Origin of the sequence: Zobellella aerophila (assembly GCF_039539325.1) — a bacterium.
Classification (GTDB): Bacteria; Pseudomonadota; Gammaproteobacteria; order Enterobacterales; family Aeromonadaceae; genus Oceanimonas; species Oceanimonas aerophila.
The window spans coordinates 280,053-335,746 of record NZ_BAABCX010000003.1; the positions used below are offsets into that span (position 1 = coordinate 280,053).

At 62.2% G+C, this 55,694-nt stretch carries 54 protein-coding genes and 1 pseudogene (2 of these 55 cut by a window edge); 24 read left to right on the forward strand and 31 right to left on the reverse strand.

From position 1 onward, the window contains the following. The 3 genes in view from ABD806_RS12875 to gpsA are tightly spaced (at most 34 nt apart) and all read left to right on the forward strand, a layout consistent with a single transcriptional unit that may run on beyond the window. Positions 1–7: the end of a rhodanese-like domain-containing protein gene (locus tag ABD806_RS12875; protein ID WP_344958609.1), read on the forward strand. 422 nt of this gene lie to the left of the window's left edge; the window shows 7 of its 429 coding nt (coding positions 423–429); its start codon lies off the left edge, out of view; it ends in the stop codon at positions 5–7. Positions 8–41: 34 nt separating this feature from the next. Then, positions 42–521 carry a protein-export chaperone SecB gene (gene secB, locus ABD806_RS12880; RefSeq protein ID WP_344958613.1) on the forward strand — a complete coding sequence of 160 codons (480 nt, stop codon included), beginning with the start codon at positions 42–44 and terminating at the stop codon, positions 519–521. Then, on the forward strand, positions 522–1,526 hold the full coding sequence (gpsA, locus tag ABD806_RS12885; RefSeq protein ID WP_344958615.1) for an NAD(P)H-dependent glycerol-3-phosphate dehydrogenase: 1,005 nt from the start codon (positions 522–524) through the stop codon (positions 1,524–1,526). Positions 1,527–1,737: 211 nt separating this feature from the next. Here gpsA and ABD806_RS12890 read toward each other — a convergent pair whose 3' ends face one another. The 5 genes from ABD806_RS12890 to ABD806_RS12910 form a co-directional block, all read right to left on the reverse strand. Continuing rightward, the gene (locus ABD806_RS12890; protein WP_344958617.1) at positions 1,738–2,982 is read right to left on the reverse strand and encodes a cyanate transporter; all 1,245 of its coding nucleotides are present in this window, start codon (positions 2,980–2,982) and stop codon (positions 1,738–1,740) included. A 106-nt stretch (positions 2,983–3,088) separates the two neighbouring features. Continuing rightward, entirely contained in the window at positions 3,089–3,448 is a 360-nt protein-coding gene (locus tag ABD806_RS12895) for a RidA family protein (protein WP_344958620.1), read from the reverse strand. A gap of 1 nt (position 3,449) precedes the next feature. Continuing rightward, a complete protein-coding gene (locus ABD806_RS12900; RefSeq protein ID WP_344958622.1) occupies positions 3,450–3,818 on the reverse strand; it encodes a RidA family protein in 369 nt (122 codons plus the stop codon). A gap of 88 nt (positions 3,819–3,906) precedes the next feature. Beyond that, positions 3,907–5,844 carry a TRAP transporter permease gene (locus ABD806_RS12905; protein ID WP_344958624.1) on the reverse strand — a complete coding sequence of 646 codons (1,938 nt, stop codon included), beginning with the start codon at positions 5,842–5,844 and terminating at the stop codon, positions 3,907–3,909. 98 nt (positions 5,845–5,942) lie between these two features. After that, positions 5,943–6,866, reverse strand: coding sequence for a TAXI family TRAP transporter solute-binding subunit (locus ABD806_RS12910; RefSeq protein WP_344958894.1), 924 nt, complete (start codon positions 6,864–6,866; stop codon positions 5,943–5,945). Positions 6,867–7,366: 500 nt separating this feature from the next. On the opposite strand from ABD806_RS12910, the gene ABD806_RS12915 reads away from it, so the two are divergent. Next, the gene (locus ABD806_RS12915) at positions 7,367–8,017 is read left to right on the forward strand and encodes a TetR/AcrR family transcriptional regulator (RefSeq protein WP_344958626.1); all 651 of its coding nucleotides are present in this window, start codon (positions 7,367–7,369) and stop codon (positions 8,015–8,017) included. An 89-nt stretch (positions 8,018–8,106) separates the two neighbouring features. Here the strand turns inward: ABD806_RS12915 and nfuA are convergent, their stop codons facing one another. Then, complete coding sequence (nfuA, locus tag ABD806_RS12920) at positions 8,107–8,685, reverse strand: Fe-S biogenesis protein NfuA (protein ID WP_344958628.1); 579 nt, start codon at positions 8,683–8,685, stop codon at positions 8,107–8,109. A 70-nt stretch (positions 8,686–8,755) separates the two neighbouring features. Further along, positions 8,756–9,451: a ComF family protein gene (locus tag ABD806_RS12925; RefSeq protein WP_344958630.1), complete on the reverse strand. Its 696-nt coding sequence runs from the start codon at positions 9,449–9,451 to the stop codon at positions 8,756–8,758. A gap of 34 nt (positions 9,452–9,485) precedes the next feature. Between ABD806_RS12925 and bioH the strand changes: the two genes are divergently transcribed. After that, positions 9,486–10,250 carry a pimeloyl-ACP methyl ester esterase BioH gene (bioH, locus tag ABD806_RS12930; RefSeq protein ID WP_344958632.1) on the forward strand — a complete coding sequence of 255 codons (765 nt, stop codon included), beginning with the start codon at positions 9,486–9,488 and terminating at the stop codon, positions 10,248–10,250. A 133-nt stretch (positions 10,251–10,383) separates the two neighbouring features. Here bioH and ABD806_RS12935 read toward each other — a convergent pair whose 3' ends face one another. Beyond that, on the reverse strand, positions 10,384–10,764 hold the full coding sequence (locus ABD806_RS12935; RefSeq protein WP_344958634.1) for a hypothetical protein: 381 nt from the start codon (positions 10,762–10,764) through the stop codon (positions 10,384–10,386). 290 nt (positions 10,765–11,054) lie between these two features. Between ABD806_RS12935 and ABD806_RS12940 the strand changes: the two genes are divergently transcribed. After that, on the forward strand, positions 11,055–11,777 hold the full coding sequence (locus tag ABD806_RS12940) for a ferredoxin--NADP reductase (RefSeq protein ID WP_344958636.1): 723 nt from the start codon (positions 11,055–11,057) through the stop codon (positions 11,775–11,777). Positions 11,778–11,806: 29 nt separating this feature from the next. Here ABD806_RS12940 and ABD806_RS12945 read toward each other — a convergent pair whose 3' ends face one another. Beyond that, entirely contained in the window at positions 11,807–11,965 is a 159-nt protein-coding gene (locus tag ABD806_RS12945) for a hypothetical protein (RefSeq protein WP_344958638.1), read from the reverse strand. On the opposite strand from ABD806_RS12945, the gene ABD806_RS12950 reads away from it, so the two are divergent. From ABD806_RS12950 to ABD806_RS12960, 3 genes are read left to right on the forward strand one after another with little or no spacing between them, the layout of a single operon-like run. Beyond that, positions 11,964–13,613: a Glu/Leu/Phe/Val dehydrogenase dimerization domain-containing protein gene (locus tag ABD806_RS12950; RefSeq protein WP_344958640.1), complete on the forward strand. Its 1,650-nt coding sequence runs from the start codon at positions 11,964–11,966 to the stop codon at positions 13,611–13,613. The genes ABD806_RS12945 and ABD806_RS12950 overlap by 2 nt on opposite strands. An 11-nt stretch (positions 13,614–13,624) precedes the next feature. After that, the gene (locus ABD806_RS12955) at positions 13,625–17,005 is read left to right on the forward strand and encodes a response regulator (protein WP_344958642.1); all 3,381 of its coding nucleotides are present in this window, start codon (positions 13,625–13,627) and stop codon (positions 17,003–17,005) included. 59 nt (positions 17,006–17,064) lie between these two features. Next, the gene (locus ABD806_RS12960) at positions 17,065–17,781 is read left to right on the forward strand and encodes a YebC/PmpR family DNA-binding transcriptional regulator (protein ID WP_344958644.1); all 717 of its coding nucleotides are present in this window, start codon (positions 17,065–17,067) and stop codon (positions 17,779–17,781) included. Between the two features lie 360 nt (positions 17,782–18,141). Here the strand turns inward: ABD806_RS12960 and ABD806_RS12965 are convergent, their stop codons facing one another. After that, positions 18,142–18,336 carry a hypothetical protein gene (locus ABD806_RS12965; protein ID WP_344958646.1) on the reverse strand — a complete coding sequence of 65 codons (195 nt, stop codon included), beginning with the start codon at positions 18,334–18,336 and terminating at the stop codon, positions 18,142–18,144. Positions 18,337–18,354: 18 nt separating this feature from the next. After that, on the reverse strand, positions 18,355–18,966 hold the full coding sequence (locus ABD806_RS12970) for a TetR/AcrR family transcriptional regulator (RefSeq protein WP_344958648.1): 612 nt from the start codon (positions 18,964–18,966) through the stop codon (positions 18,355–18,357). Positions 18,967–19,246: 280 nt separating this feature from the next. Here ABD806_RS12970 and ABD806_RS12975 point away from each other — a divergent pair, with 280 nt between their 5' ends. From ABD806_RS12975 to ABD806_RS12985, 3 genes are read left to right on the forward strand one after another with little or no spacing between them, the layout of a single operon-like run. Beyond that, complete coding sequence (locus tag ABD806_RS12975) at positions 19,247–20,476, forward strand: efflux RND transporter periplasmic adaptor subunit (protein WP_344958650.1); 1,230 nt, start codon at positions 19,247–19,249, stop codon at positions 20,474–20,476. 12 nt (positions 20,477–20,488) lie between these two features. After that, entirely contained in the window at positions 20,489–23,662 is a 3,174-nt protein-coding gene (locus ABD806_RS12980) for an efflux RND transporter permease subunit (protein WP_344958652.1), read from the forward strand. Further along, positions 23,655–25,031 (forward strand): efflux transporter outer membrane subunit, encoded by a 1,377-nt coding sequence (locus tag ABD806_RS12985; RefSeq protein WP_344958654.1) that lies wholly within the window; start codon positions 23,655–23,657, stop codon positions 25,029–25,031. Before ABD806_RS12980 ends, ABD806_RS12985 begins: the two co-directional genes overlap by 8 nt. Before the next feature lie 69 nt (positions 25,032–25,100). Here the strand turns inward: ABD806_RS12985 and ABD806_RS12990 are convergent, their stop codons facing one another. Next, on the reverse strand, positions 25,101–25,982 hold the full coding sequence (locus ABD806_RS12990; protein ID WP_425583135.1) for a LysR substrate-binding domain-containing protein: 882 nt from the start codon (positions 25,980–25,982) through the stop codon (positions 25,101–25,103). Positions 25,983–26,150: 168 nt separating this feature from the next. Between ABD806_RS12990 and ABD806_RS12995 the strand changes: the two genes are divergently transcribed. The 5 genes from ABD806_RS12995 to ABD806_RS13015 all read left to right on the forward strand — a co-directional run bounded on the left by ABD806_RS12995 (position 26,151) and on the right by ABD806_RS13015 (position 29,818). Continuing rightward, the gene (locus ABD806_RS12995) at positions 26,151–27,002 is read left to right on the forward strand and encodes a bifunctional allantoicase/(S)-ureidoglycine aminohydrolase (protein WP_344958658.1); all 852 of its coding nucleotides are present in this window, start codon (positions 26,151–26,153) and stop codon (positions 27,000–27,002) included. Positions 27,003–27,244: 242 nt separating this feature from the next. After that, a complete protein-coding gene (locus tag ABD806_RS13000) occupies positions 27,245–27,493 on the forward strand; it encodes a hypothetical protein (RefSeq protein WP_344958660.1) in 249 nt (82 codons plus the stop codon). A gap of 58 nt (positions 27,494–27,551) precedes the next feature. After that, positions 27,552–28,481 (forward strand): LysR family transcriptional regulator, encoded by a 930-nt coding sequence (locus ABD806_RS13005; RefSeq protein ID WP_344958662.1) that lies wholly within the window; start codon positions 27,552–27,554, stop codon positions 28,479–28,481. Between the two features lie 101 nt (positions 28,482–28,582). Further along, complete coding sequence (locus ABD806_RS13010; RefSeq protein ID WP_344958664.1) at positions 28,583–29,191, forward strand: LysE family translocator; 609 nt, start codon at positions 28,583–28,585, stop codon at positions 29,189–29,191. Further along, positions 29,192–29,818, forward strand: a complete 627-nt coding sequence (locus ABD806_RS13015) for a LysE family translocator (RefSeq protein WP_344958665.1) — start codon at positions 29,192–29,194, stop codon at positions 29,816–29,818. It abuts the gene before it with no gap. Between the two features lie 280 nt (positions 29,819–30,098). On the opposite strand, the gene ABD806_RS13020 is transcribed toward ABD806_RS13015, so the two are convergent. Continuing rightward, entirely contained in the window at positions 30,099–31,037 is a 939-nt protein-coding gene (locus tag ABD806_RS13020) for a LysR family transcriptional regulator (protein ID WP_344958667.1), read from the reverse strand. A gap of 294 nt (positions 31,038–31,331) precedes the next feature. Between ABD806_RS13020 and ABD806_RS13025 the strand changes: the two genes are divergently transcribed. The 4 genes from ABD806_RS13025 to betA all read left to right on the forward strand — a co-directional run bounded on the left by ABD806_RS13025 (position 31,332) and on the right by betA (position 36,280). Next, positions 31,332–32,840 carry an aldehyde dehydrogenase family protein gene (locus tag ABD806_RS13025; RefSeq protein ID WP_344958669.1) on the forward strand — a complete coding sequence of 503 codons (1,509 nt, stop codon included), beginning with the start codon at positions 31,332–31,334 and terminating at the stop codon, positions 32,838–32,840. A gap of 106 nt (positions 32,841–32,946) precedes the next feature. Then, positions 32,947–33,120 (forward strand): hypothetical protein, encoded by a 174-nt coding sequence (locus ABD806_RS13030; protein ID WP_344958671.1) that lies wholly within the window; start codon positions 32,947–32,949, stop codon positions 33,118–33,120. A gap of 3 nt (positions 33,121–33,123) precedes the next feature. Beyond that, positions 33,124–34,602 (forward strand): cytosine permease, encoded by a 1,479-nt coding sequence (locus ABD806_RS13035; RefSeq protein WP_344958673.1) that lies wholly within the window; start codon positions 33,124–33,126, stop codon positions 34,600–34,602. Then, positions 34,595–36,280: a choline dehydrogenase gene (gene betA, locus ABD806_RS13040; protein ID WP_344958675.1), complete on the forward strand. Its 1,686-nt coding sequence runs from the start codon at positions 34,595–34,597 to the stop codon at positions 36,278–36,280. Before ABD806_RS13035 ends, betA begins: the two co-directional genes overlap by 8 nt. A gap of 146 nt (positions 36,281–36,426) precedes the next feature. Here betA and ABD806_RS13045 read toward each other — a convergent pair whose 3' ends face one another. From ABD806_RS13045 to ABD806_RS13060, 4 genes are all read right to left on the reverse strand, one after another. Further along, on the reverse strand, positions 36,427–36,798 hold the full coding sequence (locus ABD806_RS13045; RefSeq protein WP_344958677.1) for a VOC family protein: 372 nt from the start codon (positions 36,796–36,798) through the stop codon (positions 36,427–36,429). A gap of 257 nt (positions 36,799–37,055) precedes the next feature. Further along, entirely contained in the window at positions 37,056–37,847 is a 792-nt protein-coding gene (locus ABD806_RS13050; protein WP_344958679.1) for a universal stress protein, read from the reverse strand. Positions 37,848–37,949: 102 nt separating this feature from the next. Next, positions 37,950–38,291 carry a hypothetical protein gene (locus tag ABD806_RS13055; protein WP_344958681.1) on the reverse strand — a complete coding sequence of 114 codons (342 nt, stop codon included), beginning with the start codon at positions 38,289–38,291 and terminating at the stop codon, positions 37,950–37,952. A 250-nt stretch (positions 38,292–38,541) separates the two neighbouring features. Beyond that, positions 38,542–39,471 (reverse strand): DMT family transporter, encoded by a 930-nt coding sequence (locus tag ABD806_RS13060; protein ID WP_344958683.1) that lies wholly within the window; start codon positions 39,469–39,471, stop codon positions 38,542–38,544. 80 nt (positions 39,472–39,551) lie between these two features. On the opposite strand from ABD806_RS13060, the gene ABD806_RS13065 reads away from it, so the two are divergent. Continuing rightward, complete coding sequence (locus ABD806_RS13065) at positions 39,552–40,409, forward strand: LysR family transcriptional regulator (RefSeq protein ID WP_344958684.1); 858 nt, start codon at positions 39,552–39,554, stop codon at positions 40,407–40,409. A 24-nt stretch (positions 40,410–40,433) separates the two neighbouring features. Here ABD806_RS13065 and ABD806_RS13070 read toward each other — a convergent pair whose 3' ends face one another. The 8 genes from ABD806_RS13070 to ABD806_RS13105 form a co-directional block, all read right to left on the reverse strand. Beyond that, on the reverse strand, positions 40,434–41,600 hold the full coding sequence (locus tag ABD806_RS13070; protein ID WP_344958686.1) for a glutathionylspermidine synthase family protein: 1,167 nt from the start codon (positions 41,598–41,600) through the stop codon (positions 40,434–40,436). After that, on the reverse strand, positions 41,600–42,211 hold the full coding sequence (locus ABD806_RS13075) for a DUF1190 domain-containing protein (protein ID WP_344958688.1): 612 nt from the start codon (positions 42,209–42,211) through the stop codon (positions 41,600–41,602). The genes ABD806_RS13070 and ABD806_RS13075 overlap by 1 nt, the downstream gene beginning before the upstream one ends. 9 nt (positions 42,212–42,220) lie before the next feature. Further along, complete coding sequence (locus ABD806_RS13080) at positions 42,221–42,637, reverse strand: DUF350 domain-containing protein (protein ID WP_344958690.1); 417 nt, start codon at positions 42,635–42,637, stop codon at positions 42,221–42,223. A 312-nt stretch (positions 42,638–42,949) separates the two neighbouring features. Continuing rightward, positions 42,950–43,591 (reverse strand): YjfK family protein, encoded by a 642-nt coding sequence (locus ABD806_RS13085; RefSeq protein WP_344958693.1) that lies wholly within the window; start codon positions 43,589–43,591, stop codon positions 42,950–42,952. Position 43,592: 1 nt separating this feature from the next. Beyond that, on the reverse strand, positions 43,593–44,279 hold the full coding sequence (locus tag ABD806_RS13090; RefSeq protein WP_344958695.1) for a PspA/IM30 family protein: 687 nt from the start codon (positions 44,277–44,279) through the stop codon (positions 43,593–43,595). Beyond that, complete coding sequence (locus ABD806_RS13095; RefSeq protein WP_344958697.1) at positions 44,276–44,677, reverse strand: DUF2170 family protein; 402 nt, start codon at positions 44,675–44,677, stop codon at positions 44,276–44,278. The genes ABD806_RS13090 and ABD806_RS13095 overlap by 4 nt, the downstream gene beginning before the upstream one ends. A 190-nt stretch (positions 44,678–44,867) precedes the next feature. Further along, complete coding sequence (locus ABD806_RS13100; RefSeq protein ID WP_344958699.1) at positions 44,868–45,623, reverse strand: TIGR04219 family outer membrane beta-barrel protein; 756 nt, start codon at positions 45,621–45,623, stop codon at positions 44,868–44,870. Positions 45,624–45,933: 310 nt separating this feature from the next. Continuing rightward, positions 45,934–47,010, reverse strand: coding sequence for an ADP-ribosylglycohydrolase family protein (locus ABD806_RS13105; RefSeq protein ID WP_344958701.1), 1,077 nt, complete (start codon positions 47,008–47,010; stop codon positions 45,934–45,936). Between the two features lie 165 nt (positions 47,011–47,175). Between ABD806_RS13105 and ABD806_RS13110 the strand changes: the two genes are divergently transcribed. After that, positions 47,176–47,922 (forward strand): endonuclease/exonuclease/phosphatase family protein, encoded by a 747-nt coding sequence (locus ABD806_RS13110; RefSeq protein WP_344958703.1) that lies wholly within the window; start codon positions 47,176–47,178, stop codon positions 47,920–47,922. Here ABD806_RS13110 and ABD806_RS13115 read toward each other — a convergent pair whose 3' ends face one another. The 5 genes and pseudogenes from ABD806_RS13115 to ABD806_RS18050 all read right to left on the reverse strand — a co-directional run bounded on the left by ABD806_RS13115 (position 47,923) and on the right by ABD806_RS18050 (position 52,241). Further along, positions 47,923–49,161, reverse strand: a complete 1,239-nt coding sequence (locus ABD806_RS13115) for a glycosyltransferase (RefSeq protein WP_344958705.1) — start codon at positions 49,159–49,161, stop codon at positions 47,923–47,925. 33 nt (positions 49,162–49,194) lie between these two features. After that, positions 49,195–49,878, reverse strand: coding sequence for a pseudouridine synthase (locus tag ABD806_RS13120; protein WP_344958707.1), 684 nt, complete (start codon positions 49,876–49,878; stop codon positions 49,195–49,197). Positions 49,879–49,907: 29 nt separating this feature from the next. After that, positions 49,908–51,161, reverse strand: coding sequence for an MFS transporter (locus tag ABD806_RS13125; protein WP_344958709.1), 1,254 nt, complete (start codon positions 51,159–51,161; stop codon positions 49,908–49,910). Positions 51,162–51,203: 42 nt separating this feature from the next. Beyond that, entirely contained in the window at positions 51,204–51,632 is a 429-nt protein-coding gene (locus ABD806_RS13130) for a YybH family protein (RefSeq protein ID WP_344958711.1), read from the reverse strand. Positions 51,633–51,771: 139 nt separating this feature from the next. Beyond that, a pseudogene (locus ABD806_RS18050) lies at positions 51,772–52,241 on the reverse strand (GNAT family N-acetyltransferase). 98 nt (positions 52,242–52,339) lie between these two features. Between ABD806_RS18050 and ABD806_RS13145 the strand changes: the two are divergent. Further along, entirely contained in the window at positions 52,340–53,170 is an 831-nt protein-coding gene (locus ABD806_RS13145; RefSeq protein ID WP_344958715.1) for a DUF2971 domain-containing protein, read from the forward strand. Positions 53,171–53,385: 215 nt separating this feature from the next. Here the strand turns inward: ABD806_RS13145 and ABD806_RS13150 are convergent, their stop codons facing one another. Continuing rightward, positions 53,386–55,694 carry the 3' portion of a Tex family protein gene (locus tag ABD806_RS13150; protein ID WP_344958717.1) on the reverse strand. It continues 25 nt past the right edge of the window, so the window shows 2,309 of its 2,334 coding nt (coding positions 26–2,334); the start codon falls outside the window, past its right edge; the stop codon is at positions 53,386–53,388.

The window sequence follows — 55,694 nt, forward strand, 5'->3', positions numbered from 1 at the left end:
ACGTTAATCTCCATTATCTGACAGCATATAAGGATATCTTCATGGCTGAAGCAGCAAACGGTGCCAACGCTCAACCCGAACAGCAGGTTGAATTCCAGATCCAGCGTGTCTACGTGAAGGATATTTCCTTCGAAACCCCGGGTACCCCGCTGGTGTTCCAGAAAGAATGGACCCCGGACGTTAAGCTGGATCTGGATACCAAGAGCGCCCGCCTGGGTGACAATGTCTTCGAAGTGGTGCTGACCCTTACCGTTACCTGCAAGCTGGGCGAAGAGGAAATCGCCTTCCTGTGTGAAGTACAGCAGGCCGGCATCTTCACCATCGGCAATATGGCCGAGCCGCAGCTGGCCCATTGCCTGGGCTCCTTCTGCCCCAACATCCTGTTCCCTTATGCCCGCGAAGTGGTATCCAGCCTGGTGAGCAAGGGCTCTTTCCCGCAGCTGAACCTGGCGCCGGTAAACTTCGATGCCCTGTTTGCCGCCCATGTGCAGCGTGCGGCCCAGTCGCAGGCGGATGCCTGAATGAAAGCGGATGCCGCCATCTCAGTACTGGGTGCCGGCTCCTATGGCACGGCATTGGCCATCGCCCTGGCCCGCAACGGCCACCGCACCCTGTTGTGGGCTCACAGGCCCGAGCAGGTGGCCACCCTCGCCGGGGATCGGTGCAACAAGGTTTTTTTGCCGGATGTGAGCTTTCCCGACAGCCTGGAGTTGGAGGCGAGCCTGGCGAAAGCGGTGCAGGCCAGCCGCGATTTGCTGCTGGTGGTGCCCAGCCATGTGTTTGCCGGGCTGCTCAAGCGGCTCAAGCCCCATCTCAGGGCCGACAGCCGTATCGCCTGGGCTACCAAGGGACTGGATCCCGAGTCCGGTTGCCTGTTGCAGGATGTCGCCCGACAGATCCTGGGCGAACAGGTCCCGCTGGCGGTGTTATCCGGCCCTACCTTTGCCAAGGAACTGGCCATGGGCTTGCCCACGGCGATTTCCCTGGCCTCGACCGACGACGACTTTGCCCGGGATCTCTCCGATCTGCTGCACTGCGGCCGCTCGTTCCGGGTCTACAGCAATACCGATATGGTCGGCCTGCAGTTGGGCGGTGCGGTCAAGAATGTGATCGCCATCGGGGCTGGGCTGTCTGACGGACTGGGCTTTGGTGCCAATGCGCGCACCGCCCTGATCACCCGGGGGCTGGTCGAGCTGCAGCGGCTGGGGGTGGCCCTGGGCGCCGAGCAAGAAACCTTTATGGGCATGGCCGGCCTCGGTGATCTGGTGCTGACCTGCACCGACAACCAGTCCCGCAACCGGCGTTTCGGCCTTGCCCTGGGCCAGGGCAAGGATGTGCATACGGCCATGGCCGAGATAGGTCAGGTGGTGGAGGGATATCGCAACGCCGAGGAAGTGCACCAGCTGGCCGCCCGCCATGGGGTGGAAATGCCCATCTGTGAGCAGGTGTATCAGGTGCTGTACCAGGGCAAGAATGCCAAGGATGCGGCACTGGCCCTGCTGGGACGGGATCGCAAGGCCGAGTAAAGCAGTGGCATAGTCAGCTTGAGCCGTATGGTTGTAAAAGGGTCAGTTCTGCCGGCTCGCAGTAAACCCGTGAGTATTCAGTTGAGTCACTGACTGCTGACGGCATCTCCTGCCTTGGCGAAGAAAGCTGGCGGCACTGACCCCTCCCGTTGCAGTGGAAGTCTGGTTGCCATATAAGCAATAAAAGGGAGCTATGCTCCCCTTGTCTGTTTTATAGCCGTTCCGGATGTGCCGCTGTCCTGAGCCGTGGCTGTAAGTTTCCCATCGCGTGGCGATAACCGTCGGGATCGAAGATCCTAGACAGGAATAGCATAGAACAGGCTACCCCGCCATGAACCCACCAGCCAGAAACAAAGTTGCCGCCCAGATCCAGCCAAGCTCCCAGCAGCCAAGGTGCCGTCGCCGCAATTATAAATCCCACCCCCTGCACAAAGGCGGCTAGGGTACCCGCCGCCTGAGCCTGGTGAAGATGATCCAGGCTGAGGATGAGGCTAAGGGAAAAAAAACCACCCAGTCCGGATCCTGCCAGGGCCACCCATAACCAGGGATAGCTGCCCGGCAGTAGGGCAAACCCGATAAATCCTGCCAGCTGAAGCAGCAGGGCTAGGTAGAGCACCGGACGTCGATCCTTGGACTTCCTGGCCAAGCAGGGCATCAGCAAGGCGGCTGCAGCTTGAAACAAGGCCATCCATGCCAGCAGATTTCCAGTGGACTGACTCCCAAAGCCATACTCGCGGTAGAAGGAGGGAAGCCAAGCCACCAGGCTGGAATAACCACTGTTGGCCAGGCCGAAGTAAAGTGCCAACAGCCAGGCACGACGGTTGAGCAAAAACGGAGTTAACCCCGGGGAGCAAGCGTCGTTGCTGACTGGCGTGGGGGGGGAAGGGGCCAGCCAATACCATAGCAACAGGACCATGAACGCTGGCAGTGACCAGAGTGCCAAGCCCCAGCGCCAGCTGTCCAATTGCTCGCTCACCCAGGGACTGACGATGGCTCCGAGAGCACCTCCGCCCACCAAGGCTGCCGAATAGAGTCCCATGGCCAGATTGATACGATGTGGAAACCAGCGCTTGGCTACCCCCGGCAGCAGGGCCTGGATAACCGCGACACCACTCCCCGCCAGGCCGGCACTCAGTACTAGGCTGCCGCCCCCTTCGATCCACAGTCGGGCTCCACAGCCAACCCCCAAGAGCGTTAATGCGGCCATCAGGGCCGAGCGTTCACCACAATGCCTGATAAGGATGACGCTGGCAAAAGCCAGACCTCCCATGAGCAGGAAAGGCAGTGAGGTGATGAACGCCGCAGTGCCGTAATTCACCCCAGTATCAAGGCGCACCTTATCCAATACCGGTCCGAGTGAGGTTAAGAAAGGCCTCAGATTCAGACCAATAAGCAACAACAATAAAAAGCCGATCCGTGGCTCATCCTTCCACTGTCCGTCCTCGTGCATCTTCATTTGGAAGCTCTCCCCGATCACCTTGGTTTTGGCGTTGAAACCATAGGCGCCTAAGTCAGGGGCCTGATCCGGCTCTGACGACTTTGGCCCGGTCCGGCGCGGTTATTTAGCGGGCGGCTATTATCCTTATTTCCACCGCTATTTCCGACCTTGCCATTTGAGCTTGCACACAGGAACGAACGGGGGGACGGGTTGGGTCCACCCAGGAATTCCAAACGTCATTCATAGTTTCATAATCGGCTATATCACGCAGCCAGACCATGGCTGAGAGCACCCGGGTGCGGCTGGTCCCTGCCTCGATTAGGTACTGCTCCAGTAAATCCAGGACCTGTTTGGTTTGATCGGCGACGCCGGTGGTACGATCCGGAGCTGTGGCGCACACGGTGACCCAGTCATCACAGGCCAAACCCAGGCTCATCACTGGCCTGCCCGGAGAGTTGACAATGCCGTAGCGTTCAATGGCCATTTTAGTTACCCCCCTTCAGTGCGGTCACCATGATCTCAACCAGAATCTCCGGGCGACACAATTCACCGCTGACGCAGGCTCGGGAAGGTGGGGACTCTGCGTCGACCCAGGTATTCCAGACCTCGTTCATTTCCTGAAACAGGCCCATATCCTTGAGCCAGACTTGGGCCGTTAGGATGTTGCTTCGTTTTGTGCCCGCCCGTGCCAAGTAGCTATCGATAGTTGCGAGCACTTCTTTTGTCTGAGTGCGGATATCGGCCGGGAAGGTGCTGGCTCTTATGCCGGCCAGATATACCATATTGCCGTGTATTACACAGTGGCTCATCACCGCATCGGGGACAGAAGTAATATCCATGTGCGTTATCGTCATGTTTGGTTCCTCATTGTTCTGATGTGTGGCTATCCGCCCCTGGCGGGACGAATAGCCGGTATGGTGCAACGGATTTGGGGAGGGATCCTCAGGCGGTGGCCGGCAAGGGGCATTTTCGATGGCGCCACACGGCGATGGCCATGCTGAGCAGTGACAGAAGCAACTGGCCGGTCAGGGCCATGGAGCCATATCCCAGCAGATACAGTCCACCGACTAGGGTGGCGGCGGCGAATAAGAACCGCAGCGGCGTGGAAAGGTGGGTGCCGAAGGCGCCGTAGCTTGCCGCGCTATAGGTCACGCACACTAGCAGAGTGGACGCTAGAGCGATGGTGCCTTCCATTCCGATATTGGGAAAATTCAGCAAGGCGGGATGGAAGATAAAGGCGAAGGGAATGAAATAGCCCACTAGCGACAAACGCAGGCCTTCGAGAGAAGTTCGCATGAAACCGGCGTCGGCTATACGGGCGGCCACGATAGAGGCCATGGCGATGGGGGGCGTCAGGGTCGAGAAGATCGCGAAATAGAACACGAACAGGTGTGCGCCCAGCACATCTACACCGAGTCCGACCAGGGTGGGACCCACCGCCAAGGCAGTGAGCACATAGGCCGGCACAGTGGGTACTGACATACCGAGCAAGATGCAGATTACCATGGCTGCTAGCAGGGTCGGTAGCAGGGTTCCGTCGGTCAGGCCGATGACAAACTCGCCCAGCTTGGCTCCCAATCCCGTGGTGATCACCACTTGGGAGAACATGCCGACACAGGACAAGACCATGGCGATTTGTGCCCCCTGCACCGCCCCCTCGCTGAGGGCCTGAACCAGCTTCTTGAATGATATCCGGGTCTCGGGCAGTACCGCGGATACTGCCAGCAGGGCTAAAGTACCTAAGGTAGCGGCATACATAGGGGAATAGCGCTGGATCAGCAGTGCGACGATCAACCCCAAGGGAATAAAAAAGCAGGGCAAGCGGCGCCAGATCATCAGGTGGGAGACCTGCACCTTGGGCGGATTGATGCCCAGGGATTTGACCAGAAAATAAATGCCCACGGCGACGGCGGTGAAGTACAGCAGGGCGGGTACAAGAGCGCGTTGCGCGATTTCGATGTAGGGCAGGTTAATAAAGGCCGCCATGATGAACACGGCCGCGCCCATTACCGGCGGCATGATCTGTCCTCCGGTTGAGGCACAGGCCTCCACCGCTGCGGCATGATGCCCCTTGAAGCCGACCGCCTTCATCGCCGGAATGGTGACACTCCCGGTCAGCACCACGTTGGCACCGGGGGCTCCGGTGACGGTGCCTACCATGGCGCTGGCCAGGGTCGCCGCATAGGCGGGGCCGGGTTTGAGGACATTGCCTATGGCGCGGCCCAGCTCCAGGAACATTTCCACAACCCCGGTACGCAGCAGTATGTTACCGAAGATCACAAAGAGGAAGATGAAGTTTGCCGATACAGGGATGATCCAGCCGATAAAGCCCTGGGTTGGGCTCAGGCCCAGATAGCCCATCACATAATAGGGATCGAACTCGGCATGGTTGAGGGCCATGAAGACCCCCTCGGAAGGGATTAGATGACCCAGGAAAAAGTAGAGGATGGCAACCAGGGTCAGCAGTGGCAGGGTGGGTCCCCAGTGAACCCAGGTCATGATCAGGATAGTGGCGATGGCCATAATCCCAATGGGCAACTGATGGGGTTCGAAGTAGGGAAAAAAGTCTTCCAGGTCTCGCGCGTAAAAGCGCATGTAGAGCAGTGCGGCCGTCCCCAAAAGCAGTACGGTGGCCAGGGCTAGGGTCGCTACCACTTTTTTATGACGGGTGCGTTCGGATTTCAGTGTTTTCAGCATGGGGGTCAGGGCACAGAGGATGACCCCGAACGTAATGTGGGTGATATAGTGTTCCGTCGAGCCCTGTAGTGTAGTGAACACGTAGATAAAATGATAAAGGGCAATACCGGCGCCACCAAAGAGGATCAGCCCCTCTAATCCTCTTATGATGATATCTGCAGCGTTTTTTGAAACTGAGTGCATAAATTTCACTTCCCAGAAAGGTTGCTATGGCGATGACGATATCGCCTTAACTCCCAAGACCGGACCCTGTCTCGGCCTTGGGGACACAGTGAGGGAGCTTATTCCTCGGGAATATGGATGCCGGCTTCACGATAGGCTCGTACGGCGCCTGGATGTAGAGTTTGTACCGTTTGTCCGGCAACCCAGGTGTTGGGGGTGGTCAAGCCCCACAGGGAGTGGTGTTTCTGCAACTCCTGCCAGTTAGTCATCATGAATTTGACCAGTTCATAGGCAGTTTCTTCCGGAAATTCCTCATGAGCATAAACGGTGGCAGGATCACCATAAGTCTCCATTGGAGCCTCCAGGCCAGGTAAGGCACCAGCCGGGATCGTCATTTTCAGGAAGGCAGAGCCCATTGTGTTATTCAGCTTATCGATAGCGGCATGTTCCGCGTGGGAAATGTACCGGAAGTTACGGCCGGAACTTTCCAGCTCCATCATGGCGCCGGGGGCGCTGCGGGATTGAAAATCATAGGTAAAGCTGTCTGAAACCGCGGCAGTGTCCACTGTCCCGTCCAACATGGCCCGCATCGCTTCACTGGGTCCCAGGCTGTCCACTTGGTTCAACCGATATCCATAACCCTGCTCGAGAAACAAACGGGGGAAAACCGACCAGTGGGTCTGGGTTGCCCTGCCTAAACCCATGCGCGAGGCGGCGACTTGCTCCGGCGTTTCAATATCGGGATCGGTGGTGACAAAATACCCGGTCAGCACATAATATACCCACAGTGCTTTCCAGCCCTCGGCCTGGGTAGGACTGCGCCAGGGACGCATGCCTTGAGCCGCGGCAAACAGGGCCCCCGGGCTGATGGCCGACAAGGTGTCCTTACGCAAGTCAGGGTTTTTGGCCATCTCTATTGAGTTATAGACCCAGCCTGGGGTTTCCAGGGCTTCAAGACGCAGCCAGGGGTGGTCTTTCCCCAGTGCTTGGCCGAAGGCGGCATACTTGGCATGCACGTTGGTCCCAAACGGTGCGGTCAGCATCTTCACCGAGAATGCTTCCTGAGCCATAGTCGCCGAGGCAAACAGGCCCATCACCGTCAGAAATGACGTCAGTACCACACGACGAGGCCAGCCCGGGAAGCCCTGTGGTCTGGATTGCCTGCTAGAATAACGAACTGCCTGTCCCTGACCCCGGCCATATGGCGGCCAAGTATGATTGCAACATTTCATGTTCTGCTCCTTTCCATGGTGATGAACCGACTCACTGCTTAAACCCTGTCCGGAACAAAGAAAACTTTATAAAAACAAAGGTTTTTGCTTCGATTTCCGGGTTTTGGTATCATCTCGGCCAAGATGTAAGTAAATTTATACTTACATGCTGTATGTTTGTCAATCAATGTACCGGTGATATTCTCACCACTCCGGCCTAGCTTGGATATGAAGCATGGGTCCATGCGGGATTCCGCCAGCACGGATATCTCCCCCAACTGCCGGAGAGGGAGTACTGCCGTCTGTATCCGGGGGCAAATCAAGGAGGTCTTATGGACGCCCAGAAAAAAACAAGGCGCACTCCCAGGCCGCGCAATGCCGTTGCATCACGGCAGGACATTCTGGACGGGGCGATGAAAGAGTTCTGTGCCAAAGGGTTTGACGGGGCGCGCACCGAAGACATTGCCCGCCGGGCACAAATCAATATCCGGATGCTTTACCACTACTTCGGCAATAAGGAGAGGCTGTATCAGGCTTGCCTGGAAAAGGTCTATGAAGATCTGCGTGCCAAAGAGGCCGAGATAGATCTACTCCACCTGAGTCCTGAGGAGGCGATAGTCGCGCTGGTCGACTTCACCTTCGAGCATATGCTGGCACATCCCGAATTCATCCGTATGGTGGAGATCGAAAATATTCATCGTGGCAAATTTCTGAAGACGCTACAGGTGGTTCCAGAGCGAGGTGCCTTTCTAATCGATATGATCCGCGATGTTCTGCTCAATGGGGAAGCGGACGGATCTTTCCGTACGGGTATAGACCCTTTCCAACTCTATATTTCAATTCTGTCTCTTTGTTATGTACATTTGTCCAACCAGTATACCCTTTCCATTACTTTCAATAAGGATTTGGGACAACCAGAGTGGCTTGCGGAACGTAATCAGCATGTGCGCGAATTGATCCTCGCTTATCTGAACCGACGATAGCCTCTTTTATGCAGGAAGAGTCTGGCAATTACGCTGATGCCAGTCGGCTTACCGACTGGCATCAGGGGGTTTACCATAATTAGGAAATCTCAGTAGTAGGAGTGGTCGCCGCGCTCATGCTCGGTGGCATCTCGTACGCCGGTCAGTTCACCGGGGAACAACTCCAGCAACTGCTTTTCAATGCCTTCTTTCAGGGTATAGTCGACCATGGAGCAACCGTTACAGCCGCCGCCAAACTGCAGTATGGCCAGGCCGTCTTCGGTGATCTCGGTCAGAACTACCTTGCCGCCGTGGCTGGCCAGTCCGGGGTTGATCTGGGACTGCAGCACATACTCGATACGGTCGGCCAGGGGGGCATCATCCGGCACCTTGCCCATCTTGGCATTGGGGGCTTTCAGGGTCAGCTGTGAGCCCATCTGGTCGCTGACAAAATCGATATCTGCCGCTTCTAAAAAGGGGGCGCTTTGCGGGTCTACCACTGCCTCGAAACCTTCGAAAGGCAGATGCGTGTCATCATGATCGACGGCATCAGGAGGGCAATAAGAGACACCGCACTCGGCGTTGGGCGTGCCCGGATTGACCACAAAAACACGGATCCTTGTGCCTTCCGGCTGCTGCGACAAGAGCTTGCGGAAGTGACCCTGGGCGGTCTCTGAAATTGTAATCATCGCTATCCTCGTAAACCTGACTAAACAACTCAACTTTTATCATACTCTTGTTGCCGGTCGATGAATAGCGTCAGTGTTCGAGAGTACGGCACAATGCCCACACTTCTATTGTTTCCACGCCCTGCCGGCGTAGCAGCCCGACCAGTTCGTTCATGGTCGAGCCCGTGGTAATCACATCGTCGAGCAGGGCCACATGCCGGTAGTGTACGGGGGCCAGCCGAAAGGCCCGGTGCAGGTTCCGCCGCCGGGCCTTTCGGCTCAACCGGGCTTGGGCCGGGGTGGCGCGAATTCGGCGCAGGCTGCGGCAGTCGATGGCCACGGGCAACCGGCTGGCCAGGCCCCTGGCGATTTCCTCGGCCTGGTTGTACCCCCTGCGCCACCGCCGCCACCAGTGTAGCGGCACCGGCAGGATGACTTCCGGCAAGGGCGGGCTGATCCGCTCGGCAAGTAACTGGCCCAGCAGGCGCCCGGCCAGTCGCTGGTGTTGGTACTTGAGTCGCTGGATCAGTTGTTCGAAAGGGTATTCATAGTCGGCCAGTACCCGCATCCGATCCCAGGCGGGCGGATGGCGCTGGCAATGGCCGCAGTGGGCGCCTTGCTGCGGCAGTGGAAAGGCGCACAGTGGGCAGGGATGTTTCAGTCCTGGCAGCGCTTCCCGGCACTGGCGACAGATCAACGGCTGTTGCTGGCAGTCCTGCCGGCAGAGCAGGCATTGTCCCCACCACAGGGAGCCGGATTGTGCAAAGCCGCGCAAGCGTTTTATCATGGGGCTGGTTTTCCGGTTCTTTTGTTGAGTGTAGATGAGTTTATATATAGAACGCCGCGGGCAGGGACCCGATCTGGTGCTGCTGCATGGCTGGGGCATGAACGGGGCTGTCTGGCATTCCTTTGCCGAGTGGCTGGAGCAGGATTTCTGCCTGCATCTGGTTGACCTGCCCGGTTTCGGAGAGAGCCCGGCCCTGCCGGCGAACGCCAGCCTGCAGGACTGGACACAGGCAGTGCTGGCGGTCATGCCCAGCCAGGCGAGCCTGCTGGGCTGGTCGCTGGGGGGGCTTATCGCCACCCAGCTGGCGGTCCAGCAACCGGGGCGGGTCCGCCACCTGGTGACCCTGGCCAGTTCGCCCAAGTTTGTTGCCGAGCCGGACTGGCCTGGCATCAAGCCGGAGGTGCTGGCGGAGTTCGAGCGGCAGCTGGCCGACGATCATCTGCAGGTGGTCAACCGTTTCCTGGCGCTGCAGGCCATGGGCAGTGAGCACGCCCGGGAAGATATCCGCCGGCTGCGTGACAGCCTGAGCCGCAAGCCGGCCCCGGACCCGCAGGCGCTGGCCTCGGGCCTGGCGCTGCTAGGCCAGGGTGATTTACGTGCCTCACTGGCGATGCTGGAGGTGCCCCTGCTGCGGCTCTATGGCCGGCTGGACGGCCTGGTGCCGAGAAAGGCGGCGGCCCTGATCGACCGGCTGGCGCCCGCCAGCCAGAGCCATATCGAGGCCAAGGCTTCCCACGCCCCCTTTATTTCCCATCCCGAAGCCACGGCGCGTGTCATCCGGGAGTTTCTGCTGAGTTGAATTAGTGCGGGATCATGACTTAATTTCAGTTCGTAGTAAGCAGAGCCTGCTTTCGCAGGCTGGCTTTATATCATACAAAGATATTTTTAAAGGTAGTGTTGGTCATTCACTTTTTATAAACAATTACAATGTTTTATGCGTTACCTGAGCAGTTCGCTTCTACGTTGTAAATTCTGGGTGAAATTTCAGACGCACCTCCAATAGCAAAGTCCAGAGGAATTGATACGATGCCAAAATCTATCAAAATTCCTAAGAGGCTTGTTTTATCAAAGGCTGTTTGGGTCTCGATACTATTTGCGAAGCATCCCTCTTTCTTAGCTGTGATAATATGTGTTTTACCACGCTTCAGAGGGATTGTGATATCACCTCGACCAGCTCTGTTGCCATCAACATAAATCGAAGTATCTGCGTCAGAGGTGATGCTCACTGTATCGTTAGTGCCATTGATAATAGATGCACAGCCGGTCGTCAATGAAGCAACGACAGTTACCACCAATAAAGACTTTATTTTCATATTATTTATCCCGATATGATTGCGTCGCTATCCCAGGCCGCGACCTTGGCCTTAGCGCTCTTAGATATTCTTAACGCGGGCTAGAGATTAACGAAAGGTTTCACCAGAGTCTATTTCAATATTCTGGTCTTGGCGGAAGATAACAAATAGCCAATTAAATCAAATTTAATACTGATAATCATTCAATGGAAGCAGCAGGGTGTTGAGCAGGTTTTGCTGGGTTGGCTGAAGAGCACATAGTGGTTGTTCAACTGCACTATACTGGGAGCGACCACAAGGAGGTGCGTGCCATGACTACTTGTACCCTGAAGCTCAAACGCAAACAGCACATCGCCGATGGAACCATGGCGTTTTACTTCGATAAGCCGGATGGATTCGATTTTCAGGCTGGCCAGTGTGCCCGCCTGGGACTGATCGATCCCCCGGAAACCGATGAAGAGGGTAACGGCCGTATTTTTTCGCTGGCCGGCGCCCCTTATGAACCGGAGCTGATGGTGGCCACCCGCATACGGGATACTGCCTTCAAGCGGGTATTGAGCGCCATGGCGGTAGGCACCGAGCTGACCCTGAAAGGACCCTATGGTTCTTTTACCCTGCATAACAAGGCCGAGACACCGGCGGTGTTTATCACCGGCGGCATCGGGGTGACACCGGTAAGAAGCATTATCCTGCAGGCTCTGCACGATAAGGTCGGCCATCGGCTGCTGGTGTTCTACGCCAACCGGCGGCCCGAAGACGCCGCCTTCCTGGACGAGCTGACCCGGGCCTGCGCGCAACATGTCAATTGCTCCCTGATCGCCACCATGACCCAGATGGATAAATCACGGCGCGACTGGCAGGGGGAAACCGGCTACATCGATCAGGCCATGCTGAGACGCCATCTGGATGATCTGTCCCGGCCCATCTATTACCTGGACGGGCCACCGGCCATGGTGAAGGCCATGTGCCAGATGCTGCATGAGGCGGGGGTCGACGAGGATAATATCCGCAGCGAGGAATTCTCTGGCTACTGAGTAAAAGAGACCCATCCTGAGCCAGGCCGTTAGCGCACCTCCCTGTGCAGGGCCTGGCTCTGGTGGTTTCTTGAGCCGGCCTGACCTACCCTTAGCCTATATTCAGGATGGCCGCGGCTGACATGATGGGCGGCTGTTATGGCGGGGTTGCTGCCCTGCCGTTGTTGTGCCATGAGGACTGCTGCCATGGTCGAACTTCCCATTCGTCTGCTACTGATAGAAGACAACCCACTCCATAGCCGGCTGGTCCTGCAGCTGCTCAAGGCCGACACCCAGCTGCAATGCGAGGTCGAGGCGGTTGAATGCCTGGCCGACGGCCTGAGCATACTCGCAGGGGGAGAGGTGGATCTGGTGTTGCTGGATCTGGTCCTGCCCGACAGCCAGGAACTGGAAACCCTGTTGCGGGTGCGGCTGGCGGCGCCGCAGGTGCCGGTGGTGATCCTCACCAGCCTGGACGATGTCAAGCTGGCGGCGCGGGCGGTGGAGTCCGGCGCCTACGACTACCTGGTCAAGTCCAACCTCAAGAGCACCGCCCTGAGCCGGTCGATCCGTTATACCCTGTCACGGGCCCGAGCCCGGGGGGGGGAGTGGGATTCCCCCATGTTCCGGTTGGCCCAGCAGCAATTCCTCAAGGCCGCCCAGTACATGGACCTGGACGATAATATCCGCCAGCGGCTGCTGTTCCCGCAACGTACGCAGATGGTGTCTTTTCCCTTCTTTCGCGACGATAGATCCCAGGTGGAAACCGTGTTCGGCTATCGGGTACAGCATGTCCTGTCGATGGGGCCGACCAAGGGCGGGATCCGCTATCACCAGGACGTCGATCTGGGCGAGGTGGCGGCCCTGGCGATGTGGATGACCTGGAAGTGCGCGCTGATGAAGCTGCCCTTCGGCGGCGCCAAGGGCGGTGTGCGGGTTGATCCCACCAGCCTCAGCAAACGGGAGCTGCAGCGGCTGACCCGGCGCTATACCGCCGAAATCATCGATATCATAGGGCCGGACAAGGATATACCGGCCCCGGACATGGGCACCGATGAGCAGGTTATGGCCTGGCTGATGGATACTTACAGCCAGCAGGTCGGCCATGCGGTGCCGGCGGTGGTGACCGGCAAGCCGGTGGTGCTGGGCGGATCCCTGGGACGCAAGGAGGCGACCGGCCGCGGCTTGGTATACCTGATTGAAGCCTCGGCAGCGCATCTGGGGCTCGAGCTCGACAAGGCGACCGCCGTGGTGCAGGGCTTCGGTAATGTCGGCAGCTACACCACCCGTTTCCTCGCCGAGGCGGGGGTCAAGATCATCGGCGTCAGCGACGTCTCTACCGGCCTCTATTGTCCGGAAGGGCTGTCGGTGACGGATTTGCTCGCCTACGTCGCCGAGCACCGGGTGCTGGCGGGTTTTCCGGGCGCCGAAGCCATCAGTAACCAGGCGTTGCTGGAGCTAGAGTGCGACGTGCTGGCGCTGGCCGCCCTGCAGAACCAGGTGACGGTTGAAAACGCCGGGCGGATCAACTGCCGGCTGCTGGCCGAAGGTGCCAACGGACCCACCATGCTGGAGGCCGACGAAATCTTGTTTGAACGGGGCATATTCGTGCTGCCCGATATCCTCGGTAACGCCGGCGGTGTCACCGTGTCCTATTTCGAGTGGGTGCAGGGCATGCAGAACCTGACCTGGACCCTGGATGAGATCAACGGCCGGCTGCAGACGATACTGCTCGATGCCTTCCAGCGTACCCTGCGTCTGGCGCAGGAGCGACAGCTCGATATGCGTACGGCCGCCTTGATCGAAGGTGTGACGCGGGTCACCGACGCCAAGCTGTTGCGCGGTGTCTTTCCGTAACAGGGGGGAACATGCAATCGAATTCCGGCGACAACGACCGCAAGCACGAGCGAGCCCTGCGCGAGAGCCAGCGTCAGCTGGCCACCTTGATGGCCAACCTCCCCGGCATGGCCTATCGCGGCCTCAACGACCGGAAGTGGACCATGGCGTTCCTCAGCGAGGGCTGCCATGCCCTGACCGGCTATGCCGCCGACGACCTGATCCATGGCCGGCCGTCGTTCGCCGAGCTGGTGCATCCGGATGATCGAGAGGCGCTGTGGGAGCAGGTTCAGGCCGCTATCAAGGAGCGGCGGCCATACCGGCTCGAATATCGTATCCTGACGCGGGACGGAAGCGAAAAATGGGTCTGGGAGCAGGGCTGCGGGGTCTTCGATGCCGATGGCGAATTGCAGGCACTGGAAGGCTTCATCACCGATATCACCGAACAACGTCGGGCGCAGCGCGAGCTGGCCGAGCAGGTCGAGCTGACTAGGGCGGTACAGACGCGGGCCGAGGCGGCCCACCAGCAGTTGATCGAAGCCATCGAGTCCATTTCCGAGGGATTCACCCTCTACGATGCCGACGATCGGCTGGTGGCATTTAACTCCCGCTTTCGCATCGACTATTCCGCCGCCCCCGACATCGTCAAGGTGGGCATGCGTTTCGAGGAACTGATCAAGGTGGTGATCGACCAGCAGCTGATCGAACTCGGCGAGCAGACGGCACAGGAATGGTTCAACTGGCGGCTGGCCCAGCGGCGCAACCCTGGCCCGCCCTTCAAACTCAAACGCGCCGATGGCCTGCAGTTGAGGGTCAGCGAACGCAGGACCCGCGACGGCGGTGCGGTGGCCATCTATACCGATATCACCGAGCTGGAACAGCAGCGCGAGCATCTCGAAGCCCAGGTGCGGATGACCGAGGAGGCCCGGGATCAGCTCACCGAGGCGATCGAATCCATCGCCGAAGGCTTCACCCTCTATGATGCGGAGGACCGGCTGGTGCTGTTTAACTCCCGTTTCAAAGAGCATTTTGTCTTGCCCAGTGATTTTGTCGAGGTCGGCATGCGCTTCGAGGACCTGCTCCAGGAGGTGGTCGCCAAGGGCCACCTGCCCCAGGGCTATGCGTCGGGCGACGCCTGGATCGCGGAGCGCCTCGCACAGCACAGTGATCCCAAGGGTCCTTATCAGTTTACCCGCAGCGACGGCCTGTGCATCCAGGTCAGCGAGCATCGCACCGGTGACGGCGGTTATGTCGCCGTCTATTCGGACATCACCGAGCTCGAACAGCACCGCCATCACCTGGAGGAACGGGTCGCCGCCCGTACCAAGGCATTGCAGGCCAAGACCGAGGAATTGCGCCGCTCCCAGAGCGAGCTGCAGCGGGCCCGGGATCTGGCGGAGCAGGCCAGCATCGCCAAAAGCGAGTTCCTGGCCAACATGAGTCATGAGATCCGCACACCGATGAATGGCGTGATCGGTATCGCCGAGTTGCTGGAGCGAACCGAGCTGACCGAGCAGCAGGCGGAATACGTCGCCATCATCCAGAAATCGGCCGACACCCTGCTGGCGCTGATCAACGATATTCTCGACTTTTCCAAGATAGAGGCGGGGCGGCTTGAACTGGAGACGATCGCCTTCCAGCTGCGCGACACCCTGGGCGATACCCTGCAGACCCTGGCCCTGCGTGCCCATGAAAAGGGCCTGGAGTTGGCGGTGCATATCCCGGCCGGGATCCCGGACCGGCTGCTCGGCGACCCGGTGCGCCTGCGTCAGGTCGTGGTGAACCTGGTCGGCAACGCCATCAAGTTCACCGAGAGCGGGGAAATCGTGGTCGACCTGCGCCTCGCGGCCCTCGATAACCAGGCGGCGCGCATCGCCTTCGAGGTTCGGGACACCGGCATCGGCATCCCGGAAGCACAACGCCGGCGGATATTCGAGGCATTCGGTCAGGCGGACACCTCCACCACCCGTCGCAGTGGCGGCACCGGGCTGGGACTCTCCATTGCCGCCCAGCTGGTGGCGATGATGGGCGGGCGGATCCGGGTCGACAGCGGGCCGGGAGGGCAGGGTAGCTGCTTCTCGTTCAGTGCCGATTTCGGGCTGGCGGCGGAGCGGCCCGAGGCCCGGTCGCAGCCCCTCGCCCTGCACGGCCAGCGGGTGCTGGTGGTCGATGACAACCGCACCAACTGTATGATCCTCGAAGAAATACTGTTTAGCTGGGGCATGCGGCCGACCGTGGTGCGGGGTGGGGTGCAGGCGCTGGAGGTGCTCGACAACGCCGGGGACGATCCCTTCCCCCTGGCGTTGCTCGATGTGATGATGCCAGATATGGACGGTTTCGAGCTGGCTGCCCGGATCCGTGAGCGATCGGCCCTGGCCTCCCTGCATATCCTGATGCTTTCTTCGGGGGGGCATTCCGGCGATGCCTCGTTGCGCCGTCGGTTGCAGATCTCACGCCTATTGATGAAACCGGTCAAGCAATCGGATCTGCTGGACGCCGTCGGTGATGCCCTGGGCATCGCCACCAGGGTGGAGCAGGTGGCGGCGCCCGGCGAGCCCGGCGGCGATCTGGTCCAGCGGCGGGTACTGCTGGTGGAGGATGGCCTTACCAACCAGAAGGTGGCCATCGATCTGCTGAGTCAGCGCGGCCATCTGGTCGAGCTGGCACAGAACGGGGTGGAGGCCATCGATGCGGTCCGCCGGCGGCGCTTCGATGTGGTGCTGATGGACATCCATATGCCGGTGATGGACGGTCTTGCCGCCACCCGGGCGATCCGGGAGCTGGAATGGAACCGGGGCGAGCATGTGCCGATCATCGCGATGACGGCGAGTGCCACCAAGGAAGACAGGGAGCGCTGCCTCGCCGCCGGCATGGATGATTATGTGACCAAGCCGTTTCGCGCCGCCGAACTCTACGAGGCCGTCGAGGTCAAGGCCCCGGCGGTTACCGGGAGGGAAGCGTCCCCGGAAGTAAGGACGTCTTCGATTTCTGAAGTCGCCGCCATGCGGTCGAATGCCGGGCTGGCAGAGGCTGAGCCGCGGCAGACCCAGTCCGCCGAACCCTGCCTGGACTGGGACGGGGCATTGCAGAACCTGGAGGGTAACAATGCGCTGCTGGAAGAGCTGGCGGAGCTGTTTCTCGAAGAGTGTCCCAAGCTGATGCAGGAGATCGAAACCACCAGTGCCGAGGGCGATGCGGTGGCGCTGCGCCGGGCGGCGCATACCCTGAAGGGATCGGCCCAGGTGATAGGGGCGAGGGCCGTTGGCGGCGCGGCGCTGGGGCTCGAGACCCTGGCCCGCGCCGGTGATCTTGATAAGCTGGCCCAGGCCCGCCGGCGGCTGGAACAGAGCCTGGCCGAGCTGGCGCCCGCGCTCAAGGCCGCCATCGGGCGCGGTCGCGGTAATGGAAAATAGATCTGTGTCGGCTCAGGGTGTAAAATTCGCCTTCTTTTGACGATAAACGAGACGATCACATGGGCAGAGCCTATCAAAACCGCAAAGAATCCATGGCCAAGACGGCAAACGCCAAAACCAAGGTCAACGGCAAATACGGCCGCGAAATCTATGTATGTGCCAAGGCGGGTGGCCCGGATCCGGACGGCAACCTGTCATTGCGGGGCCTGATAGAGCGCGCCAAGAAAGATCAGGTGCCGACTCATGTTATTGAAAAAGCGCTGGAAAAGGCCAGGGGCGGCGGCGGCGAGGATTTCTCCCCGGCGCGTTATGAGGGCTTTGGGCCGGGCAACTGCATGGTGATTGTCGATTGCCTCAGCGACAACCCCAACCGCACCTTCGGTGACGTGCGCCAGTGCTTTACCAAGACTAAATGCAAGATAGGCTCACCGGGCAGCGTCAGCCATATGTTCGACCACTGCGCCATCCTGGCCTTCGGCGGCGATGACGAAGAGGCGGTGCTCGAGGCGCTGATGATGGCGGATGTGGATGTCACCGATATCGAGAGCGAAGGCGGCAAGATCACCGTGTTTGCGCCCAATACCGAGTACTTTAAGGCTAAGCAGGCGCTGACCGAGGCCTTCGAGGGCATCGACTTCGAGGTGGACGAAATTCAGTTCGTACCGCAGACCACCACCGAAATCAGCGGCGACGACGTCGCCCAGTTCGAGCGCTTCCTGGATCTGCTCAACGATCTGGATGACGTGCAGAACGTCTATCACAACGCCGAGTTTTAATATCGTTTGCAGGGAGCATAGCACCGCCTCGCATGCAACAGGGGACAGTCCACGGACTGTCCCCTGTTGTTTGTGCCGGTGGAGCCAATAGGATATCCCTCCGGCCCGGATACTCAGGTAAAAAACGCCTGGTATTGCCCGGGAGAGATGGCCGTACGCCGTAGTGGGTGAAAAGTGCGACTACCGTGCCGCTCAACAATAACCCCATGAGCAGATTAAACCTAGCCTGATATTTGGGATTGGCCAGCAGGCATCCGAGCAGGGTGCCGAAGGCGGCCCAGGTGCCGACGCCGAGCAGGCACATGACAAACGAAACGGTGCAGAAGATGGCGAGATAGGCACCTGCGGGTGTGTAGGCCGTCACGAACAGATGGACACCAGCCAGGCCTTGGGATTGAGCAGCTGCGCCAGGGCGCCTTCAATCAAACGGGACGGCACCGCCCCTGGAGGCAGGTGCCTGGTCTGCCGCGGTTGTGTTTCGGCCTGGGCCAGGGCGGACGAACATGGCGTAAGGCGGAACCTCAACTGGGGGTAGGCGATGATGAGGCCTGCCATGGCCGCCCGAGAGACGGCTCAGCGGCGGGGGAAGTTGTCCAGGGTCAGCTGGGCCACCTGTTTCAATTCTTCCGGCGTGGCGCCATTGGTGGCCTGGATGGCCATGCCCTGCAGCACAGTCCCCAGGTAGCGGGCCAGAATGGTGGTATCGACGTCGGCCGGCAGATCGCCTTGTTCCCTGGCCTGTTCCAAACGCGCTCGCAAGGCCAGTTCACCGTCACGACGCCGGGCGATCAGCGCGGCCTTGACGGTCGCGGCCGCCTCACTGCAGGACAGGGCGCCCTGGACCACCACACAGCCATGGGGGTGGCTGGTGTCGGCCATGCTGGTGGCGGCGCCGAACAGCATATGCTCCACCACCAGGTAGGCGGTCGGTTGCTGCAAGGCCGGGTAGAAGAAGGCGCAGGGGCGATTTTCATAGAGCTCGATCGCTTTCAGAAACAGCTGTTCCTTGTTGCCGAAAGCGGCGTACAGGCTGGGCTTGTTAATGCCCATGGCCTCGGTCAGGTCGGACAGCGATGCCCCGTCGTAGCCCTTCTTCCAGAACACTTCCAGGGCTTTTTCCAGGGCCTTCTCCATGTCGAAGGCACGTGGGCGCCCGACACTGGGGGGGCAAGTTCCCGTAGACATCAACAGGCTCCTACATAAAAAACTGCTTACATCTTAAACATCGTAAAACCCTCTGTCCAGCAGGCTTATTTACCGACTGGTAAACAAAGGGCGGGAAGGCGTGGCCTGGATGCAGGCGGGTTGGCCCACGGCGAGCCGGTCGATAGAAAAATTGTGTACCTATTGGTATAAAACTAATTGACTGCCGTCCTTCGTCCTATATATTTACTCATCGGTACAAAATTAAAAGGCTAGCCGTCTGTCGGCGCGAGCCACCGTTAACCGCCTTGAGGATATCGTCGTGAACAGCAATAACGTCATCAGGAACATCATTTTTGCAGGCCTTGCCGGCATGCTGCTGGCCGCTTGTGAACGTCCGCAAGCGGCGGCGGGGGCGCCCGCCGCGCCTGAGGTGCAGGTCGCCACCGTTATCCATGAGCGCATTACCGAGTGGGATGAATTCACCGGCCGGTTGCAGGCGCCGGAAACCGTGGTGCTGATGCCCAGGGTGTCGGGCTATGTACAGCGGGTGCATTTCAGGGAAGGGAGCCTGGTCGAGCCGGGTGAGCCGCTGTTCCAGCTCGACCCGGCCCCCTTTCAGGCGGAAGTGGCGCGGCTGAAGGCCGAACTGCACGGTGCGCAGACGGCCCTCAAGCTGGCCGCCAGCGATTACCGGCGGGCCGATGCGCTGCGTGCCGGGCGGGCCATTTCCGAAGAGGTGCTGGATGCCAGGCTGGCGCATAAGCAGCAGGCGGCGGCGGCGGTGGCCTCGGTCACGGCTGCCCTGCAACGGGCCGAGCTGGATCTGGCATATACCAAGGTGACGGCGCCTATCGGTGGCCGGGTGTCCAATGCCCAGGTCACCGCCGGCAACTACGTCAGCGCCGGCCAGACCCCGCTGACGCGTATCGTTTCCACCGAGGAAATGCATGCCTACTTCGATATGGATGAGCAGACTTACCTCAAATACGCCGTGCTGAGCCGCGAAGGCCGACGTGCCGACGCCCGGGAGGACGATAATCCCGTCTTTATGGCCCTGGCCGGTAGTGGCGGGTTCGACCGTGTCGGCCGCATCGATTTCGTGGACAACGCGGTCGATCAGCAAACCGGCACCATCCGCCTGCGGGCCAGCTTCGCCAACCAGGACGGCAGCCTGTTGCCGGGTCTGTTTGCCCGCATCAGGCTGGCCGGCAGCGGCAGCTACCGGGGCGTATTGATCGATGACAAGGCGATAGGCACCGACCTGAACCATAAATTCGTGCTGGTGGTCAACGAGCAGGATCGGCTGGAATACCGGGGCGTGACCCTGGGGGGCAAGATCAGCGGACTGCGCATCATCAAAACCGGGTTGAGCCCGAATGAACGGATAGTGGTCAATGGCCTGCAGCGGGTCAGGCCCGAGATGACCATCACGCCCACCCTGGTGGACATGGCCGAGGCCGGGCAGTTGAGCGGCCTGCGGGCGAACCAGGCATTACTGGACAAGGCCGGGGCCGGGCTGACGGCCCGGGCCGAGCCGGTCCGCGGTTAAGGAGTCGGACTCATGTTTTCGCAATTCTTCATCAAAAGACCGATCTTCGCCGCGGTGATCTCGATGATTTTCGTGATCGCCGGCGCCATAGCGGTATGGCAACTGCCCGTCACCGAATATCCGGATGTGGTGCCGCCGACCGTGGTGGTGACCGCCAGCTACCCGGGCGCCAACCCCAAGGTGATCGCCGAGACCGTCGCCTCGCCGCTGGAGCAGGAGATCAACGGCGTGGAGCAGATGCTGTATATGTCTTCCCAGGCGACGTCCGATGGCCGGATGACGCTGACCGTTACCTTTGCCATCGGCACCGACGTCGACCGGGCCCAGACCCAGGTGCAGAGCCGGGTCGACCGGGCCATGCCGCGGCTGCCGCAGGAGGTGCAGCGGCTGGGGGTGGTCACCGAGAAATCGTCGCCGGACCTGACCATGGTGGTGCACCTGACCTCGCCCGATGACAGCTACGACATGCTGTATCTGTCGAACTATGCGGCGCTGAACGTGAAGGACGAGCTGGCGCGGATCGAGGGGGTCGGCAGCGTACGGCTGTTCGGTGCCGGGGAATACAGCCTGCGGGTGTGGCTGGATCCGCACCGGGTGGCGGCCCTGGGCCTGTCGCCCCGGCAGATCATCGACGCCATAGGCGAGCAGAATCAGCAGGCCGCCGCCGGCAGCCTGGGTGCCCAGCCCAGCCGGGAGTCCGAATTCCAGTTGCTGATCAACGTCAAGGGCCGCCTGAGCACGGTGGAAGAGTTTGAAGACATCATCATCAAGGTCGGGCCCGGCGGGGAAATCAGCCGGCTGGGGGATGTGGCCCGGGTTGAACTGGGGGCCGACAGCTATGCGCTGCGTTCCCTGCTGGATAACCGGGAAGCGGTGGCCATTCCGATCTTTCAGGCTTCGGGCTCCAATGCCATCCAGATCTCCAACGCTGTCAGGGCCAGGATGGCCGAGCTGGCAGAGGCCTTCCCGGCCGGGGTGGATTACGCCATCGTCTACGATCCGACGGTCTTCGTTCGCGGCTCGATTGAAGCGGTGGTAAAAACCCTGTTCGAGGCGGTGCTGCTGGTGGTGCTGGTGGTGGTGCTGTTTCTGCAGACCTGGCGCGCCTCCATCATTCCGCTGGTGGCGGTGCCGGTGTCGCTGGTCGGCACCTTCGCCTTTATGCACCTGCTGGGGTTCTCCCTCAATGCCCTGTCCCTGTTCGGCCTGGTGCTGGCCATCGGCATAGTGGTGGATGACGCCATCGTAGTGGTGGAAAACGTGGAGCGTAACATTGCCGAGGGGCTGTCGCCGGTGGCGGCGACCCGGAAGGCGATGAAGGAAGTGACCGGCCCCATAGTGGCCACCACCCTGGTGCTGGCGGCGGTGTTTATCCCCACCGCCTTTATGTCGGGCCTGACCGGGCAGTTCTACAAGCAATTTGCGCTGACCATCACCATCTCTACCTTCATTTCCGCGCTCAATTCGCTGACCCTGAGCCCGGCGCTGTCGGCCTTGCTGCTGAAAGGCCATGGCGAGCAGAAGGACGCCCTGACCCGGGCCATGGACCGGCTGCTGGGCGGCTGGCTGTTCGCGCCCTTTAACCGCTTCTTCGCGCGCCTGTCCGACGGTTACGGCTGGCTGGTCAGGAAGGTGATCCGCTTCGGCGGTATCGTCGGCGTGCTTTACCTCGCGCTGGTGGGCCTGACCGGGTTGCAGTTCGCCACCACCCCCACCGGTTATGTGCCGGGGCAGGACAAGCAGTACCTGGTGGCCTTCGCCCAGTTGCCGGACGCCGCCTCGCTGGAACGCACCGACGCGGTGATCAAGGAGATGTCGCGCATCGCGCTGGCGCACCCCAGCGTCGAACACGCGGTGGCCTTTCCCGGCCTGAGCATCAACGGTTTTACCAACAGCCCTAACAGCGGCATCGTGTTCGTGACCCTGACCGGTTTCGATAAGCGCCAGGGCGCCGGGCTGACGGCCAATGCCATCGCCGGTGAGTTGAACGCGGCGTTCGGGGGGATCCAGGATGCGTTCGTCGCCATCTTCCCGCCGCCGCCGGTCATGGGCCTGGGCACCATAGGCGGCTTCCGCCTGCAAATCCAGGACAGGGCCAACCTGGGCTACGAGGAACTGTACCGGGTGAACATGGCGGTCATGCAGCGCGCCTGGGCCACCCCCGAGCTGGCGGGGATCTTCTCCAGTTACCAGGTGAACGTGCCGCAGCTGGAGCTGGACATAGATCGCACCAAGGCCAAGCAGCAGGGGGTATCGCTGGATGAGCTGTTCCAGACCCTGCAGGCCTATATGGGGTCGACCTACGTCAACGACTTCAACCGCTTCGGCCGCACCTATCAGGTGAATGTGCAGGCGGACGACGCCTTCCGCCAGGATCCGGAACAGATACGCCAGCTGAAGGTGCGCAACCTGAGCGGAGACATGGTGCCGCTGGGTTCCTTTATCGATATCGGCCATGTTGCCGGACCGGATCGGGTGATGCGCTACAACGGCTTCACCACCGCCGAGATCAACGGCGGGCCGGCGCCCGGATTCAGCAGCGGCGAGGCCCAGGCGGCGATGGAGCGGATCCTGGCGGAGACCCTGCCTCATGGCATGAGCTACGAGTGGACCGAGCTGACCTATCAGCAGATCCTGGCCGGTAACAGCGGCCAGCTGGTCTACCCGCTGGTGATCCTGCTGGTGTTTATGGTGCTGGCGGCCCAGTACGAGAGCCTGAGCCTGCCGCTGGCCATCATCCTGATCATTCCGATGACCTTGTTGTCGGCGCTCAGCGGCGTGCTGCTCTACGGCGGAGACAACAACATCTTCACCCAGATCGGCCTGATCGTGCTGGTGGGGCTGGCGACCAAGAACGCCATCCTCATCGTCGAATTCGCCAAGGAGCTGCAGGATCAGGGCATGACCACCCTGCAGGCGATCCTGGAAGCGGCCCGGTTGCGCTTGCGGCCGATCTTGATGACCTCCATCGCCTTTATCATGGGGGTGGTGCCCATGGTGTTCTCCAGCGGTGCCGGTGCCGAAATGCGTCAGGCCATGGGGGTGGCCGTGTTTTCCGGCATGATCGGGGTCACCGTCTTTGGGCTGATGCTGACCCCCCTGTTCTATTACCTGCTGGCCAGGCGTGGCGCACGCCGGGCCGCCGCACGGCAGGCTGCAACGGCTGAGGACTTACAGCATGCGTAACATCATCATCTCCATGACGGCCGCCATGCTGCTGGCCGCCTGTGCCACCGTGGGACCCGACTATCGGGCCCCGCGGCAGGTGGCGGACATCGACTTCAGCAGTCCTTACAGCCGGGCCGAACGGGCCCTGAGCTGGTGGCAGGTATTCGAGGATCCGCACCTCGACCGGCTGATTGAACTGACGCTCACCCACAACCGCGAGCTGGAGCAGGCCAGGGCCAATGTTGAACGGGCCTACGCGGTGTTCCGCGACGTGGACAACAACCGCTGGCCCGAGGGGAGCCTGGACGCCGGCTATCAGGCCAGTGAAAACGGCACGGTGGCGAACGATGACGATGGCACAGTCGTGCGCGGTTATCGCAGTGGTCTCGGCCTGAGCTGGGATCCGGACTTGTTCGGCAAGCTCCGTCGTGCCAGCCAGGCGGCCAGGGCCGAGGCCGAGCAGGCCAGGATCCTCTGGCACGACGCCCAGCTGCGGCTGGTCAGCCAGGTGGCGACCAGCTACGGCGAGTACAGGGGCGCCCAGCTGCGGCTGGAAGTGGCCCGGCAAAACCAGGACAACCTGCGGCAAACCAGGGACATCATCCAGGCCCGCTTCGACGCCGGCCTGGCCTCCGAACTGGAGCTGGTGCGCATCGATGCCCAGTTGCTGGAAGTGGCGGCCGGCATACCGGACCACCGGTTGGCACTGCTGACCGCGGAGACGGCCCTGACCGCCTTGGTGGGCAGTAAACCGGGTTCGCTGCGGCTGGGGGAGCGGGCCGAATTACCGCGGCTGGCGCAACCGGTGGCCATCGCCGACGGCACCAACTACTTGCGTTATCGCGCCGATGTGGCCGGGGCCGAGCGGGCACTGGCCGCGCGCACCGCCGATATCGGAGTGGCCACCGCCGATCTGTACCCCAAGCTGTCGTTCAGCGGATTCCTCGGGTTCGTGTCCGGTCCCGGCTGGTCCCTCGGCACCGACCAGCGCAGCTGGTCCATCGCCCCCGGGCTGAGCTGGCAGGCGGCGGATCTGGGGTCGGTCAGGGCGCGGATCCGGGCCGCCGGCGCCGGTCGGCAAATGGCCCTGGCCGAGTTTGAACAACGGGTCATCGACGCCCTGGCCGAGATGCAGCTGGCCCTGCACGGCTACAACCTCGGCCGGGAGCAGCAGCTCCGGCTGGAGCAGCAATGGCAGGCCAGCAATAAGGCGGTGGCGATCGCCCGGGCCCGCTACCACGCCGGCAGCGGCGAGTTCCTCGAGCTGCTGGATGCGGAACGGGAGCAACTGCGCAGCCGCGACCGGGTGGCGCAACAGGAGCAGGACAGCTTCAGCCGGCTGGTTGCCATCTACCGTAGTTTCGGTGGCGCCATCGAGCCAATCTAGTACGCCGGAGCGGAGCAATACCGGCGAGCCCGGTTTTGTTCCGCCTGCTGCTGCTGGCGCTTAAGCGCGTCAGGCGGGAAGGTGGGCGTCGAAGGTCCGGTCGCAGGCGCCGATCAGCCGCTCCGCTAGTATCTTGCTGTGGGCCGAAAGCTGGTCCTGGGCGTGTAGGGTCAGTTCCAGATCCGGCACCGGGGGCAGGCCGTCCTGTTCATCCAGGATGCGGTGGTTCGGCGTCACCAGCCGCCGGGGCAGCAGCGAGATGCCCAGGCCCGCCTCCACCGCACAGCACACCCCGGACAGGCTGGTGCTGACATAGGCCAGCCGCCAGCTGCGGCCCAGGCTGTCGAAGGTATGGGCCATTTCGCTGCGATACAGGCCGCCGATGGGAAAGGTGACCAGGGGGATGGGGTGGCTGTGCAGGTTGTTGCCGTGCAGGCTGTCGATCCAGCACAGGGGTTCGGGCCAGCAGGCCAGGCCGGGCGCGCTGCCCTGGCGCTGCTTGACCAGCGCCAGATCCAGCTCGTTGCGCTGGAATTCACGCCAGATGTCGCTGCACAGGCCGCTCTTTACCTCCAGCCGGATACCCGGGTATTCACCGGAGAAGGCGGACAGGGTGGGCATGATGGCGTGGGTGGCGAAGTCTTCCGGTACTCCCAGGCGGATTTTCTGCTGTTCGGCGCTCAGGCTGGTCTGGGCCACCGCCTCGTTCATCAGCTGCAGGATGCGCCGTGCATAGCTCAGCACCCGCTCGCCCTCCAGGGTGGCGGTGACGTAACGGCCCTTGCGGTGCAGCAGCTCGCAGCCGAGCAAGGCTTCCAGCTTGCGTACCTGCTGGCTGACGGTGGATTGGGTGAGATGGGTGCTGTCGGCGGCGCGGGTAAAGCTGCCGGTGTCGACCACGGCCACAAAGCTGCGCAGCAGTACGGGGTCCAGGGTGTTATTCAGGTTCATCATGCTCGTATCAGTGGCAAAGCCACTAGTTGCCATTCGGTTATTTAATTTATAAATCAAATGACCATGCTCTACAATCGTAGGTGTTCAGCATTTATGCAGTCAGGCCCATGGGGCGTGGCTCCTGCTGGCGTCAAGCCAGCCACTTAGTATCAAAGGACAGATGTCATGGCCCGTAACAGCTACTATGCCCCCACCGGCGGTCTGCCACCCCAGACTCAACTGATTAACGACCGCGCGGTCTTTACCGAAGCCTACGCCATCATCCCCAAGGGCGTGATGAGCGATATCGTGACCAGCTTCCTGCCGTTCTGGGATAACACCCGGCTGTGGGTTATCGCCCGGCCGATGAGCGGCTTCTCCGAAACCTTCTCCCACTACATCATGGAAGTCTCCCCCCAGGGCGGTAGCGACAGGCCCGAGCTGGACGGCGGCGCCCAAGGCGTGCTGTTCGTGGTGGAAGGCGAGATGAGCCTGACCCTGGAAGGGAAAGAGTACCAGATGCAAACCGGTGGCTACGCCTACCTGCCGCCGGGCGTTAAATGGAGCCTGAAGAACAACGGCGATGCGCCGGTGCGTTTCCACTGGATCCGCAAGGCCTATGAATTCGTCGACGGTATCGAGGTGCCGGAAGCCTTCGTCACCAATGAAAACGACATAGCACCGACCCCGATGCCGGACACCAACGATGCCTGGGCCACCACCCGCTTCGTGGACTCAGCCGACATGCGTCACGACATGCAGGTCAACATCGTGACCTTCCAGCCCGGCGGCGTGATCCCCTTCGACGAAACCCACGTCATGGAGCACGGCCTGTACGTGCTCGAAGGCAAGGCGGTTTACCACCTGAACCAGAACTGGGTGGAAGTGGAAGCCGGCGACTACATGTGGTTGCGCGCCTTCTGCCCCCAGGCCTGCTACGCCAGCGGCCCGACCCGCTTCCGCTACCTGCTGTACAAGGACATCAACCGGCACATGGTGCTGAATGCCTCTCCCGCCTATCGCGGCAACCGCAAGTAAGCATCATCCCCATATCCTCAAAGGGCGGCCCAGGGCCGCCCTTTTCTGTTTCCCTGGTGGCAGCGGCGACCTCGCCGCGAGTTAGCCGGCGGTGGCCTCTGTTACGGGCTGGAGCAGGGCTTTGCCAACGACATCGCCCTAATCCGGGCACTGGACCAGTATCAGGAAGGACTGGCCTATCTGCCGGTGATCGTATACGGCTGACTGGGAGTTGAGCAGATCTGCGCCGAAGGCCGGCGCTGATGACCAGCGCCCTGAGTTCGGCCATCTTGCTGGTCTACGGTCTGCTGGCCGGGGATGCCGAGGAACTGTTCTGGAACCTGTTCGTCTTTAGCGCCATTATCTCCCTGCTGCCCTACCTAGCCATGCATTTGTCCTGCCTTAAGCTGCGCCGCTCCCGGCAGGGGCGGGGGGCAGGGTACCCGGCCCGAACTGGCCGGGGCCCCGGCGTTGTCATCGCCGCCAGCGGTGCCCTTGACAAATCGCACTGACACCGGCCCCCGTGCTGCCCTAAGATAACAGTCCCGCTCACGGACGGATAATCTCAAGGTGCATAAGGCCAATCTCAACCTGTTACCCACCCTCAAGGTACTGCTCGATACCCGCAACCTCAGCCGGGCGGCCGAGCTGCTGCACCTGAGCCAGCCCTCCATCAGCAAGCAGCTGGCGCAGCTGCGTGGCGAGTTTAACGACGAACTGCTGGTACGGGAGGGACAGCGCTGGCTGCTGACGCCCAGGGCCGAACTGCTGGCGCGGGAGCTGGCCGATTCCCTGGGGGCGCTGGAGCGGCTCTATGCCGTCCCCGGTTTCGAGCCAGCCTGTTGTGCGCGGGTGTTTAAGCTGGCCTCGTCCGACTACGTGGCCCAATATATACTGCCGGATATCTGCGCAGAGCTGGCGCGCCTGGCGCCGTTGGCCGCGCTGGAATACGTCTTGTGGGACAAACGCCAGCTGCCGCAGTTGTGGGAATCGCCGCTGGATCTGGTGTCGACCATCACGGATGAAGTGCCCGAGCAGATCCGCGGCCTGCACCAGGGCGAGGACGGACTGGTGCTGCTGATGGGCCGGCATCATCCGCTGGCGGGCAAGGCGATCGGCCTGGGAGATTATCTGGACTGGCCCCACCTGCAGGTCAGCGGCGGAGGCGACAAGGACAGCCCGGTGGAGCGGGTGCTGGCACCCCAGGGGCTGAGCCGTCGCTGGTTTGCCCGGGTGCCCTTTTTTCAGGCGGCGGTGGAGGTATTGCTGCGTACCGATTGCCTGATGACCACTCCTGCCCATATCGCCTGGCAGTTGTCGCGACAGCATGCGCTGACCTATGGACCCTTGCCCTTTGCCAGCAAGCCCCAGCAATACCATCTGATGTGGCATCAGCGCCATCATCAGGATCCGGCGCATCGCTGGTTCCGGGAGCTGGCCTATCCCTTTCTGCGCGATCACCTACAGCGCACCACCCACGAGAGTCGCGTCAAGCTATAGCCAAAAGCTATGGTTTATATTCATAACTTTCACTTCGCGCATATTGATAGCGAGATTAAGCTGAAGGCCATTGAAGAGAGCGGAGAAACAGGAGCAGGGTGATGGAGTTTTCCAGCTGGCTGGCGCTGGCGGCGATTTGCGTGATGGGGGCGATCAGCCCCGGCCCCAGCCTGGCGCTGGTGCTACGCAATACGGTGCGCGGCGGACAGGGGCACGGGGTGGCCACGGCGCTGGGCCATGGGCTGGGGGTGGGGATTTATGCGCTGCTCACCGCCCTGGGGCTGGCGTTGCTGATCACCAAGACCCCGCTGCTGTTTGATCTCATCCGCTACGGCGGCGCCGCCTTCCTGGCCTGGCTGGGGATCCGGGCGCTGCTGGCCAGACCTGCCGACGGCGAGGGCAGCGATGCCCTGCACGCGGTGCACAGCCGGCGGGGCGCCTTCGAGGGCTTTATGGTGGCTTTCCTTAATCCCCAGCTGGCGATCTTCTTTGTGGCGCTGTTCAGCCAGTTTATCCATGCCGACACCGGCTGGCGGGAAGGCGGCATCATGATGCTCACCGCCGGCGGCATAGACGCCACCTGGTATGTACTGGTGGCGCTGGCGTTGTCACGCGGGCCCGTACTGGTCTGGCTCAAGGCCAAATCGGGAGTGATCGACAAGCTGAGTGGCCTGGTGCTGCTGGGGCTGGCAATCAAGGTGGTGTTCTAAATGGAATTCAATACTTTGCCGATGTTTATCCTGGCCTGCCTGTCACTCAACCTGATCCCGGGACCGGACGTGGTCTATGTGGTGTCCAATACCCTGAGCGGCCGGCGGAGCGCCGGCCTGCTGGCAGCCCTGGGTCTGGGGCTCGGCTATCTGGTACATACCGCTGCCGCCGTACTCGGCCTGTCGGCCCTGATCCTGAGCTCAACTTTCCTGTTCGGGCTGGTGAAGTACCTGGGGGCGTGCTATCTGATCTACCTGGGCATCATGACGCTGCGCAACTGCTACCGGGGCGGCCCGAGCCTGCGCCTGGACGGCGACATGCTGCCGGCGCGGGGCGTGTTCCGCCAGGGGGTGGTGGTGAGCGTGCTCAACCCCAAGGTGGCCATGTTCTTCCTGTCGTTCCTGCCCCAGTTCGTTGAGGCAAATTCGCCCCTGGCTAGCCTGGAGCTGGTGCAGTTGGGCCTGCTGTTTACCCTGCTGGCCACCCTGTGCAACAGCCTGTACGCGGCCCTGGGCGGCTTGCTGCTCTGCCGACCCGGCTCCGGCCGTTATGCCCGACGGCTGGAGGGCGCAGCCGGCGTACTGCTGCTCGGGCTGGGGGCCCGCATCGCCCTGCTCAAGCCCTGAGGCGTGCGCTGGTGGTGAGGGCGGCGTGCTTGATCCCAAGGGACGGGGCGGCGTCGATGAAAAATACCTGATCATCGAGTCCACTCTGCTGAGGCCGGTGATGCCGGTGCTCGTGAGGACGCTGCTCCTTGCCTGGAAACACCGGGAAGGACGGGGTCACGAGACCTGCCGGCAACCCGTTGATCATCAAACAGCATGATTGCCGTTCAAACCGAGCCGCGCGGGTAGGGCGTGGTGTTAGCGCATGGTATGCAGCTCCGTGATACTCACTTGCCGTTGGTCATTCTGCAGCCGGCTGAGCGGAGTCCGGGTGAGGGCGGTCGCCGGAGCAGGCCGAGAGATCCTCGATGAAGGCGCGGAGGATCGGTGGTGGCGCTATGCCGCGCCGGGTGATGACGTCGAATGGCGATATCAGCCGCAGCTGCGTTGCCGCCAGTTGCCGCATGTCACCGGTCTTGACCCACTGCGCGGCGAAGTGCACGGGTAAGAAGCCAAGATAAGCCCCGGAGATAATCAGGATGGCCAGCGCCTCTATGTTGTCCACCGTCGCGGCTGCCTTGCCGACGCCCAGCAGCTCCAGTTCGTCGTTTTGCATATAGCCCCTGACGGCGATGCGGCTGGTGCCAATTTGCTTGAGCTGTTCGGCGCCCTTGGCTTTGCTGCCGTGGAGAGGGTGACGGCGACCGCAATAAAGCCCGGATGCTTCCTGATAAAGCATCGCATACGACAGACCGGCAACATGGATGGGGAAGTGCCCCACGGCCAGATGCAGGCGGCCGTCGAGTACGCGTTCCTCCAGCTCTGCCGGCGAGCCTATGTATACGTTGAGATGGACGTCGTGTCCCCTGGAGACGAAGCGCTGGGTGGTGCGTGGTATGGGTGAGTCGGGGTCGGTAATGGTGCTGTCGATGATCCCCAGGTTGAGCTTGCCACTGATCTGCTGTTTGAGCACATCGGCATCCATACAGAAATTTTCCACCGCCGAGAGCAGCCGCAGGGTGGCTTCGTGGACCGCCACGCCTTGCTCGGTCAGGCGAAAGCCGCTACGGCCGCGCTGGCAGAGTTTGACTCCGAGCCTGGCTTCCAGGTGGGCCATCTGTTCGCTGATGGTCGACTGGCCGGAATTGAGCGCCGCCTGGGCGGCGGAAAAGCCCCCGCACTTGACGATGGTAGCGAACACCCTGAGCAGTTTCAGGTCGACATCATGCAGCTGTATCATTCTCACCTCTTGTTCGATATGCATCGGAAACGCCGATATTAACATCTGAACTTTAGCATTTTTTTAACAATCGCCAACACCTATAGTTTCCTCAACGGCGACGCCTGGCGGCTTCATCCCCCGTCAATCAGTGGAGATGCCTAACGGTGTCGGCATCGAGCATACCGATATTAACCAGGGCGCCGCCACGCAGCGGCACAGTCCGGAGCAATGAATAAACATAACGGCACACACCAGGCCTTTCAGGAAGCCACAATTGAGCTGCGCCGAGTCGCGCAGACCGGAGGACACGACATGGACAGCAAGGTAAAACTCTACCTACAGCAATTCGGGATCGGCGAGGCGACGCAGCGATTCCTCACCAAGCCCCTGCGGATGTTTATCGGCGGCGCCTGGCTGGAGGCCGGCGACGACGCCACCGCCGAGGTCGTCGAGCCTTACACCGAAGGCGTGCTGACGCACATCCCCATGGCCACCAAGGCCGATCTGGACTGCGCCGTGCGGGCTGCCCGCGCCCAGTTCGACGGCGGTGCCTGGCGCCTGCTCAAGCCGCTCGAACGGGAGCGGCTGCTGCACCGGCTGGCCGAGCTTATCGAGCTGCACGCCGCCGAGCTGGCCGAGATAGAGTCGATCGACGTAGGCAAATCCGTCGCCCAGGCGCGCGACGTGGATATCCAGGGCACCATAGATACGTTCCGCTATTTCGCCGGCTGGGCCAGCAAGATCCACGGGCGCACCGCCGAGCCTTCGTTGCCGGGTAACTATCTGGCCTACACGCGCAAGGAGCCGGTGGGCGTGGTCGGTGTCATAGTGCCGTGGAACTTCCCGCTGCAGACCATGGCCTGGAAACTCGGCGCGGCACTGGCGTGCGGCTGCACCGTGGTGGTCAAACCGGCCGAGCTGACCTCGCTGTCGGCGCTGCGCTTCGCCGAACTGGTGCAGGAAGCCGGCATTCCCGATGGGGTGGTCAATATCGTCACCGGCCGCGGCAGCGTGGTGGGCGAGGCCATGGCGACCCATCCGGGCATCGACAAGCTGAGCTTCACCGGCTCGACCCCGGTGGGTTGTACCGTGGGCAAGGCGGCCATGGATCAGATGAAGCGCCTGACCCTGGAACTGGGCGGCAAGTCGCCGGTCATGGTGCTGGCCGACGCCGACCTGCCGACCGCCGCCCAGGCCGTGGCAAACGGGGTATTCTTCAACTCCGGACAGGTCTGTGACGCCGGAACCCGGGTCTATATCCATCGCAGTATCTACGACGAATTCCTGCGCGAGCTGGCCGCCTACACGCGGACCCTGAAGCTGGCGCCGGGACTGGATCCCGACTGTTTCATCAGCCCGCTGGTCTCGAAGCAGCAACAGGAGCGGGTGCTGGCCTACATCGAAACCGGCAAGCGCGAGGGCGCCGAACTCTACTACGGCGGCCAGCCGGTCGAGGGGCCCGGCTACTTCGTCGAACCGACCATCTTCGCAAACTGTCGAAACGACATGCGCATTGTGCAGGAAGAAATCTTCGGCCCCGTGCTGGTCACCGCGCCCTTCGACGATGAAGAGGAGGCGCTGGCGCTGGCCAACGACTCGGCCTTTGGCCTGGCCGCCGCTATCTACTCCAACGATCTCGGGCGGGTGCACGGCCTGATCCCGAGGCTGCGGGCGGGCTCTGTGTACGTCAACGCCCACAGCACCATAGATCCGTCCATGCCGTTCGGCGGTTACAAGCAGTCCGGTTACGGCAAGGACCTGGGGTCTGAACAGCTCGACTACCTGCTGGAGACCAAGGCGGTCTGGATAACGCTGCCCTGAGCGGCAGGATAGCCCAACGACCATCGGCCACAACAGACGTCAGATGCCGGATGCATCGCGTCGCCGATCAGAGCACCACCTAAAACAACCTGGAGGTTATACCCGGATGGACAGCCAAGCAGAAATCGCAAGAGCACAGGAGCTGGAAAGGCGCATACGCGCCTACGAGGAGCTGGAGAACGGTGACGAATGGCCCGGCGCGCTGCGCGCGACGGACTACATCGCCATCATCCTGATGACGCTGGTGCTGGTCATCGGCTGCTACCTGTGGGGGTACTGAGTCATGACCAAGCATGAGCAAATCAATCACAGCCTGGAGGCGGAGCGCGGCGACACGCCCTTGCTGCCCTCCGAGCGGATGTGGGGCTTCTGGGAGTTCAGCTACGCCAACTCCGCCCTGGCCATCGCCACCTGGGCCTTCCTGATCGGCGGGGCGACGGCGTTGTTCGTCGGTCCCAGGGAAGGCATCGCCGCCATCATCATCGGCAACATCCTGGGGGTGCTGCTGGCGACCTTCTCGACCTGCGCGCCCTGTGGCAAGTACGGCACCGAGCAGTTCACCTTCCTGCGCAGCATGTTCGGCGCCAACGGCAGCCGCCTGGTCTATGTGTTGGCGGTGGTGCTGCTGACCATGGGCTGGCTGGCGGTGCTGGGGCTGATGTTCGGCCGCTCCATCGACGGCCTGGGCTCGTTGGTCAGTGACCATCAAACGGATCCCGGCGGTGCCCTGGTGCTGGCGGCCGGCACCTTCGCCATCCTGCTCACCGCCTTCGTGGTGGCCAAGGGGCCGACCTCGATCAAGGTGTTCAACACCATAGTCGCCCCGGCGCTGGTGGTGATCATGGGGGTGATGCTCTACCTGATCCTCGGCCAGCACTCGTTTGCCGAGCTGATGGCGTTGCCGGCCCTGGACGCGCCTTTCGACAGCAAACGCGTCAACTTCATGATCGCGGTGGAAGTGAATATGGCGGCCGGCTTTTCCTGGTGGCCCTACATCGGCAACCTGGCCCGGCTGAGCAAGAATCAGCGGACGGCGTTCTGGCCGAACATCATCGGTATCTTCGGCGCGGCGGCGCTGGGCGAAGTGGTGGGACTGCTGGCGGCGGCCGCCCTCGGCAACAGTGATCCGACCGTGTGGATGACCCATATCGGCGGCCTGGTGTTCGGCGTGATAGCCCTGGGCTTCGTGGCCTTCGCCAACGTGACCAGCATGATCAACATCCTCTACACCGCCATCGTCGGCCTGCGTCAGCTCGCCGGTGCCGGGCTCAGGGCGCTGAAGTGGGAGTTGCTGGTGGTGGCGTTCTGCATAGTGCCGGTGCTGATCGTGCTCCTTGGCCCGGGCATCTACGATGGCTTTTTCATCTTCCTGGTATGGACCTCGGCGCTGAACAGCGCGCTGGCGGGGATCGGCATCGCCGATTACTTCTTCCTGCGTCGCCAACACCTGAACCTGCGCTATCTCTATGTGAACGACCGGCAATCGGCCTACCACTTCTGGAAGGGCTTCAATCCTGTCGCGCTGGTGGCACTGGTGGCCGGTTTCGCCATCTACGTGGTGCTGTTCAATCCGCAGACCCTGGCCAACACCGAGCTGTTCGCCTTTATTTCGGCCTCCATCCCGTCCTGTGCGCTCGCCGGTCTGCTGCACTACGGTCTGACCCGAGTGCTGGCCCCACGGCTGGGCTGGGGTGCCTACCCCAAGGACGATGAGGGCCGGGGGGTAATCGATTCCATTGTACGAGGTTTCAGCAATGACTAAGCATTACGACTACATCATAGTGGGTGCGGGTTCCGCCGGTTGTGTGCTGGCCAACCGCCTGAGCGAAGACCCCGGCACCTCGGTGCTGGTGCTGGAGTTCGGCGGCAGCGATCGCAGTGTGCTGATCCAGATGCCCAGCGCCTTCTCGATTCCGATGAACACCAAGAAGTTCAACTGGCGCTATCAGACCGAGCCCGAGCCCTACCTCAACGGGCGGCGCATCCACTGCCCGCGGGGCAAGGTGCTCGGCGGCTCCTCGTCGATCAATGGTCTGGTCTACATCCGTGGCCATGCCTACGACTTTGATGAATGGGAGCAGCTCGGCGCCCGCGACTGGGGCTACCGTCATTGCCTGCCCTACTTCAAGCGGGCCGAGAGCTACGAGCAGGGGGGCGACGGTTACCGGGGCGACAGCGGGCCGCTCAGCACCACCAACGGCAACCAGATGCAGAATCCGCTGTATGGCGCCTGGGTCGAAGCCGGCGCCGAGGCCGGCTATATCAAGACCGAGGACACCAACGGTTTCATGCAGGAAGGCTTCGGTGCCATGCACATGACGGTGAAAAACGGCGTGCGCTGTTCCACCGCCAACGCCTACCTGCGACCGGCCATGGGACGGCCGAACCTGACCGTGGTGACCCAGGCGATGACGCGGCGGATCCTCCTCGAAGGCAAGCGCGCGGTGGGGGTCGAATACGACTGCGGCGGCGAGACGCACCGAGCCTATTGCAACCGCGAGGTGCTGGTGGCGTCCGGGCCGATCGGCTCGCCGCATCTGCTGCAGCGTTCCGGCATAGGTCCGGCCGGGGTGCTGCGCCAGGCCGGCATCGAACTGCACCATGAACTGCCCGGCGTCGGTGAGAACCTGCAGGATCATGCGGAGGTCTACATCCAGTTCGGCTGCAAGCAACCGCTGACCCTGAACAGCAAGATGGATCCCCTGAGCAAGCTGTTGATCGGCCTGCGCTGGCTGCTGTTCAAGGATGGCCTGGGGGCGACCAATCACTTCGAAGCCGGTGGCTTCATCCGCTCCGAGCAGGGATTGCGCTGGCCCGACATCCAGTTCCATTTCCTGCCGGCGGCCATGCGCTACGATGGCAAGAAGCCGATCAAGGGCCATGGCTTCATGGTATTGACCGGGCCGAACAAGCCGAAGAGCCGGGGCCATGTGCGGGCCCGCTCGGCCGATCCCTATGAGCATCCGCAGATCCTCTTCAATTATTTGCAACGGGAGGAGGACAGGGAAGGCTTTCGCCGCTGCGTGCGCCTGACCCGGGAAATCATCGGCCAGCCGGCGATGGATCCCTTCCGGGACGGGGAGATAGCCCCCGGTCCCCAGGTGCAGAGCGACGCGGAGATCGATGCTTTCGTGCGCGACAACCTGGAGAGCACCTATCACCCCTGCGGCACCTGTCGCATGGGCGAGGACGAGATGGCGGTGGTCGACTCCGAGCTGCGTGTGCGCGGCCTTCAGGGGTTGCGGGTGATCGATTCGTCGGTGTTCCCCACCGAGCCGAACGGCAACCTCAATGCTCCGACCATCATGCTCGCCGAGCGGGCTGCCGACCTGGTGCGCGGACACGCGCTCTTGCCCGCATCCGAGGTGGAGGTCGGTCTGGCACCCAACTGGGAAAGGGCCCAGCGCAGCCGTGAGCCAGTGCGCAAGGTGGCGCCCTGACTCCGCCGGGCCGGATCGCTTTGTTGGAACTGTCATGCGGGCCGAAGCCGGGCTTCGGCCCGCTTCTGCGACCAGTGACGGGCGCCGTTAGGTAACGCTATCGGTATTAGCCATCCCATGGCGCTCCGCCTACTCGCAACCAGGCGTCAGCGCATGGAGTGCAGGCCGATCACATTGCCTTCGGTATCGGCCACCAGGGATATAAAGCCGTATTGGCCGATGGCGAACTTGTCGCGCACTATGTGCCCGCCGTTGGCCGCTGCCCGACCGGCCTGCTCGGCGCAGTCATCGCAGCTGAAGTACACCAGGGTACCGCCGCCACCGGGAGGGCAGCCTTCCATCCGCACCAGGGCTCCGCAGGCCCCGGCGCCATTCTCCTGGCCGGGAAAGGCCCACATTTCCGGATCGGGGCTGTCCAGCCGCTCCAGCCGCAGGGTAAACACCTTTTCATAGAACTTCCGGGCGCGCGCCATATCCGCCACATAGACCTCAAACCAGACTACCGGATTGCTGTTCATCACCGTGCTCCTTGTCATCGCTGGGGGTTAACCGTCGCCGGGGCCGGCGCTACCCGACCGCGAACTGTGGCTTCGAGGCTGGCCTGTCGGACGGCATCATTAATGTAGTCGATCGGGTGCTGTGCCGCTCGGAGGCGGTATTTTTTTCATCTCGGCATCTCGGCATCTCGGCATCTCGGCATCTCGGCATCTCGGCATCGCGGCCGCCCGGCCGTTTCCGGGCGGAGCCGGACGGGGACGCCTCCTGTGAATCAGGCTCAGGAGGGCACCAGCAGCAGCGGATTGACCGCCCGCCGGCAGATGCTTTCTGCCATGCTGCCGAGCGGGGGTTCGTTGTCGGTCGGGGTGCCATGTTTGCCAATCACGATCAGCGGTGTTTTCAGCTCACTGGCGGCTTCGCAGACTTCATCCACCGGATCGCCGAGGGCGACGCCGACGTCCAGGCGTTCATTGTCCGTTGCGAACGCCTCTTCGGCTCTCAGTTCATCGAAGGCCACCTGATGATCCGGATTGCGGACTATCATCACCCGGCCGTTGCGCTCGCTTCCCAGCAGCTCGGTGAAGCAGATCCGCGCCTTGGCGGAGGTCGGTGAATGATCCGTGACCAGCAGCAAGGGGGCGGAGTCATCGAGGGGGCCGAGATCGACCGGGATGATCAGCAGCGGCAGCCGGCTCTGGCGGGCGAGATCGAGTGCCACATTGCCCATAATGAAATCCTGCCCGCGGGAATGGCTGTTGTTGGCCACCAGGATCAGCTCGGCCTCCCGGCGGCTGGCGATCTCCAACAGGGAAGATGCGGCAAAGCCCGACACGAAGACGGGGTCTGTCGGTATTGCCAGGGACTCCGCCATATCCTTCGCCAACTGTTCCAGATGGGTGCGGCGATTGGCGCTGGTGTTGGTCTCCTTGCGGGATCTGTGATGGGGCTCGTCCGCATGGAACAGGGTGAGTTGCCGTATCCCCAGCAGGGGGACCATGCGTGTCAGCTGGGTCCGAGCTTGGTCCCAGCCGGTGGAAAAATCAATGCCTGCGATACAATGCCTGAACATAACTCCCCCTTGTGCGCGATGCTGAGCCGGCCCGACATGAACGGTTACCCTCAGTTCAAGAATAGTTCAGGGGCCCGAGCCCCGCTTTCGTCCGGTCCGGGGCTATTCCAGGCGGATGGCCCGGCGGATGCGCAGCAGTTCGACCCGGATACCCAACTGGCTGCCATTCCGCAGCCGGGCCAGGGCTTCTATCGGCAGGCCGTCCTGCTGGAAGGCGGTCGGCAGGTTGATGGGATGGTAATGGGTGCCGCGGGCATCGCGGATAATATAGATGCCACCCTCCAGGTTCAGGTAGCGCACCGTGCCGCTGATATGTATCCCGGGTTCGCCGGGGGTGATATCGAGCCAGCGGGGGCTGTTGGCGAGGGCTGCGGCGGGCAGCACCAGGGCCAGGGCCAGGCTCTGCAGCAGGGCGCGCCAGCGATGGCAGGAAAAGCATGACATACAAGGCTCCTGTCGGATGGCCCGTCGAATAGCATCACGACAGGGTAACCAATCCCACTGATGGCATGCACGCCGATGGCCTCTCCCCGGTATCGGCCTGTACGCCTGGCGCGTTACGCACCCATGAGTACCAAGCCCGCCTACAAGGTGATGGTTTATCCCCGTGCGCCTTGTTATGGCTCAGATTAACTATAGTCGGCCCGGGCGACGATATACCGGCGATGCCGGCGCGGGCGGTTTCAGCCCGGCCTTAGCGCTCCCGTCGTACCGTCCACAGGGCCAGGCACAGCAGCAGTACACCGGCTGCCTGTAGCGGGCTCAGCGGGTTATCGTACAGGGCCCAGTCCACCAGGATGGCGGTGGTGGGATAAACGAACTGCAGCAGCGCGATGCGGCTGGTCGGCAGCCGGGCCATGCCGGCATAGAGCAGGGCGTAGGCGAGTCCGGTGTGGATGAAGCCGAGCCCGGCCAGCCAGGCCCAGGCCGGTCCGGCGGCGGGCCAGCCGTGCCACAGCGGCCACCAGGCGGTGAGCAGTACCCCCACCGCGCATTGCCACCAGGCGAGGGCGAAGGAGCTGATCGCGGGTGCCAGCTTGGCGATCAGCGTGACCGCGGCATAGGCGAGGGAGCCTGCCAGGCACAGACTCAGCCCGAGCAGATAGTCGTCAGTATCCGCTCGTCCGGTGGCGGCGCCGTCGAGCAGCCCGGTCGCCAGCGCCAGACCGATCAGCGCCGCCACCACGGCCAGGGCGCGCCTTGGCGAGATCCGCTCGCCGAGCAGCCAGATCCCCATCGCCATCACCCAGAAGGGCTGCACATGGAAGGCGACAGTGGCGATGCCGACAGAGGTGAGGGGGATGGCCGCGAAGAACAGCCCCCAATTGGCCACCATCAGCACACCGGCGGCGATGGCGACGAGCAGGGTACGGCCGCGCAGTGCCAGCTCGGGGAGCCGCCGGTTCAGGTGGCCCCACAGCAACAGTGCCAGGGCGCCGAAGAAGCAGCGGAACAGGACGGTGGTCAGGGGATGTTGCGCCGCCTCTTCGACGAACACACCGAGGGTGCCGAGCAGCAGGCCGCCGCCCACCATCAGGGAGGTGCCCCGTCGTTCGGAGCGGGCGCAGGGAGCGGGATTAAGGCCGGTGTGGCCAGGGGATGACAGTGTTTTCATGACCGGCATTATGACGATCTTGTAATTTCCCGAAAAACGAATTTATATTGCATTAATCATTCGATTTTCGAATTATTGAGGTTCCTGTTTTGTCGAAAGATCTTCAGCTCGACTGGCTGCGCGCCTTCGTGTCGGTGGTGGATACGGGGTCGCTGACCGCCGCAGCCAGGCAGGTGTACCGCTCCCAGTCGGCGGTGAGCATGCAAATCAAGAAACTGGAGGAGGTCGTCGGCCGGCCGCTGCTGGCGAGAGGCCCGCGCCACCTGCTGCTGACCCCGGCCGGCAGCGAACTGCTCGGCTATGCCCGCCGCCTGCTCGACGTCCACGGCGAGGCCCTGGCCGCCGTGCACGGCCCCGAGATTTCCGGGCGGATCAGCCTGGGGGTGCCGGACGACTACGCTATGGCCTACCTGACGGCGGTGCTGCGTACCTTCGCCAACCGCCATACCGGGGTCGAGATCACCCTGGTCTGTGAGCAGTCCACCGCGCTGATCCCCAAGGTGGAGCGGGGCGAGCTGGATCTGGCGGTGGTGACCCGGGATCACCCGCAGCGGGGCACCCTGTTGTTCCGGGAAGGGCTGGTCTGGGTGGGGGCCGAACAGCAAGAGGCCTGGCGACGGGAGCCGCTGCCGATAGCGGTGCATGAACTGGGCAGCCGGGCCCGCAGCGAGGTGCTGGCGGCGATAACGGCCCAGCGCCGCGACTATCGCATCGTCTACCACAGCCCCAATGTGGCGGGGCAGCTGGCCGCGGCGGAAAGCGGCATGGCGGTGGCGGTGCTCACCCGCTGCAGCCTGCCCGCCGGGCTCAAGGTGCTTGACGAGCGGCAGGGGCTGCCCGCGCTGCCGGAGCTGGAGGTCGCCCTGATCCGCAGTAAAAGCTCGGTCCATTCACCCGCGGTCGACGCCATGCACGAGCAGATCATCCGTACCCTGTATCGACCCTAGCCGGGCCCGGTCCTGGGGCGGGGCTCAGTCGAGGATGATATGGGGCAGGTAGCGGGACATGTCCTGGGTGATCGGCCCGCTGTCTTCGCGGATGGCGATGCCGGCGGGCTGATCGTCCACCAGCCAGCTGCCGACCAGGGCATGGTTGTCGCCGAATTTGGGCAGGGGATGGTAGGCCTGCACTATAAAGCCCTCCTCGCCATAGGGGCCGTCGACCTCGGCCACCAGCTCCCCGTGGCGGACCAGGCTGATGTTGGCGCCTTCGCGGGAGAACAGCGGCTTGCGCACATAGTCATCTAGCTGTGCCCGGCGGGGATCATCGCCGAAATAGGCCGGCAGCAGGTTGGGATGGCCGGGAAACCGTTGCCAGAGCAGCGGCAGCAGCGCCTTGTTGGACAACACCGACTTCCACATGGGCTCCAGCCACTCCACCCGGCTGGAGCCCAGGTGGGCGGCATATTGTTCCCGGAACATAAACTCCCAGGGATAGAGCTTGAACATCCAGTCGATGGGCCTGTTGTCGAGATCGGTCAGCCAGCCGCCCTCGCCCAGGCCAATCTCCTCGATATGCACGAAGGCGGTGTCCAGTCCGGCCTCCCGGGCGCAGTCTTCGAGGTATTGCACCGTGCCCCTGTCCTCGATCGTGTCCCGGCAGCAGGCGAAATGCAGTCGCCGTCCGGGGCGGCTCGCCGCCAGCCCGGCAAAGCGGGCCACCAGCCGCTCCTGCAGCAGGTTGAACTGATCCGCGTCCCGGCGCAGCCAATGCGCATCGACGTTGTCTTCCAGCCACAGCCACTGCCAGAAGGCGGTTTCGAACAGGCTGGTGGGGGTGTCGGCATTGTTTTCATAGAGCTTGGCCGGGCCCCGGCCGTTATAGGCCAGATCCAGCCGGGAATAGAGGCTGGGGTCCCGTCGCCGCCAGGAATCCAGCACCCCCTGCCACTGGGACTCGGGGATGCAAAAGCGCCTGAGCCAGCGTTCGTCGCGCACCACCAGATCCACCACCTCCAGGCACATCTGGTGCAGCTCGGCGGTGGGCTCCTCGAGATCCCGCTCGATCTGCGCCAGGGTGAACCGGTAATAGGCAGTTTCGTCCCAGTAGGGTTCGCCATACATGGTGTGAAAGCCGAATCCCAGCCGCTCGGCCTGGGCGCGCCAGTGCGGCCGCTCCTTGTGGCTGACCCTCAGCATCAGCCGCCCCAGCTGCGGGAGCTTGAGCGGCTGCTGCTTTTCCAGCTGCTCTTGGCCTGGGCGGTGGAGCCGAAGCCGCCGCGGGAGATGGTGCGGGTGACCTTGGGTTTGGGGGCCAGCGCCTCCTTGCCCACCGGCATCCGCTTGCCATAGCTGGCCTTGCCCAGCCGATAGCCGTTGGCGGTGCTCCAGTGGCCGTAGTAGGGCGAGTAGGGGTTGCGGGAGGTATAGACGGGGGTGTTGATATAGCGGTCCCGGTCGAGCATGCGCCCGAACATGAAGCCGGCCATCGCCGGCATAAACCAGCTGTTGCCCTGGTACTGGTAGGGCACACAGCTGCCGCCGCCGAAGTCGGCCTCGCAGTCCTGCCGCAGGTCATATTTGGGGGCGGTTTCCGCCGCCTCCGCCAATGCCTGTTGATAGGAGGCCTGGCACTGCTCGGCCAGGGAGGGGTTGTCGCCGCGGCAGTCGTCGGCCGAACGATAGACCTGAACCTCGGTGTCGTTGTTGCCGCAGGCGCTGAGCAGCACCGAGCCGGCGATGGCCGCCCCCACCGGCTTGCCGATGCGATCCGCCATACGGGAAAGCAGGAGACGCTTGGAACGTTTCATAAGGCCCCCTCAGTAGGTGATGCAGGCGGCGTTGAGCAGCCCCACGGCGACCGACAGGCCGCCGACCACGGCCCCGGCCGAGACCTGGCCCTCGTTGATGCGCTCGGCGATTTTGGGCAGGAACACCAGCCTTACCAGGGCAAAGGCCAGCAACTGGGCAAACAGGGCGATGATGCCCCAGACCGCGAAGTCCAGCAGCGACACCGAGTTGGCCGCCGCACTGGCCACCGCCAGCGAGAAGCCGACAACGGCGCCGACCAGGGCGATGGCCGCGGCCAGGTTCTGGTGCTCCTTGATCAGCTTCCATTCGTCATAGGGGGTGACGAACACATACAGCCACTTGAACAGCAGCAGCATCAGGATAGACAGGGAAAAGTACAGCAAGAAGGGCCCCAGGCCCGAGAGAGAACTGATTAAGGCTTCCATAGGTTTCCTTACGCCAGGCGCTGATAAGTTGTCGTTATAGTGTCAGAGGTTACCTTCTGACACTCTTGTTTTTTATGTTCGTTGCTTGAGGGCTATTGGTGATTCGGGGTGCTGACAAATCTTAGGCCGAGTAGCAACAGGCAACACTCAAGTTCAAAGGCAGATCAAGGGAGCACTCCGCGACCCTCCGCGTCAGGGAGGGCGCGGCGGAGTCCCCAGGGATGGGTTTACGACGAGTCGACGGAGTGGTCTTTTTGTCTGCCTCAGTTGGCATCATCAGACTTTTTCATCAGGCTGAAACATCAACATACCCTAGCTGATAAATTTAAAATCGGTGGGAGTCAAATCGATCCCCGTGCTGAGCACCAGGCTGCGCTCGGCCCGCTGGTGGCGGATTTTTTCTTCCGCCGCCACCATCAGCACTTCCACTTCTGCCCCGACCAGGGGCCGCTCGTAGATCATCACAAACTGATCCGTTTCGCTGCGGCTGCCGTCCTTGAGCCAGGTGGTTTCGGTCATGGCCACCGGCCGGGTGTTGTCCCAGGCCTTGGTAAAACGCTGCCCGTCCAGCGTCCACTCGGGCTGCACCAGCTCACGGTCGAGCAGCGTCTCCCAGGCCGGATCATCGTCTATCGGACGGGTCTGGTAAAAATACCAGAGCTTGACCTCGGCCACGCAGTCATCCGTGGTGCCGCCATCCAGCAGCACCTGGATGAAGCCGTCGTCATCGGTGTAGAAGCGCAGCAACTGGTGGCTTTCATCGAGGATCACCCGGCCCACGGCCCTGACAAGCTGGGTGCTGGCGGCACCCTCGAAGGTCACCTGTTCATCGAGCAGCGACAGCTTGAGCGGATCCAGCTCGAAGCCGCCCCCCAGGCGCAGCCCCAGCACCTCGGGGGCCGGTTCGGCCCCGGGTTCATCAGGGGCCAGTTTTTTCTTCAGCCAGTCGAACATGCTATTTGCCCAGGATCCGCGCCAGCTCGTCCTCGGCGCCGGCGGAGCGGCTGCCGGTAATGCCGGCGGACTCGAGTTTCCGGGCCAGGGCGTCGCCGCTCTCGGTGGCGGCCCGCTCGGCGGCCACGTCCAGCTCGGCCTGGCGCTGGGTCTGTTTCTGCTTGATGCGATCCAGGGATTCCACCGCCGTCTTCATCTTGGTGTTGGCGCCGCTGTGGCGGGAAGACACCGCCGCCTGGGCCTTCTGCACGCTTTCGGTGGCCTTGACCACGTCCAGCTGCTGCTCGAGCTGGCGCAGGCGGTCCTTGGCGGTGCTTATGTTGCTCTTCAGGCCCTGCTCCGAGGTGGCAAACTGCTCCAGATAGACCTGCTCGCCCTGCTGATCATTTTTCAGCTCGGCCACCCGCTGGGCGCATTCCAGGGCCAGCTCCTTGTTTTCCTTGGTCATGGCGGCCCGGGCGTGGGCTTCGTATTCATTGATGCTGGCGCCGATGGCATCCACCTTCTGCCGGGCCAGCTTGCGCTTGGCCATGATGCCGGTCAGGGCTTCATCGGAGCGGCGCAGCTCCTGCCTGGCCTCGCGGATTTCCTGCTCCAGGATGCGCAGGGCCTGGCTGTCGGCCACGGCCTCGGCGGCTTCGGTGGCGCCGCCCTTGATGGCGGTGACCAGTTTTTTCCACACGCTCATAATTCCACTCCTTGCAGATAGTCCTGGTACAGATCGAGAAAGGCTTCGGTGTTGCGGAACAGGGTTTCCACCTCGATCCGCACACTCTGCTCTTTTGAACTGGAGGCCAGTGCACCGAAGGCGATGTAATAGCTTTCGCCGTTGATGTCGCTGATGCCGACCGTGGTCAGCGGCATCAGCTGGTGGGTGCGCAGTATGGTGTCGTTCAGCCCGGCGATATCGGTTACCTGGGCGGCGGGAAACAGCAGGGTTTCGGCGATGATCTGCTCGCCGGCCACCGCCAGGTAGGCCTCCAGGCCGTCGGCGTTGGTGATCAACAGGGAGTCGTTCTCGAGTTCGCACCGCCAGCCTTCCCGGGCGGAAAGCAGGTGGTGGAGCTGTTCTAGGGTCCAGGACATATCGATACTCCAGTGTTGGGTTGGGGATAGCTAAGACAAGATAGAACAGGGTTGGTTCCAAAAGCTACCCTCATATTCCACCAGATGGGCTGAGGGCAGGACCAGCCTTGCAGAATAACGCCGTGGTGTTGCCGTACCTTGCCGGATAGATGCTAACAGGCAAATTAAACGCCAGGGCTTCCGGTCTCGCCTAGAAGTGCATGGTCAGGTTGGCCATGGGGCCGCTGAAACTGACGTCGGCATTGACATCGCTGAGGTCATCCAGGCGCAATTCCAGCTGGCGGTAACCCACTTCCACGCCGAGGCCAAAGGCCGGGGTATCGATAAACTGGTAACCGGCGTTGACCTTGTAGTCGGCGATACGGTGGCCGTCAAAGGCCAGGAAGCTGCCTTCGGCACCGACCGAGGCGCCGCTAAATGGCAGATCAAACCGGGCGGCGCCATACAGCATCGGCATGGCGGCGCTAAAGTCTGCGCTGCCGCGGGTATTGGTATCTTCCTGGTTCAGGGTTATGTTGCCGTCGATCACCTTGACATTGATACCCGCATCCAGGTTTACCCAGTTATCCAGCAATTCGTAATACATTATGACGTCGAGTTGTTTCAGGTCGATGGTGGCGTCGACGTTACCGGTGAAAGTCTGACCGGCAAAATCGACGTTGACATTGCCGGTGCCGCTGCTGTCGTTACGGCCGTATTGTAACTTCAGATTCGGCAGCACGGGAACGGGGTGCTCAAAGGCAAGATAGACGAAGCCTTCGGTTTCATCACCGAAGTTGAACTGGGAGGCGCTGATGTTTCCGCCCCTGTTGCTGAAGTCTCCGTCAAATTCATTATCCCATACTCCGGCACCGGCCTGTATGCCCAGGGTGTCGGCCTGTGCCGAGCCCAGCAGCAGGGTGCCGAACAGGGTGAAGAGGGCCCCGCTTACAGGTGTTTTGTTCATTCTGTTATCCCCTATTATTGCTGTTATTGTCCTGTGCCAGGAGCCCAGGCATTATTGTCGTTGCTGGAGCTTCGCCGTCAGTTACTGGCTCGGGTCCTTTATCGCCGTGGCGCCTGCCTGCCCGGGGCACTCCGGATCGGCAAGCGTCGCTTACACCCCGGAGGCGGATGGCCTCCAGATTATCGAGTGGTCCCAATAGGGTCTAGCTGCTGTGCCGCGTTTTGTCGAGTGGCGGTGGCAAGCCCGTGATGGAATAAACCATGGCAGCTGATCGCTAAGGAGCAGTGGCGGCTTTGGTTTCGGTACGGGCTTAAAGCTGGGTCGCCAGCCGGTGCGCCAGTCGCAACAGTTCGTCGGCATGTTCCAGCCCTTCGATAAAGCGTTGCGGAATGCCCGCCAGGCCGGTCTGGGCGCCGGCCAGGGTGCCGGTGAGGATGGCGCGCGCCTGATTCTGCCCGCCGCCATTCACCGCATGGAGCACGGCGGCCTCGAAGTCGTTATGGAAGCGGGCCGCCAGGTAGTAGGCGGCCGGCAGCTGATGGTAGATGGCACAGGGCATGCCGTACACCAGGGATACCTTCCAGGCCGGCTCGATGCGAATGCCGGGATCCGCGGCGGCGGCGGCCATATAGGAAGGGGTGAGCAGGGCGTCGGGCGAGGCGAAACGACCGGCAGGGGAGGGCTCGGGCTCACCCGGGCGGGGCGGCTGCAACCGCTTGCCGGTCACGGAGTGAAAGGGCAGTTCGCCGCTCTTGACCAGCCCCATCAGCTTGTCCGACAGACCGGTATCCAGGCTGTGCCCCTGCACCAGCAGCCCGGTGACCGCCCCGAACGCCACCGTCATCGACACCAGGGTGTTATCGACCTGGGTCAGTACCGTGTTGGCGGCCACGGCGTCGGCCAGCCGGGCCGGTTGCAGGGCATAGCGTACGGCGATGGCCAGGGTGCGCTCTATGGCCTCGGTGGTGTCGGCATGGCCGCCGGTCTTCCCCCAGGGCCGCCCCTGCTGCACCCGTTTGCGCCAGGCGTCGCGGATCGACTGGCTGGTGTAGCCGCCGGGTCCCTTGAACGGCGTGCCGTCGAGCAGCGGGAACAGCTGTTCGTCCATGCGGCGGCAGAAATCCGCCTCCTGATAGCCGTTGCACTCCACCAGGGAGCTGAGCAGCAGTTCGAGGATGATCCCCGCCTGGGAAAGCTGCCCGGCTTTAAGGCCATCATGGTAACGACCGGGTCTGGGATCCGTATAACCGTCGATCCAGTCGCCGTAGTCCCGGCGCAGCTCGGCCAGGTCGTAATACCAGTGGGGGCCCAGGCCCAGGGCATCGCCGATAAAGGCACCCATGATGGCGCCGGCGGCGCGATCCCGGATACGCGAGGGGGACGGCATGGCTCACTCCCTGTATGAATAACCGACTGTTACCTGATTCTAGACTCAGGGCGTGCGCTTCACACCATGGCCCGGCGGTTGCCGAAAATGGGAGCGGGGCTTGAGGCAGCCGGCGGCAGCGGTGCTAAGCTGAAGTTCAGGTTTTGGCTATCAGGACACGCCGTCATGCTTCGGCCCCAGCTCGCCCCCCGTCAGCTTGCCCACCAGCACCTTCGCCTGGAAGGGGAATTGGGTGTGCTGTGCTGGAACACCCAGAAGCTGACCCTGGACGGCGATTTCCGGCGCTGCCTGACCCGGCTGATGGGGCAGTTTCCGACCGCGTTGTTGCTGTTGCAGGAAGCCAAGCTGGCGATGAATGGCGGGTTGCGGCTGGAGGGCTGGTCTTATGCGGTATCCCCCAACATTCAGACCCATTCACACCTGTTCGGGGTGCTCACCGCCGCCCGCTGCGCCTTCGACGAGGTTGCGGCCCTGCTCAGCCACACCCGCGAGCTGAACTTTGCCACCCACAAGAGCCTGATCCTGACCCGCCACCCCCTGGCGGATCAGCGGCAGCTGCTGGTGGCGAACATCCATGCCATCAACTTCGTGCGTCACGGGCTCTTCTATAACGAGATAGCGGCCCTGAAACGGGAGTTGTTCCAACACCGGGGGCCGCTGATCGTGGCCGGGGATTTCAATGTCTGGAACAAGAAACGGCGGCGCTACCTCAGCGACTTCTGCTGGGAGATGGGGCTGGCCCAGGCGGTGATGGAAGATCCCCACCATATCAAGAGCCTCTTCCGCCAGCCCCTGGATTTTATCTTCTACCGGGATCTGACCCTGCGCTCGGCCATTGCCATCGACACCCAGGTGGTGTCCGACCACAACCCCATCTATGCCCGCTTTTCCCTTTCGGAAAAGCCGGGTTGATCAATCACCCCGGGCGGCATTGGCATTTTTTGCCGCTATCCACTGGGACATATATTTGGTGCTCATCATGGAATGATGCCTGAGCATGCCGCCGGTGAAGTTGTCCAGGCGATGTTCTGCCAGGTTGTTTGCCGTTGCGGCTATCCTGGCGATCAGCCCGGCACCCAGGGTTTGGCCGTCGTATCGCGCAGTCAATAACGCGTTCCCGTTTCTCTGGGCCTGGCGCCATGCCCGCTCATCCCGGTACAAGGCCACCGCCGCGTTGGCGAACGCGGCCGCATCATCCGCAATCACCCCCGGCCAGGGTTCCAGCTCGTGCATGCCTTCGCTGCCCACCGAGGTGGTGATGCTCGGCGTCTGCATGATCATGGCATCCAGCAGCTTGCCCTTGATGCCGGCGCCGAAGCGCAGCGGCGCCAGACAGACGCGGGATTGTTCCATTACCGCAAAGGCATCGGCGGCCCAGCCCTTGATCAGGAAGCCGGTCTTGGGGTTATGCAGCGCCGTGGCCTTGGGGGGCGGGTAGGAGCCATAGATATGCAGCTCGGCATCGGGCAGCCGTTTGCGGATCAAGGGCCAGATGCTTTGCAGGTAGAGCACCGCATCCCAGTTGGGGGCGTGGCGGAAATTGCCGATGGTCATAAAGTGCCGGCGTTCACCGAAAGGGGCTGTTTCGGCCGGGCAGCTTGCCAGATCCACCATAAACGGCAGCCGGTGCAGCAGGCGGGCGTCGACCTTGAAGGTATCGATCAGCAGTGCCATCTCGAAGCCGGAGATGATCAGCGACAGATCGCTGCGCAAGATGGCGGCAATCTCCCGCCGGGCGATGTCGTTGAACAGATCCGCCCGGGTCATGGCCCGGCCCGCCTTGTGGGCCTGATGGCGGCCATGGCGCAGGCACTGCAGGTCTTCGGTATCCAGTATTCTCAGGGCGTCGGGACAGTGCTTCTCGACCCGCCAGCCGAACTGTTCTTCCATCATAAAACGGTCGAACATGACGATATCGGGCCGGTATTCGGCCACATAGGCATCGAAACTGTCGCAATTCAGCGCTATGGCCCTGCTTGAAATCCCTTCGCGGGACAAATCCACCATATGCTCGGTCGGCTGTGCCGGGGTGGCGAACTCCACCTGCCAGCCCTGCCGCCTGTACAGCCGCAGCAGCGACAGCATATGGCTGCCCGCGGCGGAGGAGTTGGGCTCGGGCCAGACATAGCCGATCACCAGTACTTTTTTCATTTCATTGTTTTCCTGTTTCCGGCAGTACTTTTTTCAAAAGCCGTCGATTTCGTCGGCGGTCAGGTGGCGCCACTGGCCCGGCCCTATGTCCAGGCGGATGTTGCCGATCTGTTCCCGGTGCAGGCTGAGCACCCGGTTGCCGACGGCCGCGAACATGCGTTTCACCTGGTGGAAGCGACCTTCGGTGAGGGTCAGCAGCGCCTCATTGGGGCCGACCACCTCCAACCCGGCCGGCAGGGTCGGGGAGGTTTCCCCCTGCAACAGCAGGCCCCGGGCAAATCGGGACGTCACCTCGTCCGCCAGCGGGTCGCGCAGGCCGACCCGGTACACCTTTTCACACCGTTTTTGGGGGCTGATGATATTGTACGACCAGCGGCCGTCGTCGGTGACCAGCACCAGGCCGGTGGTGTCCGCGTCCAGGCGGCCGACGATATGCAGATCACAGGTCTTGTCCAGCCCGAGCCGATGCAACAGCGACGGATACACCCCATCCACATTCGAGCACTGGGTGCCGGGCGGCTTGTGCATCATAAGATAACGCGAAGGCCGGGCGATCAGCCGCCGGCCGTTAAGGGTAATGTGGTTGTTTTCATGGACCTGGGTCGCTTCGGTGGTGATCAGGGCACCGTTGACGCGCACTTGGCCGGCGTGAATCACCCTTCTGGCGTCGGCCCGGGCCAGCGCGGTGCTCTTGCAAAGAAATTTATCGAGGCGCATGACAGGCCACATTCAGCAACAAAGGGCCATTATCGCACAGCTTTGCCGGGCTGTGGCTCCCGCACCCGGGTCAGCAGGGCGGCGCCGACCACAAACAGCACCAGCAGGCTGAGGATGGATACCCGGTTGCTGCCGGAGATCAGCGCCACCAGGCCGACCAGCAGGGGGCCGAGCACCGCCGCGAACTTGCCTATCATATTGAACAGGCCGAAGTAGGCACCCGCCTGATCGGCGGGGATCAGCCGGGAATAGAAGGAGCGCGACAGCGCCTGCACCCCGCCCTGCACCAGGCCGATGGCGGCGGCCATCATAAAGAACTGGGACACGGTCTGCAGGTAATAGCCCCAGGCGGTGACCCCCACGTAGACCAGCAGGCCCAGGTAGATGGCCTTGCGGGTGCCGATCCGCTCGCCCAGGTAGCCGAAGCCCACGGCGGCGGGAAAGGCGATGAACTGCACCATCAGCAGGGCGGCGATCAGGCTGTTGCTGTCGAAGCCCAGGGCCATGCCGAAGTCCACGGCCATGCGGATGGTGGTATGCACCGCATCTATGTACAGCCAGTAGGCGAGCAGGAAGGTGAGTACGCCCGGCCTGGCCAGCGCCTGCCTGAGGATGGCGAGCAGGCCGGCGAAGCTGGTGTCGGTGTCGGCCATGGCGGGCCGTTCCCGCACCCGGATAAACAGCGGCAGCGCGAAGACCGTCCACCATACCGCCACCATTACGAAGGACAGCTTGACTGCCTGGGCCGCGGACGCCAGGCCGAACCACTCCGGCTTGGTGGCCATGACCACATTGACCGCGAACAGCAGGCCGCCGCCGAGGTAACCCAGGGCATAGCCCCAGGCCGAGACCCGGTCACTGTCTTCCGGGCCGGCCACGTCCACCAGCAGGGCATCGTAGAAGGTGAGGCCGCCGAAGAAGCCCACGCTGGCCGCCGCGAACAACAGCGCCGCCAGCAGCCACTGGCCTTGGCCGGCCCAGAACAGCCCCAGGGTGGGCAGTACCCCGATCAGGGTGAACAGCAGCAAGAAGCGTTTCTTGGCCCCCCGGCGGTCGGCGATGGCGCCGAGCCAGGGCGAGAGCAGCATCACCAGCAGGCTGGCCGCCGAGCTGAACAGGCCCAGCCAGAAGGTGCTGTGGGTGGCCGCCATCTCGCCGGCCCAGTATTGCTTGAACAGCACCGGGAAAAATCCGGCCAGCACTGTGGTGGCGAAGGTGGAGTTGGCCCAGTCGTACAGCGCCCAGGCCCAGGCGGCGCGGTTGTGTTGCAGGGAAATGCCCATATGGATCGTCCTGTTGCTGTGCGCCGGCGGCGGCCGGGGCGGTTAGGAATGTGGCAAGCTGTCGAGAACCGCCAGCATGGCCGGTGAGATGTCCGTGTGATGATGGATCATCTTCCAGCCGTCGCCTTCTCGCTGATAGAGGTTGGTGACCCTGTGCTCGATGGCGACCCGTTGGTCGGCGAGGGTGATTTGGCCTTGTTCGACGCCGGTTTCACAGGCCAGCTCCCCGGCGATGTGGATGCGCTGCTGGTGCAGCTCGACCTTGCCTCCCGAGGCCAGCCGGGCGACCTGCTCGAATGATGCCCTGACCGCATCCCAGCCGACCTGCCGGCCCCCGATGGGGTGCAGGGCGGTGACCATGGCCCCCTGGGACCAGACAGCCGCCATTGGCTTGGCGTCGCCGTTGGCCATGCGGGTAAGGGCCGCATAGAAGCGCAGGGATATGGTGCGAACTTCGTCTTCCGGTGACATAGGGCTCTCCTTGAGTGGCTGGTCGCGCCGGGCAGCTCCAGGCTTGCCCCGGGCGTTATTCTCTATTCTGGTCGCGATTGCGGGCCGCCACAAATTTGCCGGGGTGTTTTTATCGACGGAGGCCGAGCGCCTGATACCTTTAGACTAATGACTTTTCCATGGCGAGATGGGGGATCCCCGCCTCCATAAATTCCTCGCTGACGGGCGTGAACCCCAGCCCGGCATAGAAACCGATGGCCTGCCGCTGGGCCCCCAGGTACACCCGCGGATATCCCCGGCGTGCTGCACCAGCTTTGCACCCAGCCCCCGGCCCCGATAGTCCCGCAGGATGGCGATGCGCCCGATATGGCCATCGTCCAGCATGCGGCCGGTGCCCACGTAGGTTCCCTCTACCGCCACCAGCGCATGTATCGCCGAGCCGTCCAGGCCGTCGAATTCCAGCCCGGGATCGATGTTCTGCTCACCGATGAACACGGCATCGCGGATGGCGCGAATAGGCGGTTGGTAGTCGGCGTCGAAGGCGACGATGGTCAGATCCGGCATGGTGGTTCCTTTTTTATCAAATGGTTCTGACACTCGGGGCGAGTATCTGAGCTGAGGATCGCTCATCGAATAATAATTAGGTGTCGCATGACACTGATTAATATATCATCTTATCAAAGGCTTGGGCCGGGTATTGAGGGTAAAGAAGAGGGACGCGAGTGAGAATGGATCTGGAAAGTGTGGTTGTTGAGAATGGGGTGGAAGTCATGTACCGGTATAAATATCTACCGTTTAATGAGTACAGCCTGAAGACGATCACCGAAGGTACGCTCAAGTTCACTTGCCCGCTGGACTTCAACGACCCTTTTGATTGTTCACCCGCCTATGACCCTAAAAGCATTGACAATTTGCATAAGTATCGCCCTGATTTACTTAAAAAAGTTGGTGACTCTAAAGGCTTAAGCCCTGCTAAACGAATAATGAACCGGGGACGCTTTGTTCAGAATATCCGTAATGTGGTGGAGTCAGGGGAATATGTGAAAACCCTTGTTTCTGGTATCAGTGTATTTTGTGTCAGTCGTACTCCAAATAATACTCTGATGTGGTCCCATTACGCTGATCACCACCGGGGTTTCCTGGTGGAGCTAAGAATCGCTATGGATACGCCGGATCATCATTTGACGAACTTGATACCTTACCAGGTGAGCTATCAAGATAAACGGCCCATTGTTAATTGGGCTACTGCTTGCGGAAAAAACTTAGAAGAGTACTTCTATACTAAGAGCCGTGACTGGGACTACGAGCAGGAAGAGCGGGTAATCAATCCTGGACAGCGTTCCGGCATATATCCCTATTCAAGGGAACATTTTCTCTGCTCGGTAATTGCAGGTGCCAGGATGAGCCCTGATGACCACCAACAGCTCCAGCGGGCGGTAACCCAAGCCTCTAGTGATATCGGTAAGACCATACCGCTCTATCAAGCCAAACTCGCCACCCACTCCTATCGGGTGTACGTACCTGACCATCCATTCCCAGAAGTCAGCCGCGAGATTTGATAAAAACAGACCACCATGATTATCAAATCTTATGGCGGGCTTTTTCAAACTTCGCGGCGGGCTACACTGATGGGGACGGGTTAATGGGCACTATACCATCGGGGCAGGCCTGCCATGCCCGGCATGCGGTAATCGCGGACAAGGGTTTTGCCTATCACTACTTGGGAATTGCCTTGCAGCCCGGCTTTCACCGGGCTTATCAAACAACTTTGACCTTACTTTTTCTTCTGCAGTGCGGCGGCCAGGGCCGCGCCCATGGCGCCTTGGGGGGCCGGCTGCTCTTTGCGGGCGGGGCGATTGCCGGCTTGGCTCTTGCCTCCGCCACGGTTGGCACCCTGGCTCCGATCGTCCCGGCGCGGTGCGGCCTTACCCTCGGCATGCTCGGCGGCGCTTTGCTCCAGGCGCATGGTGAGCGCGATGCGCTTGCGCTGCAGATCCACCTCCAGCACCTTCACCCGGACGATATCGCCGGCCTTGACCACCTCGCGCGGGTCCTTGATAAAGCGGTCGGTCAGCGCCGAGATATGCACCAGGCCGTCCTGATGCACGCCGATATCCACGAAGGCGCCGAAGTTGGTGACGTTGGTGACCACCCCTTCGAGCACCATGTCCGGGATCAGATCGGCGGGCTTTTCCACCCCGTCCATAAAGCGGGCGGTCTTGAACTCGGGGCGCGGATCCCGGCCGGGCTTGTCCAGCTCCTTCAATATGTCCTGCACCGTGGGCAGGCCGAAGTGCTCATCGGTGTAGTCTTTCGGGTTCAGGGTCTTGAGCAGGCCGCTGTTGCCGATAAGGGTGTTCACCGGCTGCTGTAGTTTGCCCAGGATGCGCTCCACCACCGGATAGGCTTCGGGATGCACGGAAGAGGCGTCGAGCGGGTTTTTGCCGTCGCGGATGCGCAGGAAGCCGGCGCACTGCTCGAACGCCTTGGGCCCCAGGCGCGGCACCTTGAGCAGTTGCTTGCGCTCGCGGAAGGCGCCCTGCTCGTCGCGGAAGGCGACGATATTCTGGGCCAGGGTCGGGGTCAGGCCGGAGACCCGCGCCAGCAGCGGCGCCGAGGCCATGTTCACGTCCACGCCCACGGCGTTCACGCAGTCTTCCACCACCGCATCCAGGTTGCGGGCCAGCTGGCTCTGGGACACGTCGTGCTGGTACTGGCCCACGCCTATGCTCTTGGGATCGATCTTCACCAGCTCGGCCAGGGGATCCTGCAGCCGGCGGGCGATGGATACGGCGCCGCGCAGGGAGACGTCCAGATCCGGGAACTCGTTGGCGGCCAGCTCGGAGGCGGAATACACGGAGGCGCCGGCCTCGCTGACCACCACCTTCTGTAATTTAAGCTCCGGGCTTTGCTTGATCAGCTGCTCCACCAGCCGTTCGGTCTCGCGGGAGGCGGTGCCGTTGCCGATGCTCACCAGGCTGACATTATGGCGGCGGCACAGCTCATCCAGGGTGCGCAGGCTCTGCTCCACCTTCTTGTGGGGTTCGAAGGGATAGACGGTGGCCTGCTCCAGCAGCTTGCCGGTGCTGTCGACCACCACCACCTTGACCCCGGTGCGGATCCCCGGATCCAGGCCCATGGTCACCCGGGCGCCGGCGGGGGCGGCCATCAGCAGATCCTGCAGGTTGAGGGCGAACACCTTGATCGCCTCGGCCTCGGCCTGCTCCCGGGCCTGGCCCAGCAGCTCGGTTTCCATCTGCAATGAGAGTTTCACCCGCCAGGTCCAGCTCACTACCCCGGCCAGCCAGGCATCGGCGGCGCGGCCCTTGTTCTGCCAGCCCACATGGCGGGCGATTATGGCCTCGCAGGGATGGCTGTCGGCCTCGGTTTCCACCACCAGGCTCAAGGAGAGCACGCCTTCGTTGCGGCCGCGCAGCATGGCCAGCAACCGGTGTGAGGGCACCTTGCCTATCGGCTCCTGGTGTTCGAAGTAGTCCTTGAACTTGGCGCCGCTCTGCTCCTGCCCGGCGATGACCCGCGCCTGCAGCTGGCCGTGCTGCCACATATGGCGGCGCACCGCTTCCAGCAGATCCGCCTGCTCGGCGAAGCGTTCCATCAGTATGTATTTGGCGCCGTCCAGCGCCGCCTTGGCATCCGCCACCCCGGCATCGGCATTGATAAACTGCTCGGCGAGGGCCTGTGGCTCCCGGGTCGGGTCGTCGAACAGGCTGTCGGCCAGCGGCGCCAGCCCGGCTTCGATGGCAATCTGGCCCTTGGTGCGGCGCTTGGGCTTGTAGGGAAGGTAGAGATCTTCCAGCCGGGTCTTGGTGTCGGCGGCCAGCAGCTCTTTTTTGAGTGCGTCGGTGAGCTTGCCCTGTTCCTCGATGGACTTGAGGATAACGCCACGCCGGTCTTCCAGCTCGCGCAGGTAGCCGAGCCGGCTGTCCAGGTTGCGCAGCTGGGTGTCGTCCAGGCCGCCGGTCACCTCCTTGCGGTAACGGGCGATAAAGGGCACGGTGGCGCCTTCGTCAAGCAGGCGCACGGCGGCGTCGACCTGCTGTTGCGATACGGCCAGTTCAAGGG

Excerpts from the sequence above, each read along its gene's own strand:
- ABD806_RS12950 (WP_344958640.1), top strand. The coding sequence starts at position 11,964 with ATGGTCGAACTTCCCATTCGTCTGCTACTGATAGAAGACAACCCACTC.
- ABD806_RS12940 (WP_344958636.1), top strand. The coding sequence starts at position 11,055 with ATGACTACTTGTACCCTGAAGCTCAAACGCAAACAGCACATCGCCGAT.
- ABD806_RS13130 (WP_344958711.1), bottom strand. The coding sequence starts at position 51,632 with ATGTCACCGGAAGACGAAGTTCGCACCATATCCCTGCGCTTCTATGCG.
- ABD806_RS13070 (WP_344958686.1), bottom strand. The coding sequence starts at position 41,600 with ATGCTGAGGGTCAGCCACAAGGAGCGGCCGCACTGGCGCGCCCAGGCC.
- ABD806_RS12945 (WP_344958638.1), bottom strand. The coding sequence starts at position 11,965 with ATGGCAGCAGTCCTCATGGCACAACAACGGCAGGGCAGCAACCCCGCC.
- ABD806_RS13105 (WP_344958701.1), bottom strand. The coding sequence starts at position 47,010 with ATGCCGTCCCCCTCGCGTATCCGGGATCGCGCCGCCGGCGCCATCATG.
- ABD806_RS12985 (WP_344958654.1), top strand. The coding sequence starts at position 23,655 with ATGCGTAACATCATCATCTCCATGACGGCCGCCATGCTGCTGGCCGCC.
- ABD806_RS13025 (WP_344958669.1), top strand. The coding sequence starts at position 31,332 with ATGGACAGCAAGGTAAAACTCTACCTACAGCAATTCGGGATCGGCGAG.
- ABD806_RS13115 (WP_344958705.1), bottom strand. The coding sequence starts at position 49,161 with ATGAAAAAAGTACTGGTGATCGGCTATGTCTGGCCCGAGCCCAACTCC.
- ABD806_RS12995 (WP_344958658.1), top strand. The coding sequence starts at position 26,151 with ATGGCCCGTAACAGCTACTATGCCCCCACCGGCGGTCTGCCACCCCAG.
- ABD806_RS13000 (WP_344958660.1), top strand. The coding sequence starts at position 27,245 with ATGACCAGCGCCCTGAGTTCGGCCATCTTGCTGGTCTACGGTCTGCTG.
- ABD806_RS13075 (WP_344958688.1), bottom strand. The coding sequence starts at position 42,211 with ATGAAACGTTCCAAGCGTCTCCTGCTTTCCCGTATGGCGGATCGCATC.
- ABD806_RS13095 (WP_344958697.1), bottom strand. The coding sequence starts at position 44,677 with ATGTCCTGGACCCTAGAACAGCTCCACCACCTGCTTTCCGCCCGGGAA.
- ABD806_RS12910 (WP_344958894.1), bottom strand. The coding sequence starts at position 6,866 with ATGCTGACCGCACCGTTTGGGACCAACGTGCATGCCAAGTATGCCGCC.
- ABD806_RS12900 (WP_344958622.1), bottom strand. The coding sequence starts at position 3,818 with ATGACGATAACGCACATGGATATTACTTCTGTCCCCGATGCGGTGATG.
- ABD806_RS13055 (WP_344958681.1), bottom strand. The coding sequence starts at position 38,291 with ATGTCATGCTTTTCCTGCCATCGCTGGCGCGCCCTGCTGCAGAGCCTG.
- ABD806_RS12915 (WP_344958626.1), top strand. The coding sequence starts at position 7,367 with ATGGACGCCCAGAAAAAAACAAGGCGCACTCCCAGGCCGCGCAATGCC.
- ABD806_RS13045 (WP_344958677.1), bottom strand. The coding sequence starts at position 36,798 with ATGAACAGCAATCCGGTAGTCTGGTTTGAGGTCTATGTGGCGGATATG.
- ABD806_RS13050 (WP_344958679.1), bottom strand. The coding sequence starts at position 37,847 with ATGTTCAGGCATTGTATCGCAGGCATTGATTTTTCCACCGGCTGGGAC.
- bioH (WP_344958632.1), top strand. The coding sequence starts at position 9,486 with ATGAGTTTATATATAGAACGCCGCGGGCAGGGACCCGATCTGGTGCTG.
- ABD806_RS12935 (WP_344958634.1), bottom strand. The coding sequence starts at position 10,764 with ATGAAAATAAAGTCTTTATTGGTGGTAACTGTCGTTGCTTCATTGACG.
- ABD806_RS12970 (WP_344958648.1), bottom strand. The coding sequence starts at position 18,966 with ATGTCTACGGGAACTTGCCCCCCCAGTGTCGGGCGCCCACGTGCCTTC.
- ABD806_RS12925 (WP_344958630.1), bottom strand. The coding sequence starts at position 9,451 with ATGATAAAACGCTTGCGCGGCTTTGCACAATCCGGCTCCCTGTGGTGG.
- betA (WP_344958675.1), top strand. The coding sequence starts at position 34,595 with ATGACTAAGCATTACGACTACATCATAGTGGGTGCGGGTTCCGCCGGT.
- ABD806_RS13030 (WP_344958671.1), top strand. The coding sequence starts at position 32,947 with ATGGACAGCCAAGCAGAAATCGCAAGAGCACAGGAGCTGGAAAGGCGC.
- nfuA (WP_344958628.1), bottom strand. The coding sequence starts at position 8,685 with ATGATTACAATTTCAGAGACCGCCCAGGGTCACTTCCGCAAGCTCTTG.
- ABD806_RS13090 (WP_344958695.1), bottom strand. The coding sequence starts at position 44,279 with ATGAGCGTGTGGAAAAAACTGGTCACCGCCATCAAGGGCGGCGCCACC.
- ABD806_RS13110 (WP_344958703.1), top strand. The coding sequence starts at position 47,176 with ATGCTTCGGCCCCAGCTCGCCCCCCGTCAGCTTGCCCACCAGCACCTT.
- ABD806_RS12965 (WP_344958646.1), bottom strand. The coding sequence starts at position 18,336 with ATGGCAGGCCTCATCATCGCCTACCCCCAGTTGAGGTTCCGCCTTACG.
- ABD806_RS12955 (WP_344958642.1), top strand. The coding sequence starts at position 13,625 with ATGCAATCGAATTCCGGCGACAACGACCGCAAGCACGAGCGAGCCCTG.
- ABD806_RS13145 (WP_344958715.1), top strand. The coding sequence starts at position 52,340 with ATGGATCTGGAAAGTGTGGTTGTTGAGAATGGGGTGGAAGTCATGTAC.
- ABD806_RS12905 (WP_344958624.1), bottom strand. The coding sequence starts at position 5,844 with ATGCACTCAGTTTCAAAAAACGCTGCAGATATCATCATAAGAGGATTA.
- ABD806_RS12895 (WP_344958620.1), bottom strand. The coding sequence starts at position 3,448 with ATGGCCATTGAACGCTACGGCATTGTCAACTCTCCGGGCAGGCCAGTG.
- ABD806_RS13015 (WP_344958665.1), top strand. The coding sequence starts at position 29,192 with ATGGAATTCAATACTTTGCCGATGTTTATCCTGGCCTGCCTGTCACTC.
- ABD806_RS12980 (WP_344958652.1), top strand. The coding sequence starts at position 20,489 with ATGTTTTCGCAATTCTTCATCAAAAGACCGATCTTCGCCGCGGTGATC.
- ABD806_RS13125 (WP_344958709.1), bottom strand. The coding sequence starts at position 51,161 with ATGGGCATTTCCCTGCAACACAACCGCGCCGCCTGGGCCTGGGCGCTG.
- ABD806_RS13120 (WP_344958707.1), bottom strand. The coding sequence starts at position 49,878 with ATGCGCCTCGATAAATTTCTTTGCAAGAGCACCGCGCTGGCCCGGGCC.
- ABD806_RS13080 (WP_344958690.1), bottom strand. The coding sequence starts at position 42,637 with ATGGAAGCCTTAATCAGTTCTCTCTCGGGCCTGGGGCCCTTCTTGCTG.
- ABD806_RS13020 (WP_344958667.1), bottom strand. The coding sequence starts at position 31,037 with ATGATACAGCTGCATGATGTCGACCTGAAACTGCTCAGGGTGTTCGCT.
- ABD806_RS12890 (WP_344958617.1), bottom strand. The coding sequence starts at position 2,982 with ATGAAGATGCACGAGGACGGACAGTGGAAGGATGAGCCACGGATCGGC.
- ABD806_RS12960 (WP_344958644.1), top strand. The coding sequence starts at position 17,065 with ATGGGCAGAGCCTATCAAAACCGCAAAGAATCCATGGCCAAGACGGCA.
- ABD806_RS13010 (WP_344958664.1), top strand. The coding sequence starts at position 28,583 with ATGGAGTTTTCCAGCTGGCTGGCGCTGGCGGCGATTTGCGTGATGGGG.
- ABD806_RS13100 (WP_344958699.1), bottom strand. The coding sequence starts at position 45,623 with ATGAACAAAACACCTGTAAGCGGGGCCCTCTTCACCCTGTTCGGCACC.
- ABD806_RS13060 (WP_344958683.1), bottom strand. The coding sequence starts at position 39,471 with ATGCCGGTCATGAAAACACTGTCATCCCCTGGCCACACCGGCCTTAAT.
- ABD806_RS12990 (WP_425583135.1), bottom strand. The coding sequence starts at position 25,982 with ATGAACCTGAATAACACCCTGGACCCCGTACTGCTGCGCAGCTTTGTG.
- secB (WP_344958613.1), top strand. The coding sequence starts at position 42 with ATGGCTGAAGCAGCAAACGGTGCCAACGCTCAACCCGAACAGCAGGTT.
- ABD806_RS13085 (WP_344958693.1), bottom strand. The coding sequence starts at position 43,591 with ATGTTCGACTGGCTGAAGAAAAAACTGGCCCCTGATGAACCCGGGGCC.
- ABD806_RS13035 (WP_344958673.1), top strand. The coding sequence starts at position 33,124 with ATGACCAAGCATGAGCAAATCAATCACAGCCTGGAGGCGGAGCGCGGC.
- gpsA (WP_344958615.1), top strand. The coding sequence starts at position 522 with ATGAAAGCGGATGCCGCCATCTCAGTACTGGGTGCCGGCTCCTATGGC.